This is a genomic window from Promicromonospora sukumoe, from assembly GCF_014137995.1.
Lineage (GTDB): Bacteria > Actinomycetota > Actinomycetes > Actinomycetales > Cellulomonadaceae > Promicromonospora > Promicromonospora sukumoe.
Genome location: NZ_JACGWV010000002.1, coordinates 1,420,700 through 1,478,370, shown reverse-complemented (window position 1 = coordinate 1,478,370; position 57,671 = coordinate 1,420,700). Strand labels below are relative to the sequence as shown.

46 protein-coding genes (2 of these 46 running past the window's edge) are annotated in these 57,671 nt (G+C 71.9%); 28 read left to right on the top strand and 18 right to left on the bottom strand.

From position 1 onward, the window contains the following. The 3 genes in view from FHX71_RS23755 to FHX71_RS23745 are tightly spaced (each overlapping or abutting the next) and all read right to left on the bottom strand, a layout consistent with a single transcriptional unit that may run on beyond the window. Positions 1-183 carry the 5' portion of a hypothetical protein gene (locus tag FHX71_RS23755; protein WP_182619840.1) on the bottom strand. It extends 447 nt beyond the left edge of the window, so the window shows 183 of its 630 coding nt (coding positions 1-183); the start codon lies at positions 181-183; the stop codon falls past the left edge of the window. After that, positions 180-2,186, bottom strand: coding sequence for a hypothetical protein (locus FHX71_RS23750; RefSeq protein ID WP_182619839.1), 2,007 nt, complete (start codon positions 2,184-2,186; stop codon positions 180-182). Before FHX71_RS23750 ends, FHX71_RS23755 begins: the two co-directional genes overlap by 4 nt. After that, on the bottom strand, positions 2,183-2,908 hold the full coding sequence (locus tag FHX71_RS23745) for an ATP-binding protein (RefSeq protein WP_182619838.1): 726 nt from the start codon (positions 2,906-2,908) through the stop codon (positions 2,183-2,185). Before FHX71_RS23745 ends, FHX71_RS23750 begins: the two co-directional genes overlap by 4 nt. Before the next feature lie 86 nt (positions 2,909-2,994). Here FHX71_RS23745 and FHX71_RS23740 point away from each other — a divergent pair, with 86 nt between their 5' ends. Continuing rightward, positions 2,995-3,747 (top strand): esterase-like activity of phytase family protein, encoded by a 753-nt coding sequence (locus tag FHX71_RS23740; RefSeq protein WP_446686518.1) that lies wholly within the window; start codon positions 2,995-2,997, stop codon positions 3,745-3,747. 107 nt (positions 3,748-3,854) lie between these two features. Here FHX71_RS23740 and FHX71_RS23735 read toward each other — a convergent pair whose 3' ends face one another. From FHX71_RS23735 to FHX71_RS23725, 3 genes are all read right to left on the bottom strand, one after another. After that, on the bottom strand, positions 3,855-5,294 hold the full coding sequence (locus FHX71_RS23735; RefSeq protein WP_182619837.1) for an alpha-amylase: 1,440 nt from the start codon (positions 5,292-5,294) through the stop codon (positions 3,855-3,857). A 160-nt stretch (positions 5,295-5,454) separates the two neighbouring features. Then, positions 5,455-5,643 carry a PspC domain-containing protein gene (locus FHX71_RS23730; protein ID WP_182619836.1) on the bottom strand — a complete coding sequence of 63 codons (189 nt, stop codon included), beginning with the start codon at positions 5,641-5,643 and terminating at the stop codon, positions 5,455-5,457. Positions 5,644-5,755: 112 nt separating this feature from the next. Then, positions 5,756-5,953, bottom strand: coding sequence for a PspC domain-containing protein (locus tag FHX71_RS23725; protein WP_182619835.1), 198 nt, complete (start codon positions 5,951-5,953; stop codon positions 5,756-5,758). A 213-nt stretch (positions 5,954-6,166) separates the two neighbouring features. Here FHX71_RS23725 and FHX71_RS30210 point away from each other — a divergent pair, with 213 nt between their 5' ends. After that, positions 6,167-8,548 carry a hypothetical protein gene (locus FHX71_RS30210; RefSeq protein ID WP_182619834.1) on the top strand — a complete coding sequence of 794 codons (2,382 nt, stop codon included), beginning with the start codon at positions 6,167-6,169 and terminating at the stop codon, positions 8,546-8,548. A gap of 24 nt (positions 8,549-8,572) precedes the next feature. On the opposite strand, the gene hrpA is transcribed toward FHX71_RS30210, so the two are convergent. From hrpA to FHX71_RS23695, 5 genes are all read right to left on the bottom strand, one after another. After that, positions 8,573-13,219 carry an ATP-dependent RNA helicase HrpA gene (hrpA, locus tag FHX71_RS23715; RefSeq protein WP_312877192.1) on the bottom strand — a complete coding sequence of 1,549 codons (4,647 nt, stop codon included), beginning with the start codon at positions 13,217-13,219 and terminating at the stop codon, positions 8,573-8,575. 115 nt (positions 13,220-13,334) lie between these two features. Next, complete coding sequence (locus FHX71_RS23710; RefSeq protein WP_220490247.1) at positions 13,335-14,936, bottom strand: glycoside hydrolase family 76 protein; 1,602 nt, start codon at positions 14,934-14,936, stop codon at positions 13,335-13,337. Between the two features lie 101 nt (positions 14,937-15,037). Then, positions 15,038-15,712, bottom strand: coding sequence for an HNH endonuclease family protein (locus FHX71_RS23705; protein WP_182619833.1), 675 nt, complete (start codon positions 15,710-15,712; stop codon positions 15,038-15,040). A gap of 242 nt (positions 15,713-15,954) precedes the next feature. After that, positions 15,955-16,539 (bottom strand): hypothetical protein, encoded by a 585-nt coding sequence (locus FHX71_RS23700; protein WP_182619832.1) that lies wholly within the window; start codon positions 16,537-16,539, stop codon positions 15,955-15,957. A 202-nt stretch (positions 16,540-16,741) separates the two neighbouring features. Then, the gene (locus FHX71_RS23695) at positions 16,742-17,014 is read right to left on the bottom strand and encodes a hypothetical protein (protein WP_182619831.1); all 273 of its coding nucleotides are present in this window, start codon (positions 17,012-17,014) and stop codon (positions 16,742-16,744) included. 317 nt (positions 17,015-17,331) lie between these two features. Here FHX71_RS23695 and FHX71_RS30205 point away from each other — a divergent pair, with 317 nt between their 5' ends. The 14 genes from FHX71_RS30205 to FHX71_RS23625 all read left to right on the top strand — a co-directional run bounded on the left by FHX71_RS30205 (position 17,332) and on the right by FHX71_RS23625 (position 31,455). Beyond that, complete coding sequence (locus FHX71_RS30205) at positions 17,332-19,191, top strand: M15 family metallopeptidase (protein WP_182619830.1); 1,860 nt, start codon at positions 17,332-17,334, stop codon at positions 19,189-19,191. A gap of 3 nt (positions 19,192-19,194) precedes the next feature. Then, positions 19,195-19,515 carry a DUF2087 domain-containing protein gene (locus FHX71_RS23685; protein ID WP_182619829.1) on the top strand — a complete coding sequence of 107 codons (321 nt, stop codon included), beginning with the start codon at positions 19,195-19,197 and terminating at the stop codon, positions 19,513-19,515. A gap of 70 nt (positions 19,516-19,585) precedes the next feature. Next, a complete protein-coding gene (locus FHX71_RS23680) occupies positions 19,586-20,053 on the top strand; it encodes an aminoacyl-tRNA deacylase (protein ID WP_182619828.1) in 468 nt (155 codons plus the stop codon). 296 nt (positions 20,054-20,349) lie between these two features. Then, the gene (locus FHX71_RS23675) at positions 20,350-20,697 is read left to right on the top strand and encodes an STAS domain-containing protein (protein ID WP_182619827.1); all 348 of its coding nucleotides are present in this window, start codon (positions 20,350-20,352) and stop codon (positions 20,695-20,697) included. A 65-nt stretch (positions 20,698-20,762) separates the two neighbouring features. Further along, positions 20,763-22,031, top strand: coding sequence for an FAD-binding protein (locus FHX71_RS23670; RefSeq protein WP_182619826.1), 1,269 nt, complete (start codon positions 20,763-20,765; stop codon positions 22,029-22,031). Between the two features lie 118 nt (positions 22,032-22,149). Next, positions 22,150-23,712, top strand: a complete 1,563-nt coding sequence (locus FHX71_RS23665; RefSeq protein ID WP_182619825.1) for a sodium-dependent transporter — start codon at positions 22,150-22,152, stop codon at positions 23,710-23,712. Continuing rightward, the gene (locus FHX71_RS23660) at positions 23,709-23,885 is read left to right on the top strand and encodes a methionine/alanine import family NSS transporter small subunit (protein ID WP_182619824.1); all 177 of its coding nucleotides are present in this window, start codon (positions 23,709-23,711) and stop codon (positions 23,883-23,885) included. The genes FHX71_RS23665 and FHX71_RS23660 overlap by 4 nt, the downstream gene beginning before the upstream one ends. A gap of 297 nt (positions 23,886-24,182) precedes the next feature. Further along, positions 24,183-25,112, top strand: a complete 930-nt coding sequence (locus FHX71_RS23655) for an ABC transporter substrate-binding protein (RefSeq protein WP_182619823.1) — start codon at positions 24,183-24,185, stop codon at positions 25,110-25,112. Positions 25,113-25,202: 90 nt separating this feature from the next. Then, complete coding sequence (locus FHX71_RS23650) at positions 25,203-26,177, top strand: amino acid ABC transporter permease (RefSeq protein ID WP_182619822.1); 975 nt, start codon at positions 25,203-25,205, stop codon at positions 26,175-26,177. Beyond that, positions 26,174-26,989: an amino acid ABC transporter ATP-binding protein gene (locus FHX71_RS23645; RefSeq protein WP_376770158.1), complete on the top strand. Its 816-nt coding sequence runs from the start codon at positions 26,174-26,176 to the stop codon at positions 26,987-26,989. The genes FHX71_RS23650 and FHX71_RS23645 overlap by 4 nt, the downstream gene beginning before the upstream one ends. Before the next feature lie 185 nt (positions 26,990-27,174). Beyond that, the gene (locus FHX71_RS23640) at positions 27,175-27,750 is read left to right on the top strand and encodes a SigE family RNA polymerase sigma factor (RefSeq protein ID WP_182619821.1); all 576 of its coding nucleotides are present in this window, start codon (positions 27,175-27,177) and stop codon (positions 27,748-27,750) included. Continuing rightward, positions 27,747-29,114: a hypothetical protein gene (locus FHX71_RS23635; protein WP_182619820.1), complete on the top strand. Its 1,368-nt coding sequence runs from the start codon at positions 27,747-27,749 to the stop codon at positions 29,112-29,114. Before FHX71_RS23640 ends, FHX71_RS23635 begins: the two co-directional genes overlap by 4 nt. A 470-nt stretch (positions 29,115-29,584) precedes the next feature. Continuing rightward, positions 29,585-30,106: a SigE family RNA polymerase sigma factor gene (locus tag FHX71_RS30200; protein ID WP_312877191.1), complete on the top strand. Its 522-nt coding sequence runs from the start codon at positions 29,585-29,587 to the stop codon at positions 30,104-30,106. A gap of 2 nt (positions 30,107-30,108) precedes the next feature. After that, positions 30,109-31,455, top strand: a complete 1,347-nt coding sequence (locus tag FHX71_RS23625; protein ID WP_182619818.1) for a hypothetical protein — start codon at positions 30,109-30,111, stop codon at positions 31,453-31,455. Positions 31,456-31,611: 156 nt separating this feature from the next. Here FHX71_RS23625 and FHX71_RS29520 read toward each other — a convergent pair whose 3' ends face one another. Beyond that, a complete protein-coding gene (locus FHX71_RS29520; RefSeq protein WP_182619817.1) occupies positions 31,612-32,586 on the bottom strand; it encodes an excalibur calcium-binding domain-containing protein in 975 nt (324 codons plus the stop codon). Between the two features lie 326 nt (positions 32,587-32,912). Between FHX71_RS29520 and FHX71_RS23615 the strand changes: the two genes are divergently transcribed. Further along, positions 32,913-36,974: a TM0106 family RecB-like putative nuclease gene (locus FHX71_RS23615; RefSeq protein ID WP_182619816.1), complete on the top strand. Its 4,062-nt coding sequence runs from the start codon at positions 32,913-32,915 to the stop codon at positions 36,972-36,974. A gap of 93 nt (positions 36,975-37,067) precedes the next feature. Here FHX71_RS23615 and FHX71_RS23610 read toward each other — a convergent pair whose 3' ends face one another. Together FHX71_RS23610 and FHX71_RS23605 are read right to left on the bottom strand one after the other, a co-directional pair. Beyond that, positions 37,068-37,817: a hypothetical protein gene (locus tag FHX71_RS23610; protein WP_182619815.1), complete on the bottom strand. Its 750-nt coding sequence runs from the start codon at positions 37,815-37,817 to the stop codon at positions 37,068-37,070. Positions 37,818-37,981: 164 nt separating this feature from the next. Further along, positions 37,982-39,259: an ABC transporter substrate-binding protein gene (locus FHX71_RS23605; protein WP_182619814.1), complete on the bottom strand. Its 1,278-nt coding sequence runs from the start codon at positions 39,257-39,259 to the stop codon at positions 37,982-37,984. Between the two features lie 338 nt (positions 39,260-39,597). Here FHX71_RS23605 and FHX71_RS23600 point away from each other — a divergent pair, with 338 nt between their 5' ends. The 3 genes from FHX71_RS23600 to FHX71_RS23590 all read left to right on the top strand — a co-directional run bounded on the left by FHX71_RS23600 (position 39,598) and on the right by FHX71_RS23590 (position 42,396). After that, positions 39,598-39,801, top strand: coding sequence for a cold-shock protein (locus FHX71_RS23600; RefSeq protein ID WP_036971009.1), 204 nt, complete (start codon positions 39,598-39,600; stop codon positions 39,799-39,801). A gap of 114 nt (positions 39,802-39,915) precedes the next feature. Further along, positions 39,916-41,049: a threonine aldolase family protein gene (locus tag FHX71_RS23595; protein WP_182619813.1), complete on the top strand. Its 1,134-nt coding sequence runs from the start codon at positions 39,916-39,918 to the stop codon at positions 41,047-41,049. A 57-nt stretch (positions 41,050-41,106) separates the two neighbouring features. Beyond that, a complete protein-coding gene (locus tag FHX71_RS23590; protein WP_220490246.1) occupies positions 41,107-42,396 on the top strand; it encodes a glycoside hydrolase family 3 N-terminal domain-containing protein in 1,290 nt (429 codons plus the stop codon). A gap of 3 nt (positions 42,397-42,399) precedes the next feature. On the opposite strand, the gene FHX71_RS23585 is transcribed toward FHX71_RS23590, so the two are convergent. Continuing rightward, positions 42,400-44,661, bottom strand: coding sequence for a S9 family peptidase (locus FHX71_RS23585; protein WP_182620073.1), 2,262 nt, complete (start codon positions 44,659-44,661; stop codon positions 42,400-42,402). A gap of 314 nt (positions 44,662-44,975) precedes the next feature. Here FHX71_RS23585 and FHX71_RS23580 point away from each other — a divergent pair, with 314 nt between their 5' ends. Genes FHX71_RS23580 through FHX71_RS23565 form a run of 4 tightly spaced genes read left to right on the top strand, consistent with a single transcriptional unit; the run spans position 44,976 to position 49,212 of the window. Further along, a complete protein-coding gene (locus tag FHX71_RS23580) occupies positions 44,976-46,427 on the top strand; it encodes a branched-chain amino acid ABC transporter permease (RefSeq protein ID WP_182619811.1) in 1,452 nt (483 codons plus the stop codon). 13 nt (positions 46,428-46,440) lie between these two features. Then, a complete protein-coding gene (locus FHX71_RS23575; RefSeq protein WP_182619810.1) occupies positions 46,441-47,430 on the top strand; it encodes a branched-chain amino acid ABC transporter permease in 990 nt (329 codons plus the stop codon). Continuing rightward, positions 47,420-48,451, top strand: a complete 1,032-nt coding sequence (locus FHX71_RS23570; protein WP_182619809.1) for an ABC transporter ATP-binding protein — start codon at positions 47,420-47,422, stop codon at positions 48,449-48,451. Before FHX71_RS23575 ends, FHX71_RS23570 begins: the two co-directional genes overlap by 11 nt. After that, the gene (locus FHX71_RS23565; RefSeq protein ID WP_182619808.1) at positions 48,448-49,212 is read left to right on the top strand and encodes an ABC transporter ATP-binding protein; all 765 of its coding nucleotides are present in this window, start codon (positions 48,448-48,450) and stop codon (positions 49,210-49,212) included. Before FHX71_RS23570 ends, FHX71_RS23565 begins: the two co-directional genes overlap by 4 nt. Positions 49,213-49,302: 90 nt before the next feature. Here FHX71_RS23565 and FHX71_RS23560 read toward each other — a convergent pair whose 3' ends face one another. Continuing rightward, complete coding sequence (locus FHX71_RS23560) at positions 49,303-50,646, bottom strand: endonuclease/exonuclease/phosphatase family protein (protein ID WP_182619807.1); 1,344 nt, start codon at positions 50,644-50,646, stop codon at positions 49,303-49,305. Positions 50,647-50,866: 220 nt separating this feature from the next. On the opposite strand from FHX71_RS23560, the gene FHX71_RS23555 reads away from it, so the two are divergent. After that, complete coding sequence (locus FHX71_RS23555; protein ID WP_182619806.1) at positions 50,867-51,424, top strand: septum formation family protein; 558 nt, start codon at positions 50,867-50,869, stop codon at positions 51,422-51,424. A gap of 4 nt (positions 51,425-51,428) precedes the next feature. Here FHX71_RS23555 and FHX71_RS23550 read toward each other — a convergent pair whose 3' ends face one another. Next, positions 51,429-52,652, bottom strand: a complete 1,224-nt coding sequence (locus FHX71_RS23550) for an MFS transporter (protein ID WP_182619805.1) — start codon at positions 52,650-52,652, stop codon at positions 51,429-51,431. 258 nt (positions 52,653-52,910) lie between these two features. Between FHX71_RS23550 and FHX71_RS23545 the strand changes: the two genes are divergently transcribed. Both FHX71_RS23545 and FHX71_RS23540 read left to right on the top strand, forming a co-directional pair. Continuing rightward, positions 52,911-55,217, top strand: coding sequence for an immune inhibitor A domain-containing protein (locus FHX71_RS23545; protein WP_182619804.1), 2,307 nt, complete (start codon positions 52,911-52,913; stop codon positions 55,215-55,217). 85 nt (positions 55,218-55,302) lie between these two features. Further along, positions 55,303-56,295 (top strand): Gfo/Idh/MocA family protein, encoded by a 993-nt coding sequence (locus tag FHX71_RS23540; protein ID WP_182619803.1) that lies wholly within the window; start codon positions 55,303-55,305, stop codon positions 56,293-56,295. 173 nt (positions 56,296-56,468) lie between these two features. On the opposite strand, the gene FHX71_RS23535 is transcribed toward FHX71_RS23540, so the two are convergent. After that, positions 56,469-56,774, bottom strand: coding sequence for an ArsR/SmtB family transcription factor (locus FHX71_RS23535; protein WP_182619802.1), 306 nt, complete (start codon positions 56,772-56,774; stop codon positions 56,469-56,471). A gap of 71 nt (positions 56,775-56,845) precedes the next feature. Here FHX71_RS23535 and FHX71_RS23530 point away from each other — a divergent pair, with 71 nt between their 5' ends. After that, a protein-coding gene (locus FHX71_RS23530; protein ID WP_182619801.1) for an MFS transporter crosses the window boundary here: on the top strand, positions 56,846-57,671 show its 5' portion. Its footprint extends 362 nt past the window's final position; only the first 826 of its 1,188 coding nucleotides appear in the window; it begins with the start codon at positions 56,846-56,848; its stop codon lies off the right edge, out of view.

Here is a 57,671-nt window from a genome sequence, read left to right as displayed (position 1 = left end):
CTCGGCCGCCCCGGCGGACGTCCCCTCGGGGTTGCCGAAGTCGTCCTGGCCGCCGGGCGCCACCGCGTTCGGGTTGACGTCCGCCGTCGGGTCGGCCGCGGGACCGCCCTCGCGGGGCCAGCCGACCCAGGTGCCGATCGCGAGGACGACCACCGTCAGCACGACGATCACGGTGCGCTTCATGAGCGGCCCAGCCCTCGCATCTGACGCCGTCCCGGGTTGTGCACGATGGCGGAGGGCTGCGGCCCGGCGCCCGGCGCCGCGCCGCCCTGCCGCGCGGCGTTGAGGGACTGCGCCAGCCGGGCCGCGCTCTGCGAGCGTTCGCCCCGGCGGCCGAGGCCGCGCACCGCGCCGAGCATCTGCTTGGCCTGCCCGGCCCGGCGGGCCACGGTGAGCGCCTTGGAGGCCCCGGCCGCGGCGGCGGACGTGCCGCCGCTCGCGACCATGGCGCCCGCCTGCAGCGCGACCGACGTGCCCGTGCGGCCGGCGCTGCTCAGCCGGTCGCTGAGCCGCTCGCCGGCCGTGGGGGGCAGGTGCGGTGCCGGCTCGTTCGACGCCTTCTCGCCCACGTTGGTCCCGTCGGGCAGCGGGTCGCCCGCGCGTCCGCCGTCGGGCGAACCGTCCTGGACGGTCCGTGCGGCGGTGCTCCAGGCGTTCCCGCCGCCGTTCGCGCCGCCCGGCCCGCCCGGACCGCCGTCGGGCCCGCCGTCACGGCCGGAACCGTCGACCGGGATCGGGACCGTGCGGTTGTCGTCGCCGGCCACGCGGCCCGCGACGGCTCCCGCCGCCGCACCGGCCGCGGCGCCGCCGACGGTGCCCCCGCCGGGGGTGCCGTCCATGGCGGACGGGCCCGCGGACGGCGCGTCGCCGCCGTCGACCTCCACCGCGTTGCCGTTCGGCTGCACGGGTGCCGGGCCCAGCCCGACGCCGGCCCAGGACTTGGCCTTGTTGTACCGGTCGCGCCACTTCGCGGTGCCGTCCCACGGCATGGCCGCGGGCTCGCCGATCTGGGAGGGGACGCCGGCGGCCGCGAGCTTGTCGGCCAGCGCCCGCAGGCCCTGCCGCACGCTCGCGCCCATCAGCACGTAGAACACGGCGCCCGCGACGACCAGCGTGTTGAAGAGGTACAGGCGCACGAGGAACGGCAGGCCGCTCGTCGCGTCGTAGAAGCCGAGCAGCATCTTCATCCACGCGACCAGGAACATCGTGGCCATCGCGACGAGGATGCAGCCGAAGCCCACGCTCGCGAACGTGCGGAAGAGCTGCGCGCGCGTGCCGCTCGAGATCACGCCGACCGGGAGCTGCCAGAGCAGCTTGATCGCCGACCAGCCCAGCAGCAGCACCGCGAAGATGGTGCCGCCCACGATCACGACCGAGAGCAGCAGGAACACGAACCCGGTGGTGAGCAGACTGAGCGTCGAGACGACGGTGCCGGCGTCGACCGTGGAGGCCGCCTCGCCGTAGGCCGAGTCGCAGCCGCCGATCTCGTCGACGGCGTCCTCACGGCCCACGTTCTCGGTGTAGGTGTCCTCGCAGCCCGTGCCGTCGATGACCGAGCCGTAGTTGATGATCTGGTGCGGCGCGCGCAGCAGCGTGTCCACGAGCTGGCCCTTGAGCCCGTCCCGGATCACCGTGGAGTCCCGCTCGAACGACGCGCCCTCCGTGGCGAAGCCCGTGGCGATGTCCATGCCCGCGTTGCGCGACTGCATGATGACGCCCTGCTCGCCGCCGATCGTCGCCATGGGGTTGGCGAGGAACCCGGTGGCCAGGGCGGCGATCACACAACCGATGAGCAGCTCCATGAAGCCGCCCGCGTACCTGCCCTTGAGTAGCCAGAAGCCCACCACGAACGCCAGGATGATGAGCATCACGTTGAGCAGGCCGATCTGCGCGATCATGCCCTGCACGATGATGCTCAGGCCGGCCAGCGGCGCCAGGATGTAGCCGAGCCAGTCCATCCCGAGCACCCAGTCGAGCACCCAGATCTGCACCGCGACCATGTCCCGGTACCAGACCCAGAACATGCCCGCGAGGGTCGAGAAGATCTCGGAGTCGACGTTGAGCGGGTTCCACGGCGAGCCCGTGTCCCACTGCAGCGTGAACCGGTTGTAGTTCACGCCCTGCGTGTCCTCGAGGTTCAGCCCACCCTGTGGGTCGGCGAACGCGAGGGGAGCCAGCCGGATCATGCCCCGATCACCGCACCGGCGGAGCTGGTCGGCGTCGTCTTGACCGTCTGGGCGCGCTTCTCCACGAGCGGTGCCATGACCTTCGCCCGGCCGTACCGGGCCTGGAAGTCACGGATGAGGCACTCCCCGCGACGCTCCTCGACCACGCCGACCGCGGCGTCCGTCACCGGGGCGGTGCCCTCGGTGACCAGCTTGACCAGGCCCTCGTCCACCGGGGCGTCGGTCGGCAGGCCGTGCAGCCAGCGCAGGCCTCTGCGGGCGAGGTTGGAGTCGCGGTGGCGCAGCAGCACCCGGAACGGGATCAGGCCCCGGACCACCTCGTTGCCGAAGTCCTCCTCGGCGTCGTGGCTGCCGAGCAGGAGCGCGGCCTTGTGCTTACGGCCGTCGCGGATGAACGTGCCGATCTCCTCGGCCGCCTCGGGTGACGACATCGTCTTGGACGCCTCGTCGGCGGCGAAGATGTCGAGCCGGGAGCGGTCCGCGAAGCAGCGGTAGCGCGCGAGGGCCGCGATGAGCGCGAAGGCCGCGCGGCCGAACACCTTCTCCGCCTTGAGCTCGGCGAACAGGTGCCCGTGCTCCATGTCGGCGCGCGACGGCAGCTGCATCTTGTGCGTGTGCAGCACGATCGCCGGCGAGCTCAGGTCGAGCGGCGGCAGGGTGTCGTCGAAGAGGGCGCGCCCGAAGTCGAGCTCGGAGAAGATGCGCATCTCGTCGGCCAGCATCTTGGCGCCCGAGAACTCGCATTCCTCCTCGAGGTGCCGCGCGAGTCTCGACCTCCGGCCAACGCGGCTCGAAGAACAGCCCCGCCGTGATCGACCGCGAGATCGTCGTGACGGAGGACGGCGCGCCGGTGGGCCTGGACGCCGAGGGCATCTGGGTGCGCCCGGCGGTCCGGGGCCAGGCGGGCGGGTTCTGGCTCGGCGTCGAGGGCGCGACCGGTGCGGAGAACGCCCTGGTGCGCGTCTCGGCGTCGGGCCGCGTGCAGGAGCGCGTCAGCCTGCCCGACGACGTCGCCGCGGGCCTCGGCAAGTGGGGCATCGAGGGCGTGGCCGGCACCGTGGACCGCGACGGCGAGCACCTGTTCGTCGCCCTGCAGCGGGGCCTGACCAGCGACGACGGCCTGGGCGGCTACGCCCGCATCGGGCGGTACGACGTCGAGTCGGAGGAGTGGACCTGGTTTGGCTACGAGCTGTCCGAGCCGACGGCCGACGGCGACTGGGTGGGCCTGTCCGAGGTGACCGTCGTCGACCGCGACACGCTCGCCGTCATCGAGCGGGACAAGCTCAACGGCCCGGCGGCGTCGCTCAAGGCGGTCTACACGGTGGACCTGCCGAAGCGGGACCCGCAGCCCGGGACCGTCCCGGTGCTGCGCAAGAAGCTCGCCGTCGACGTGCTGCCGGCGCTCCGCGCCACCAACGGCTGGACGCAGGAGAAGCTCGAGGGCCTCACGATCGGCGGCGACGGCCGCGTGTACGCGATCACCGACAACGACGGCGTGCAGGACGCGACCGGCGAGACGGTGTTCCTCGACCTGGGCAGCGCCCGCAAGATCTTCCGCTGACCCGCCCTCGTCTGTAACCCCGCTCGCTGAGTGCTGGGTATTCGCCCTTTCTCGTACGCGAGAAGGGCGAATATCCAGCACTCAGCGAGCGTCGTTCTGGGGGAGGGTCAGGATCGGGCGGCCGTGTGGAGCGCGAGGGCGCCGTAGGCCGGGACCGAGGCCGTGAACCAGCCGTTGGCGTCGACGGTGCGGGTCACCGAGCAGTTCGACGACGCGACGACGTCGCAGTACGTGCCCGCCGGGAGCGACGTCTGGAACGAGCGCTGCACCGCGGACGCGGTGTTGTTCAGCACCACGTAGCCCTTCGAGCCGCGGCCGTAGGAGACGAGGTTGCCGCCGTCGTCCCACCAGTTGGTGACCTCGGTGCCGGCCACCTCGTTGTGGAAGCCGACCATGCCGCGGACCTCCGTCCAGCGCTGCGTGCACGTCCACCGGCCCGTGCCGCAGGTCGCGTCGGGCACCGTGGTGTCGCTGGCGCCGGGCGCGCCGGCGTCGTTGTTCGAGAACTCGTAGCCCGAGTACACGCTGGGCGAGCCGTACGGCCACGACAGCAGGAACGTGTTGGCCAGGACGTACTTGGCGCCCCACTTGTAGTTCATCGACTCGCCGTTGCGCTCGGTGTCGTGGTTGTCCACGAACACGCCCGCCCGGGCGTTCGGCAGCTTGCCGTCGCCGATGAAGCGCAGGTTCTTGATCTGCCCGTCGAAGTCGTGCTTGAGCTGCCGGGAGTAGTCGAACTCGTGCGAGTCCCCGCTGCCCAGGTACTCCGACGGCTGGATCGGCTCGCCCGCGGCCCCGATCACCTCGTGCACCCAGAACACGTTCGGGTTGCCCATCCGCGCCTTGATCGCCTCCAGGTCCGACGCCGGGATGTGCTTCGCGGCGTCGATCCGGAACCCGTCGACGCCGAGGGAGACCAGGTCGTCGAAGTACGCGGCGAGCCGGCCCCGCACGTTGTCGGAGCCGGTGCGCAGGTCCTGCAGCGAGACCAGGCGGCAGTTCTGCACCTGGTATCGGTCGCCGTAGTTCGAGATGTTGCTGCGGCAGTCGTTGAAGTCCGCCGCGCTGTACGTCCCGGCGAAGCTGTCGTCCGAGAACTGCGTGCCCGCCACGCCCGTGCCGGACTGGCCGGCACCCGCCATGTGGTTGACGACGGCGTCCGCGATCACGCCCACCCCGGCGGCGTCGCAGGTCGCGACCATGTTCGCGAACTCGGCGCGAGTGCCGAGCTTCGACTCGATCCGGTAGCTGACCGGCTGGTACGAGGTCCACCACTGCGAGCCGCGGATGTGCTCCATCGGCGGGGAGACCTGCACGTAGCCGAACCCGGCCGGGCCGACGACGTTCGTGCACTCCGCGGCGACGGAGTCCCAGGTCCACTGGAACAGGTTCAGGATGACGTCCCCGTCGCCGTGCTCGGGGGTCGCCGCCCGCGCCGGCTCGGCGGCAGGGGTGGCGGCGGTCGCGACCAGGCCCAGCGTGAGAGCGGTCGCGAACATCGTCAGGGTGGCTAGCAGGCGGCGGGGCACGTTCGGATGGCGCGTCATGGCGGCTCCTTGCGGCGTCGTCCCGGCGGAGGCCCGTGCGGCATTGCACGGCCGTTTCCGGATCTTGCTGCAAAGCGTTGCAGACGCGTACGCCGACACGCCAGAGGCCCGGGTGAAAAACCCGGGCCTCTGGCGTGTCGGTGGTCTGTCGGGGAGGGGCTCAGTCCTCGTTGGGCATGAGGATCCAGAACGCGATGTACGCGAGGAACTGCGGTCCGGGAATGAAGATCGAGGCGACGGCGAGGACCCGGACGAGCGTCGGGTCCCAGCCGAATCGGTGGGCGATACCGGCGCAGACACCGGCGATCATGCGCCCCTGGCGCGGACGGGAAAGTGTCTGTGTGCTCATGTCGTCGACGCTACGTTCGCCGCGGTCTGCCGGGTATCCGGTGACCCCCGGGCCTGGCCCTGAACCTGCCCTGACGGCTGTCGGGGTGCGGTGAGGGCCCGGACCCAGGGGGTCAGGCGGCCGGACGCTCGTTCGGGATGGCGACCCAGCAGATGACGTAGGCCAGCACCTGCGGGCCGGGGATGAGGATCGACGCGACGGTGACGACCCGCACGACGGTGGGGCTCCAGCCGAATCGGCGGGCGATCCCGGCGCAGACACCGCCGATGATGCGCCCCTGGCGCGGACGGGACAGGGTGTTTGTGCTCATGCCGACGACGGTACGGGGGACGCACCCCCGGCGGCATCCGGGCTCTCCCGGATCTTGCCCTGAGAACCCGCCAGGATGCTCCGGTCCAGATTCGGGTGATCTTCCCGGAACTTCGTTGTTGCCGCGTTCTCGCCGGCCCTACTCTCAGCGAGATCCCTGCCGACCTGCGTGGGGCCTTGGCGACCCCTGAGGGGTCCGTGGGAGGACGGCGACGTGAAGCCCTTTCGACTCTCGGCGGGACCGAGCCGGACGCTGGCCCTTCTGACCGGAGGCGCCCTCCTGGCCGGTCTGATGACGGTGCCGGCGGTCCCGGCCACAGCCGATACGGAGCCCTCGGCCGCCGAGGCGGCCCCCGCCCTGTCGACCACGGTCAACGGCGAGGCGTGCGCCGACGAGCCGGTCTGGCACACGGGCGACGGCACCTACATCACGCTGCAGTGGGTCTCAACCTTCACTGCGCCGACGACGGAGACATCCGTCTTCTACACGCTCGTCGGACCGGACGGTGTGGACATCGACCGTCTCCCCGCGCCGGTCGACGACGGCGTCGCCACGGCGAGGGCGCGCACGTTGCCTCTGGACCACGGCACGGCCTACACCCTCGAGGTGCGGCTCCGTGACGCGGACGGGGTCTGGGCGCAGGAGCCGGTGGCGTCGTGCGTCTTCGGCGTCCGCCACCCACCCGTCATCAGGGCGGCGGTGCCGGACCTCGGGGCCGACGCGGTGTACGTGTCCGGCGAGCCCCGCGGCGGCGCGGGCGTGGCCGGGCGGTACCTGGTGGCCGACACGTACCAGGGGCGGGGAGAGGCCGTCGCGTACGAGTACGCCCTGACCGGGAGCACGGCCCGGCCCGCGGCGTGGGAGACCGTCGCGGCGTCGGACGCCGGCCCGACGAGGATCCCGGTGGTCCCGACAGTATCGGGCAGCCGGTACCTGCACGTGCGGGGGGTCGACGAGTACGGGGTCGCCGGTCCGACGTGGCGGAAGAACCTCCTCGTGGGCACGGCGGGCACGTCGAGGCCGGTCCCGCCGCCGGTCACGGCGGTCGGCGCGGAGGACGCAACTCCCGACGACAGCCGCATCCCGCTGAAGGTCTCCCTGACGAGCGACCTCGTGGACAAGCCGATGGGAGAGGTCGTGCTCCGGTTCGGGAGCCGCGAGATCGGCCGCGCGACGTTCGACGCACCGACCGAGACCGTCCTCGTGGACCAGGCGCCGCTCGGTACCGGGTTCCAGCAGGTCACCGCGGAGTACCAGCAGCTGGCGGGTGCCCCGGTGCTCTCCACGACCGCCCGGATCTGCGCGAAGGACTGCGCCTTCACCGGAGGCACGGCGGAGATCACGTCGCCCGGCGACGTCCGCCTCGACCCGAACCTGTTCGCGAAGGTGTCCGGCTTCTCACCGGTGCCGTCGTCGTACGAGTACGAGTGGCTTCGCGGAGGCAAGGTGGTCTCGTCCGGCGCCAGCGACGACGACGCCCACTACCTCAGCCTTCCTCCGGACGAGGGCCAGACGCTGACCCTCAGGGTGACTGCTCACGGCCCGCGCATGCTGCCCAGGACCGTCACGGCCTCGGTCAGGATCGGCGACCGGCCTGATCCCGCGGTCTGTGCCGGCGGCAAGTTCGTGGGGTCGGCATGGCTGAGCAGCTCCCCGTACTGCAGCACGCGCGCGGACGCCGCCGCGGGTGACCCGGGGAGCGGCCGCGCCCTCGAGATGCTGGTCGCCGAGCCCCGGCCGGCCGGCTACTCGGCGTCGAGCTCCGGCGAACCGCCCGCCGACCAGGGCTACCCGGCCGACTACTGGTTCGACATGGAGGGCTACGTCCAGGGCCGCGGCTGGGAGGGGCTCAAGAAGAAGGGCGACGTCTACTACGTCGGCAGCGTCGGTGAGCGCCGCCGCCTGGAGGCCTTCCGGATCGACGACGGCGGCGTCCTGGCCCCGCACTACGACGTCTGGTACCGCGCCTACGTGCCGGGGTACGGCTGGCTGGGCTGGGCCAAGAACGGCGGGAACGCCGGCACCGTGGGCTACGGCAACCGGATCGAGGCCATCCAGGTCAAGGTCCTGCCCCAGGGCAAGAGCCTGGTCTCCGGGACCGGCAACGCGGCCTACTACTCGGCGGCCACGCAGCGCCAGGTGCAGGTCCGGTCGTACCTGAAGACGTCGAACGTGTGGCGCAAGGCCGTCGGCGGAGGGTCGACCGCCGGCCTGACCAAGACGAACCAGCGCCTGAGCGCGCTGCGCGTCGATGTCGACGGCACCAGCTACTCGGGCGGCGTGCAGGTGGCCGCCAAGGTCGAGGGCAGCGGGTGGCGCGGCTACGTGGGGAACGACCGCGTCGCGGGGACGTACCACAAGAGCCACCGGGTCTCCGGGTACCGGATGCGGCTGACCGGCCAGATGGCCGAGCACTATCACGTCTACTACCGGGCGCACGTGGCCGGTACCGGCTGGCTCGGCTGGGCCAGGAACGGCGGCGAGGCGGGTTCGGCGTCGTACGCGAAGCGGGTCACCGCCGTGCAGGTGCTGCTCGTGCCGAAGGGTGATCCGGCACCGCAGAGCGGCAACGGCCGGGTGGCCTACCTGCGCTGAGCCGGCGCTGCCGCCGGGCGGGTGTCACCACCCGCCCGGCGCCAGCACCTTCCTGATCCGCTTCTCGCTGACCGGCCCGTCCGTGCCGAGCTGCTGCGCGAACAGCGAGACGCGCAGCTCCTCCAGCATCCAGCGCACCTCGGAGAGCTCGGCGGCGCGGGCGGCGTCGGGGGAGCCGGCGGCGTACGTGGCCTGGGCCTTCTCGTAGGCCGAGGTCACGTCGCCGATCCGCCAGGCGAGGTCCGCGTCCCGCCCCGGGTTCTCCGCCGCCTTCGTCAGGCGGTGCGAGTCGGCCCGCAGGTATCGCGCCAGGTGCGGCAGCCGCCGGGGCGGCGTCGCCGACACGAACCCGTCGTGGACCAGGCCGGCGCGGTGCTCGCGGATGTCCTGCAGCGTGTTGAGCAGCGCCAGGCTGCCCGACCCGCGGACCTCCGCCTCCAGGGTCCGGCTCGCCGACAGCGCGGCGACGACGTGCCCGACGACGCGGTGCACCTCGTCCTCCAGGTGCTTGCGCACGAAGGCGAGCGCGTCCGCGTAGTCGGTCGCCGACCGCACCGTCGCCGCGTCGGTCCCGCCCGGAGGCGTGTCGTACCGTGCCTCGTCCGCCGGCGACGTCAGCGAGACGACGGCCGCGAGTTGCAGGTCCGCCACGAGCGCCTCGGTGCTCGGGTACGGCGACGCCGCCAGGGTCAGCGACTGCGTCCCGGTCCACCGCGACGTGATCCGCCCGGTCCCGAGCGTCGTCTCCGACAGCAGCAGCCGCCGCACGCCCGCGGCATGGGCCGCGGCCTGCGCGGTCTCGTCGGCCAGCACGCGCAGTGCGACGCCGACCGTCCGCGCCTGCCCCTTCACCTTGGGGGCGGTCTCCTCGACCAGCGCGGGGAACCCCCGCACCACCACCCCGGCGCCGACGTCGGTGGACACCGACCCGGGCAGCACCCCGCCGTCGGGCAGGCCGGAGGGCCACGAGGTGAGCCCGGTCTGCTCGCCGACGACGCTCGACGCCCCAGCGGCCGGGCTCGCGGACCGGCCGCCCGGCGACGGCGCGGGCGCGGGCGGCGTCGGCACGGCGGAGCCCGGGGCTGCCGGAGCACCGTTCGGCGCGGAGGGCACCACAGGCGTCCCCGGCCCGGCGACGGCGGCCGCCCGGGCCTCCGCCAGCGCAGCGCCCACGGCCCCGCGCACCGCCGACCGCACGGCCGCCTCGGCCCGGGACGCGAGCTTGCGCTGCAGCAGCACCAGATCCTTGGACTCGTCCAGCACCACGGACGACGCAGAACGTCCCCGCCCGCGCTCCTCGATCACCCGGAACGTGACCCGGAGGTGCCGCGGGAGCCGCGAGACGCGCTCGTCGTCCCACACCTCGGGCGGCACGACGACGTCACGCAGCGCCCGCACCGCACGCGTGAACGCCGCCGTGTAGGGCTCCGCCATGTCGCCCGCACGGGCGATGTCCTCCCAGGCCGGGCACTCGGTACGCATCCAGGCGACGACGTCGCGCGCCACGTCGGGCGCCGGCACCAGCTCGCGCCGCACCGTCTTGGGCAGCGACTTGATGGTCGCGACGGTCAGCTCCTCGAGGAGCCCCGGCACCATCCAGTCGAAGCCGTCGGGCACCACGCGGGCGAGCACGGCGACGGGGACGTGCACGGTCACGCCGTCGGCGTCGGACCCGGGCTGGAACTGGTAGGTGAGCGGAAGGGAGAGCTCGCCCTGCGGCCAGCTCTCCGGGAACTCGGCCGTGTCCACGGAGGCGTCGCCGACGAGCTGCTCCATGGTGAAGGCGAGCAGGTCGGGCGTCTCCTTGCGGGCCCGCGACCACCAGCGGTCGAAGTGCGCCGCGGAGACCACGGAGTCGGGCACGCGCTCGTCGTAGAAGGCGAACAGGTCGTCCTCGTCCGCGACCAGGCCGCGCTGCCGGGAGCGTGCCTCCAGCTCGCCGGCCTCCTCCAGGAGGGCGCGGTTGTCGTGGAAGAACCGGTGGTGCGTGGTCCACTCGCCCTGCACGAGCGCGTGCCGCACGAACATCTCGCGCGCGGCCTCGGGGTCCACCTTGGCGTAGAGCACGCGGCGGTCGGACACGATGGGCACCCCGTACAGCAGCACCTTCTCGGTGCACATCGCCGCGCCCTGCTTGCTGGACCAGTGCGGCTCGGAGTAGGTGCGCTTCGCGAGCGGCCCGGCGAGGTCCTCGGCCCACTCGGGCTGGATGCGGCTGACGTCGCGGGCCCACAGGCGGCTGGTCTCGACCAGCTCGCCCGCCATGATCCACACGGGCGGCTTCTTGGACAGGGGCGAACCGGGGAAGATCGCGAACCGCGCCCCGCGGGCGCCGACGTACTCGTTGCGGGCCTGCTTCTTCGCGCGCTTCAGCGCGATCTCGCGCTGGGTCCCGCGCAGGTGCGCGACGGCGGACGCCTTGACCTCGCCGGTGTCCTGCATGCCGATCTGCGACAGGAGGCCCGCCAGCAGGGACCGGTGGATCGTGTCGTCGTCCCAGGTCTGCCGGTACGACGCCGTCTCCTCCGCGACATCGGTGGTCGAGCCTGTCGAGGCCTCTTCCGGTCTCGACAGGCTCGACCCGCGGTCCTGGCTCGACCCGCGGTCCTGGCTCGACCCGCGGTCCTGGCTCGACGCGCGGTGGCGCGGCTGGAACGACATCTCGATGCCCAGGGGCTTGGCCATCTCGCGGAGCTGCGCCACGACGTCCTGCCACTCGCGGATGCGCAGGAAGTTGAGGTACTCGGCCTTGCACTGCCGGCGGAACGCCGAGCTGGACAGCAGCCGCTGCTGCTCCCGCACGTACTCCCAGAGGTTGAGGTAGGTGAGGAAGTCGGAGCGTGGGTCGGCGAACCGGGCGTGCAGCTGGTCGGCCTGCGCGCGCTGCTCGGCGGGGCGCTCGCGGGGGTCCTGGATCGAGAGCGCGGCCGCGACGATCGCGACCTCGCGGGCGACGCCGTGCTTCGAGCCCTCGATGACCATGCGCGCCAGACGCGGGTCCATCGGGAGCTGGGCGAGCGTGCGGCCCACCTCGGTGAGCCGGGTGACCCCGTCCTCCTCCTCCAGGGCGCCGAGCTCGGTCAGGAGCTGCACGCCGTCGCGGATCGCGCGGGTGTCCGGCGGCTCGACGAAGGGGAAGCGGGCGACGTCGTCGGGCGTGGCGACCACGCCGACCGAGATCATCTGCAGCAGCACCGACGCCAGCGAGGTGCGCAGGATCTCGGGCTCGGTGAACTCCGACCGGCCGTCGAAGTCCTCCTCGGAGTAGAGGCGGATCGCGATGCCGTCGGCGACCCGGCCGGAGCGGCCGCTGCGCTGGTTGGCCGAGGCCTGGGAGATCGGCTCGATGGGCAGCCGCTGCACCTTGGTCTGCTTGGAGTAGCGGCTGATGCGCGCCGTCCCGGGGTCCACCACGTAGTGGATGCCCGGCACGGTCAGCGAGGTCTCGGCGACGTTGGTCGCCAGCACGATGCGCCGCGACGCGTGCTGCTGGAACACCCGGTGCTGCTCGGCGCTCGACAGGCGCGCGTACAGCGGCAGGATCTCGACGTGCTGCGGGTGCTTGGGGTCGCGCGCGCGTTCCTTCAGGTGGCCGGCGAGGCCGTCGGCGGCGTCGTGGATCTCGCGCTCGCCCGAGAGGAACACGAGGATGTCGCCGCTGCCCTCCCGCATCAGCTCGTCGCAGGCCTCGATGATGCCCGTGACCAGGTCCTTCTCCTCGTCGCCGCGCGCCCTGCCCTTCTTGGCCCGCGCCGGTCGAGCCCCTCGGGACCCACCAGGGGTCTCGACAGGCTCGACCGGCGAGGAGCCGTCGTCCTGACCCTCGTCCGGCGACAGCGGCTTGTAGCGGATCTCGACCGGGAACGTCCGGCCGGAGACCTCGACGATCGGGGCGAGGTCCGGCAGCACGTCCGTGACGTACTCGGGAGCGCCGCCGCGCCCGGCGAGGGCGGCGGGGGAGAAGTGGGCCGCGAACCGCTCCGAGTCGATCGTGGCCGAGGTGATGATCAGCTTGAGGTCGGGCCGCTGGGGCAGCAGCCGCGACAGGTAGCCGAGCAGGAAGTCGATGTTGAGGGACCGCTCGTGCGCCTCGTCGATGATGATCGTGTCGTAGGCCAGGAGCTGCGGGTCGCGCTGGATCTGGGCGAGCAGGATGCCGTCGGTCATGACCTTGACCAGCGTCTCGTCGCTGGACTGGTCGGTGAACCGCACCTGGTAGCCGACGACGCCGCCGAGCTGCGTGCCGAGCTCCTCCGCGATGCGCTCCGCGACGGTGCGTGCCGCCAGCCGGCGGGGCTGGGTGTGCCCGATCTGGCCCTGGCGTCCCCGGCCGAGCTCGAGCGCGATCTTCGGGATCTGCGTCGTCTTGCCGGACCCGGTCTCGCCCGCGACGATCACGACCTGGTGGTCGCGGATCGCCGCGGCGATGTCCTCGCGCCGCGCCGAGACGGGCAGCTGCGCCGGGTAGGTGATGGGCGGCATCTCGACGGCGGCGCGCTTGGCGGCGGCCGCCTCGAGCTGTTCCGTGGAGACGCGCTGCGGGCCGGTCCGGCGCGGCCGGCGGTTCGGGTTGCTCGTCTGCCTGCCCGAGCCACGACGACGGTTCCGGCCCCCGCCCGCGCGGCCGCGGTCGCCGTCGGACACTGGGGTGGAAGAAGGCTCGGTACTCACAACCCCTCATTCTCCCAGGAACGGCAAGATGATTTGCCGCAAGGCCCTGGAACCCCTCTCTCCCGTGTCAGACGCACAGGTCACGGGGGTGACCTGTGCGTCTGACACGTGCGGTCTAGCCGGCCTCCGCTGCGTTCATCAGGTCCAGCGCGCCCTGCTGGCAGCCGTGCCCCGTCGCGGGCCGGACGAGCGGCCCGGCCCAGTGCGGGCCGTACATGCCGAGGGCGTCGCGGTCGTTGGCGTACGCGGCGTCGGCCTGCCGGTCGAGGTAGGCGCCGTACGGCCGGTCGGCCAGGTACGCGTTGAGCCGGCCCAGGCCGCGCACGTAGGCGCCCTTGAAGGAGGCGCCGTCGCTGCTGCAGTCCTCGCCCTCGTTGACCTCGCGGAGGATGCCGCCGGGGTTGAGGTACGTCGAGCCGGTCGAGGCGTCGGCCAGGTCCCGCGCGGTCTCCAGCAGTTCGGCGTCACCCGTGGCCCGGTGCAGCTCGGTCAGGGCGCCCAGGACCACGCCCTGGTTGTAGGTCCACGTGGGCTCGCCGTTGTTGGCGCACGAGTCGTTCAGCCCGTCGTTGACCAGGTTGCCGGAGTTGATCATGCCGCTGGCCTCGAACCAGTCCCACCCCTCCTGCGCTCGCTGCAGGTACGTGGTGTCGCCGGGGATGCGGTTGTGCAGCGCCGCGTTGAGCTGCACGTACAGCTCGTTGGTGATGGCGTTCTTGTACGCGATGCCGGTGTTCCACTGGACGCCGCCGCCGCACTTGGTCGTCCAGTAAGCGCGCATGTGGTCGGCGTCGGCGCGGGCAGTGCTCAGGTACCTGCTGTCGCCGGTCAGGTCGTACGCGGCGACCCACGCGAGCCCCCACCAGCCGGTGTCGTCCAGGTACTCGTTGCGGAACTGGCCGTCGCGCGCGTTCACGTTCTTGTCGTAGGTCTGCGCGATCGCGTACCGGTAGCTGCCCATGCCGCTGATCCGGGCGTTGTCGATGACGGCGGTCAGCGCGTTGGCGCCCGTCCACCAGCCGTTCGTCTCGAACAGGCCCGTGTCCCGGTCCCAGAGCATCATCAGCGCCGTGGCGGCCGCCGTCGAGCGGCTCCCGGCGTTCCGGTCGTTGCGCGCCCACCCGGTGCAGGCGATCTCGGCGCGGTCGCCCGCCTTGCCGCAGGCCCGCAGCGCCCCGACGCCGGCGTTCGCCCAGTCGTCGACGTTGTACATCTGCGTGCGCCAGCCCGTGGAGCCGGCCGGTACCGTCGTCGCGCCGAGGCGGCTGCCGGACGCCCACGTCTTCCCGCCGTCGAACGAGCGGTCCAGCCACACCTCGTCGCCCGGCCGGCCGCCCTCGATCGAGCCCCAGCCCATGACGTCGGGGTCCGAGACGTGGAGTCGGAGCGTCCGGCCGTGGACCGCCGCCGTGACCGGGACCCGGTCGCCCGCCGCGGTACCGGGGTCGCGGGCGTCGCAGTGGATGTCGCAGATCTCGGCGGCTGCGGCGGCGCGGACGGCCGCGGCGGCGTTGTGCGGCGCCGTCCGGACCGGGGTGGCGGCCGCCGGAGCGGCGTCCGCCTCGGCCGGGGGAGCGGGCGCCAGCGGCACGGCCAGCAGGCAGGCGGCGGCGACCGCCGCGGCGATACCCACGGCCCGACGCCGGGGTCGGGCGCCGGGAAGTCTCCCGGGGCGTCGGGCCGTGCGGTGCGAGGGCATCTCTGACAGCGTTGTCATCGGTTCTCCCTGTGCTCTGTCGTCCGTGGATGGAGGCGCCTTCCGACGTGTCAGACGCTCAGGTCACCCGGGTGACCTGAGCGTCTGACACGTCGGAGTGGTCAGTACGAGCAGGAGTCCAGCAGCGGCTGCAGCGCCGCCTTCTCCGCCGCGTCCACGCTCAGCCCCCAGCGGGACTTCGTGTGGATCCACATCTTCGAGTAGGCGCAGCGCTTGCTCGCCAGCGGCGGCACCCACTCGGCGGGGTCCTTGTCGCTCTTCGAGCTGTTCACCTCGGCCGTGACCGCGATGAGCTGGGGGCCGGTGAGGTCGTTCGCGAAGTCCTGCCGCCGCGCCGTCGTCCACGTGCTGGCGCCCGAGTACCAGGCCTCGGCCAGCGCGACCACGTGGTCGATCGAGATGTCGGCCGGTGCGGTGCGGGTCACGCCGTCGTACTCGCTGTACCAGCTGCCCGACGTCGGGTAGCAGTCGCTGCCCACCACCACGCCGTCGCCGTCCCGCTTCAGAACCGTCTCGCGGGTGGTGCACCCGTTCACCGTGACCCAGTGCGGGAACAGGTCCCGGTCGTACGGGGCCGAGGCGCTCTCCGCGCGCACCGTGAGCGCGTCGAGCTCGGACTGCGCCACCGCCTTGGACGGGAGGCCGGGCGGGTAGGCGCTCGCGGCCGGGGGCTGCACCGTCATGAGGAGCGCGAGCAGCGCCAGGGCCGTGACCGAGGCGATCAGGTGACGGGCGCGGGACCCGCGCCGGAGGTCGTGCTGGACGAGCTGCGACATGGGACAGACCTTCCTCGAAGACCGACCGGGCCCGTTCATGGTCGAGGTGTCCGATGACACCCGAATGACCACCATGTGTAGGTTAGCGAAATTTCACCCGATCTGGCAGGGTGCCGGACCTTTCCGGCCGACGCCGTGCACAGCACGAGGCCCGCTCCTCGCCGGGCGGTCCGGCACGGGGTCTGGGGAGAGACCGTGCGGCAGCTCGGTGGGGGCGGGCCTCGGCGGGGCCGTGGGGGCGCTCAGACGGCGCCGGCGGTGAGCAGGCCGAAGTAGTAGCCGATGCCGACCAGGATCAGGGCGCCGACGGTCTCGACGATGGCGAGCGCGAGGCCCCACTTGGCGAGCCACAGGTCGAAGCCCTCCTTGCCGGCGCGCGCGACCGCGATGGCGTTCAGGATGACGCCGATGACCGGCAGGGCGGCGAGGAAGAAGGTGACGAGGCTGAAGACCGTGGTCTGCGGGTCCTCCTCTTCCTCCTCGACGACGGCGGGCGCGGCGACAACGCCGGCAGCGGTCGCGGCGGCCGGTGCGGCGACCTCGGTCGCGGGGACGACGGCGGCCGGGGTCTCGACGACCGGGGCGGCGACGGGCGCGGTCTCGGCCGGAGTCGTCACCGGGGCGGCCTCGACCGGGGCCGTCTCGACCGGAGCGGTCTGCGCGACGGGCGCCGCGGTGGTCTCCTCGGCGGCGGGGGCCTCGGTCTCTGCCTTCGCCTCGGACGTCGCCGCCGGCTCGGCGGACTCGGTCTCCACGACCTCGGAGGCAGCCGTGGCCGCGCTCTCGTCGGTCGTGGCCTCGGGGGTCGTGGTGTCGGGCGTGGTCATGGTGGTCGTGCTCCCCTGGTTGCAGGTTCTCGGAAATGTCAGGCCATATTGTGGAGTATCCGAATGGTCTTGGATAGACCGATATCAGCCCGTAGGTAGGAACAGCAGAGGCTGTCGCTCCCGCAGGAGCGACAGCCTCTGTGCTGTGGGTGGTGCTGCCGGGCGCCGGTGCGGGCGCCCGAGGCGTGCGACCTCAGGCCACCTAGGCGCCGGCGGGAAGGGAGAGCGCCGCGACGACGCCCAGTCCCACGAAGATCAGGTACAGCACGGTGAAGATGATCGAGAGGGCCAGACCCCACTTCGCGAGCTTGCTGTCGATGCCCGTCTTGCCGGCCTTCGACACGGCGATCGCCGAGAGGATGATCCCGACGGGAGGCGCGACGAACGCGAGCACGAAGCCGACGATCGCGAGGACGTTCGCCTGCGGGTCCTGGACGTTCTCCTGGACTGCGGGTGCGTTGGGAGTCTCGGTCATGGGGGTACTTCCTTTCACGGCCACACTTCCGGCCGCTCGGATGCGGGCGCGAGCGCGCCCGTACGGACCCGGGTCAGTGTGAAGCATCCGGAGATGTACCAGGAAGACTTCATTGCGTTGTACGCCCGAATCGTTACTCTTGTCGATCGTGGGGCGTCACCGACGTCGACGTACAGGGTCTCCCGCCCGAGAGGGTGGTTCACCTGCGCGCCGATAATTACCCCATCTGAGTTCACCAGATCGTGATACTGCTGTGTAAGGATCCGAACGGCATGGGCCGCGCACCACGGGCGGCGCACCGACCGAAGGGGCGACGCGTGAACCCAGCGAAGATGCTCGTTCCGCACGTTCCTCGTGCGGGCCTGCGCAAGCACCTCCGCACGGCCTGGACCAGTGCGGTCGCGACCGTGATCGCGGCGGGTGTGCTGGTCTCGGCGGCGGCGAGCGTCCCTGGTGCGCAGACGTCCCGCGACGAGAGCGACCTTCCGATCCGGCTCTACGGGCTGCTCCAGAGCGTCACCGTCGGCGAGACCGAGACCGCCCCCGAGGGCGTCACGCTGAGCCAGATCGTCGCGGTCCTCGAGCGTGCTGAGCAGGAAGCACGCGAGCAGGGACCCGACTTCAGCCCCGCGGTCGCGCAGGCCGCGGCCGAGCTCGGCATGCTCTACACGACGTACCAGATGCAGCAGCTCGCGTTCGGCGAGAACAACGAGGGCCTCCGTGTCGAGGACGCCCCGTCGCGCGGGTCCCAGCACGACGACGCGGCGACGCCGGGCTCCGGTCGGGACGACACGGACGACGGCGCGGCCGAGGGCCCCGGGCGGGACGACGCGGACCGCGACGACACCGGCCAGGACAAGACCCCGGCGCCGTCGGACGAGGACGCCCCGCCGGCCGTCCAGGTGTCCGACGAGCAGACCTCCGTGATCGACCCGGAGACGGACGACCCGCACGCTGGTTATGTCACCTACGACCAGGTGGTCATCGCGGCCGTGCGGCTGGCGAACATGCTGGACCCGTCGGTGCCCAACGCCCTGGTGGAGGTCGAGGGCCTCGGCGGCCTCGGCGAGCGCGCCGGTGTCTCGCTCCGCGAGAGCCTGCTCGACGTGGTGACGACGTTCGGCGGCTCCACCCTGGGCTACGCCAACGGTCGCATCCCCGCCGACGTGCTGTGCCCGCTGGAGTTCGCGCCGGGGCACATGCTGCGCTGCGACGCCGCGGAGCGTTTCACCGCGCTGAACGCCGAGTTCCGGGCGGAGTTCGGCTACTCGATCCCGATCACCGACTCCTACCGGTCCTACGAGCTGCAGGTCGCGGTGGCGCAGGCCAAGCCGCACCTGGCCGCCATCCCCGGCACGTCGAACCACGGCTGGGGCCTCGCCGTCGACCTGGGCAACCCGATCGCGGGCGGCGGCTCCGACGAGTACGTCTGGCTGCGCCTGCACGGCCCCGACTACGGCTGGGACAACCCGTCCTGGGCGCAGCTGGGCGGCGCCAAGCCCGAGCCGTGGCACTTCGAGTTCTTCGCGGCGGGCTCCATCCCGAACCGCGCCATCGACCCGTCCGACGTCGGCACCTGGACGCCCACCGACTCCGCGAGCCCGCGCTACAAGCCCTCGCTGGACCCGAAGCCGAGCACCGGCGGGTCCACGGGCAAGCCGAGCACGAAGCCCGGGGACGAGCCGAGCGACAACCCGCCGTCGCAGAAGCCGCCGAAGCCGACCCCGAAGCCGACGCCGAGCGACCCCAAGCCGACGAAGCCGACGACGAAGCCCACGCCTAGCCCCGACCCGTCCGACCCGACCGAGGAGCCCTCGGAGGGGCCGACGCCCACGCCGACCCCGACCCCGACGCCGACCCCGTCGCCGTCCGACCCGCCCACTGAGGAGCCGGACCCGGACCCGTCCGACCCGGCGGAGTGCCAGACCCCGGACCCGGACGCGACGGCGGCCGAGAAGGCCGCAGCGGCCAAGGCCGCTGAGGAGGCCAAGGAGGCCGCCGAGAAGGCCGCCGCCGACGGCGACACCACCGACGCGACCGAGGAGGACCCCTGCGCCTCCGACGAGGCGCAGGACGCCAAGGGCGACACGACGTCGTCCAGCCCGGCCGGCACCGCCTCGAAGACGGCGGCCGTGGTCCGTGCGAGCCGTCGCCCACGCCGCCCGGAGCTGAGCTGACGGATGACGGCGGAGCCCAGGGAGCACGCGACGCCGCCGGGCGAGACCCCGGCGGGCGACCCGCGGCGCTTCCTGCGCTCAGGGCGCCTGGAGACCATGCCGCGGCGCTGGCGGGACAAGGTCGCGGTGACCCGGTACCTGGCCGCCCAGGCCCTGCCCACGCTCCTGGAGCCGGTCACCGAGCGTGAGCTGACGGACCGGCTCAGCGAGCTGTCCTACGACCCGGTGGGGGCCCGGCGTGCGATGGTGGACCACGGGCTGGTGCAGCGCACGCGGGACGGCGCCGAGTACTGGCGCACCGAGCGCACCGAGTACGACGGGTGAGTACCTCAAAGCAGAAACTTGACCATATTGCGAGACAACGAAGACTCGCGTTTTCAGGATAGGAAATTTCATGAGCGAAGAACGTGCTGTCACCGCGCTCGAGGCGGCGGGCATCCCGTTCGAGATCACCCGGCACGGTCAGGTGGCGAGCCTCGCCGAGGCGGCCGCCGCGCGCGGGGTGGAGCCCGCCAAGCTGATCAAGACGATCGTCGTGCGCCGTGCCGACGACGACTTCCTGTTCGTGCTCGTTCCCGGTGACCGGCAGATCTCGTGGCCGAAGCTGCGCGCGCTGCTCGGGGTGTCTCGCCTGTCCATGCCCAGCAAGGACGTCGCTTTCGAGGTCACGGGCTATGAGCGGGGAACCATCACCCCGTTCGGGTCGTTGCACAGGTGGCCCGTCGTCGCGGACTCCCGGCTCGCCGAGCCGGGGCCCGTCTCGATCGGCGGAGGTGCCCACGGAGTGGGCGCCACGCTCGATGCCGTCGACCTCACGTCGGCGCTCGGTGCCACGGTCGCGGACGTGACCGACCCCGCCTGAGCCCTGCTCAGGGCGGGCGTCGAGCGGGTTCGCAGGGCGCGAGGCCCGGTCGTTCTCCTCCGTGCAACGTGACCGTAACGCCTGGGGGGTGGACGTAAGCCCGGTGTCGGGTGAACACTCGCCCTAGGCAATTCTTGCCCTGCACGGGCAAGGGGTAGTCAGACAGCACCAAGAAGTGTCCAAGTTGACGTCCGCGTCAGTTGTGCAGAAGCAAGTGTCAACACGTCGAGGCCCGACCAATGCAGGACGGAGCGAATGACCCCATGGACCCTCTCCCGTCAGACTCAGCGCAGGACATGGCTCCCGAACGAATGGGATCCGGTATCGCCTGCCGGAACACCTACGAGGGCACGGTGCTGACCCTCTGGGGCGACATCGACGCGCTGCTGCGCGAGAACGCGAGCGAGGCGATGGCCACGCTCGCCGCACGACCCGATCCCGACCCCGTCATCGTCGACGCCCGGGACGTCACGTTCATCGACTCCTCCGGGGTCGCCTTCATCCTCCAGGTGTTCGTGCTCGGTGAGGAGACGGGTTCGCCCGTCCAGCTCCGCGAGCCGTCCGCCGTCGTGATGGAGGTCCTGGACATGGTCGGTATCAGCCAGCGGATCCCGGTGGTACGCAGCGCCGGCGCCAGCGCCTGAGTCCTCAGCCGCACACCATGTGAACGACCGCGCCCGACCGGGCGCGGGGGTGGCACCCTGGTCCGGTGAAGAACTGGGCAGCGAACCTCACGTACTCGTCCGCGCGCACCGAGCGCCCCCGGACCCTCGCGGAGCTTGCCGGCATCGTCGCCGGCGAGCCCCGCGTCCGGGCCCTCGGCTCCCGCCACTCGTTCTCGGACGTCGCGGACACCACGGGCGTGCACGTCCTGCTCGACCTGCTCGACGACGGCCGCCCGGCCCTCGAGGTCGACCCCGCCACGGGCGTTGCCTCGGTCCGCGCCGGCCTGCGCTACGGCGACGTCGTCGCCGACCTGCACGCGAACGGCCGCGCGCTCACCGCGATGGCCTCCCTGCCGCACATCTCGGTCGCCGGCGCGGTCGCCACGGGCACCCACGGCTCCGGCGACGGCACGCGCTCGCTCGCGGGCGACGTCGTCGGGCTGGAGCTCGTGACCGCGTCCGGGGAGGCCCTGACGCTGCGCCGCGGCGACGAGGACTTCCCGGGGTCGGTCGTCGCGCTCGGCGCCCTCGGCGTCGTGACGCGGGTGGAGCTCGCGACCGTGCCCACCTTCGACGTGCGCCAGGACGTCTTCACCGGGCTGCCCTGGGACGCGCTCACCGAGAACCTCGACGCCGTCATGGGCAGCGCGTACTCCGTCAGCGTCTTCACGAGCTGGTTCGAGCCCGACGTCCGCATGGTCTGGTGCAAGTCCCGGGTGGACGACGCCGGCGCCACCGGGCCCGCCCCCGCGGCGGACCTGCTGACCGGCCTCGGGGCCGTCCCGGCGACCGGACCGATGCACCCGCTGCCCGACGTCGCCGCCGTCGCGTGCACCGAGCAGGGCGGGGTGCCCGGGCCGTGGTTCGAGCGGCTGCCGCACTTCCGCCTGGACTTCACGCCCTCGCTGGGCGAGGAGCTCCAGTCGGAGTACCTGCTCCCGCGCGCCGCGGGTCCCGACGCCGTCCGCGCGGTGCGGGCCCTCGGGGACCGGCTCGGCCCGCTGCTGCTCACGTCCGAGATCCGCACGGTCGCGGGCGACGACCTGTGGCTCAGCACGACGCCGGGGGACAGCCTCGCGCTGCACTTCACCTGGAAGCAGGACTGGCCCGCCGTCCGCGCCGCGCTGCCCGAGCTGGAGGCCGCGCTGCTGCCGCTCGGCGCGCGCCCGCACTGGGGCAAGCTGTTCACCGTCCCGGTGTCCGACCTCCCGGGCCTGTACCCGCGCTTCGGCGACTTCGCCGCGCTGGCCGCGCGCCTCGACCCGGCCGGAAAGTTCCGCGGCGGCTACGTGGAGGCGCTGCTCGGCCGGTGAGCCCGGCGGGGCCGCCGGGTCGTCCGCTGAGCCGGGCCGGAAGGCCCTCCGCCCGTGTGAATCCTCGCCCGAAGCATCTGATTTCGCGTTTCGGGTGAATTTCTCGGAAGATCGGGGCATGAGCGACGCGCAGAGCACGACCGCGAAGCCCGAGAAGCGGGAGGAGTTCAGCGGGCAGCTGGGGTTCATCCTGTCCGCGATCGGGTCCGCCGTCGGACTGGGGAACATCTGGCGGTTCCCAGGGGTGGCCTACGAGAACGGCGGGGGCGCCTTCCTGGTGCCCTACCTGATCGCGCTGCTGACGGCGGGCATCCCGATCCTCCTCCTCGACTACGCGATCGGGCACCGGTACCGCGGCTCGGCGCCGCTGGCCTTCCGCCGGGTCAAGCGCTGGCTGGAGGGCCTGGGCTGGTTCCAGGTGGCCATCTGCTTCGTCATCGCCGTCTACTACGCGGTGATCATCGCGTGGGCGCTGAGCTTCTTCGTGTATTCGTTCGACCTGCGCTGGGGCGACGACACGGCGGGCTTTTTCACCGGCACGTACCTGCAGCTCGCCGACGTCGGGGGAGCGGACCCGTGGTTCACGCTCGACTTCGTGCCCGCGGTGCTGATCCCGCTCGTGCTGGTCTGGGTCGCGACGATCGTCGTGCTCGCGGCAGGCGTCGCGAAGGGCCTCGAGAAGGTCAACTTCGTCTTCATGCCGCTGCTGCTGCTCGCGTTCGGCACCCTCGTGGTGCGGGCGCTGTTCCTGCCCGGCGCCGCCGACGGGCTGAACGCGCTGTTCACCCCGGACTGGGGTGCGATGGGCGACCCGAACGTCTGGATCGCCGCCTACAGCCAGATCTTCTTCTCGCTGTCCATCGCGTTCGGCATCATGATCACGTACGCCTCCTACCGGAAACGCCGCGCCAACCTGACGTCGCCCGGCTTCGTGGTGGCCTTCGCCAACTCGGGCTTCGAGGTGTTCGCGGGCATCGGCGTGTTCGCTGCACTCGGGTTCCTCGCGCACGAGCAGGGGGTCGCGGTGGCCGAGCTGGAGGGCCTCACGGGCCCCATCCTCGCGTTCGTGACGTTCCCCGCGCTGGTCTCCCAGATGCCCGCCGGCGGGCTCTTCGGGGCGTTGTTCTTCGGCTCGCTGGTGATGGCCGGGTACACGTCGCTGCTGTCGATCCTGCAGGTGGTCTCGGCGTCCTTCCAGGAGAAGTTCGGCTGGACCAGGGCGCAGGCCTCCGTGCGGATCGGCGTGGTCGCCGCGGTGCTCTCGGTGCTGGCGTTCTCCACCACCACGGGCCTGGTCGCCCTGGACACCGTGGACCAGTGGGCCAACAACATCGGCATCGTGGCCTCCGCCGTCGTGACCACCGTGGTCGTCGGCTGGGTGCTGCGGCGTACGGAGGAGATGCGCTTCCACCTGAACAGCGTGTCCACCATCCCGGTGGGCCGCTGGTGGAGCTTCTGCATCGTGGTGCTCGGCCCGGTCGTGCTCACGTCCATGCTGGTCTCGCGCATCGTCAGCCTGGTCGTCGACGGGTACGAGGGATATGCCGCGTGGTACCTCAACGTCATGGGGTGGGGCGTCGTCGCCCTGTTCCTCGTCGCGGCCGTCGTGCTGACCCGCATGCGGTGGCGCGTCGAGCCCGACCGCTTCGATGCCTGGCCCACGTTCGGAGGTAAGTCATGAGCAGCGCAGCCGTCGCCCTGCTGGTCGTCTCGCTCGTCGTCGTCTGGGGTGGGCTCGCCGTGAGCATCGTGGCACTCGTCCGGCGCCCGGAGCGTGCCGACTACCCCGAGGGCGGGGAGCACGAGGGCCGTCCCGCGGCCCGGCCCGACGGCCCCGTCGAGCACGACACCTGACCGGTCCGTCCGCAGGACGCCCCCGGCGACGGGAAAGATTGCGAACGTGGCTGTCGGAGCGTTTGCGCAGGTCAGAGGCTTTGAGGTGGGCGAAACGTACCAGAAACATGCCCTTCATCACAGTGTGACAATGGTCTCTAACTTGCGGGTTTACGCCAGGGACCAGTCACGGTTGGGTGAGACTCGAGTCGAGGCGCCACGTGCGCCGTCGGGTTCTCTGCTCCCCTGATGACAGAGATCTGTCGGGTCGCCGGGGGCCTCGCGAGACGATCAAAAAACCCGACCAGGAGACCCCTGATGCGCAGGCTTCCCGCCCTGACCGCCGTGGCCGCACTCGCCACCGCCACCCTCGCGCTGACTGCGTGCACCGACGCGTCGCAGCAGCCCGCCGGCTCCGACGGAGCCACCGACGAGACCAGCGCCGCGGCGTCGTTCGACCCGTCGTCCGTCGAGGCCGACGAGGAGATCGCCGCGCTGCTCCCGAAGGAGATCGCGGACAAGGGCACGCTGACCGTGGGTTCCGACACCGCCTACGCGCCGGCCGAGTTCATCGACGTCGACGGCAAGACGCCGGTCGGCTTCGACATCGACACCATCACCGCGGTCGCGGCCGTGCTCGGCCTGGAGGTCGACGTCCAGTCGGCAGCGTTCGACGGCATCATCCCCGCCATCGGCTCCAAGTACGACGCGGGCATCTCGGCGTTCACCATCACGGCCGAGCGCACCGCCGAGGCCAACATGATCAGCTACGCCGTGGCCGGCTCGCAGTACGGCGTCGCCGCCGGCAACCCCGAGGGCTTCGACCCCGAGAGCCTGTGCGGCACCACCATCGGCGTGCAGACGTCGACCATCCAGGACGACGAGCTCACCGCCGCCACCGAGCAGTGCGAGAAGGACGGCGAGGAGCCGATCGACGTCGTGCGCTACGAGTCGCAGGCCGACGTCACGACCAACCTCGTGGGCGGCAAGCTCCAGGCCATGTACGCCGACTCGCCGATCACCGCCTACGCCGTCGAGCAGACGTCCGGCGAGATCGAGACCGTCGGCGAGATCCTGGACGCGGCGCCGTACGGCATCGTCGTCGCGCAGGACGACGAGGACCTGACCGCGGCCGTGCAGGCCGCGGTGCAGAAGCTCATCGACGACGGCACCCTTGAGGAGGTCTTCGCCGCCTGGGGCAGCGCGGACGCCGTGGTGGACCAGGCGGAGCTCAACCCCGCCGAGTGACCCCGTCCTCCGGTGCACGGCACCCGTGGTCCGCGCCCCGCGCGACCACGGGTACCGTGCACTCAACTTTTCGAGGGAAGGAAGGGTGACGTGACGACGCAGACGTCGCCGTCGGGCAGCGATCCCGTGCCCAACCGCATCCACGCGCGGCCCGTGCCGCGCCCCGGCCGCCTCGTGGCGGCCGTCGCCGTGCTCGTGCTGGCCGCCATGGCGGCCAACGCGCTGATCACGAACGAGAACTTCCGCTGGGACGTGGTCTGGCTCTACCTGCGCGACATCGTGGTGATCCGCGGTGTCATGTGGACCCTGGTCCTGACGTTCGGGTCCATGGCCATCGCCGTGGTGCTCGCCGTCGCGCTCGCCATGATGCGCCGGTCGGACAACCCGGTCATGCGCTGGGTGAGCTGGGCCTGGATCTGGTTCTTCCGGGGCACGCCGATCTACACGCAGCTCATCTTCTGGGGGCTGCTCGCGGTGCTGTACCCGCGGCTGTCGCTGGGCATCCCGTTCGGTCCGGAGTTCTTCTCCTTCCGCACGGACGACGTGCTGACCGCGTTCTGGCTGGCGCTGTTCGGCCTGGCGTTCAACGAGTCGGCCTACCTCGCCGAGATCGTGCGCGCCGGCCTGACGTCCGTGGACCCGGGCCAGACCGAGGCCGCCAAGGCGCTCGGCATGAAGGACGGCAAGATCATGCGCCGCGTGATCCTGCCGCAGGCCATGCGCGTGATCGTGCCGCCGACGGGCAACGAGACCATCTCGATGCTGAAGACCACCTCCCTGGTGGTCGCCGTGCCGCTCACCTTCGAGCTGACCTACGCCACCAGCGCGATCGGCAACCGCACCTTCCTGCCCATCCCGCTGCTGGTCATCGCGGCGCTCTGGTACCTGCTCATCACCTCGATCCTGATGGTGGGCCAGCACTACCTGGAGCAGTACTACGGGCGCGGTTTCGGTACCGCCACCGGCCGCAAGGGCCGGGGCAAGGGCCCGGCCGGCGGCAAGCAGGCGGCCATCGCCGCCGCCGGGACAGTGCAGGACGACGTGAACAAGGACGTGACGCCATGAGCGCCCTGACCGACGGCGCGGCCACCCGGGCCGGCGCCACCGAGATGGTGACCGTGCGTGCCGTGCACAAGGTGTTCGGCCACGGGCAGGACGCCGTGCACGTGCTCAAGGGCGTGGACCTCGACGTCGCGCGCGGCGAGGTCACCGTGATCCTGGGGCCGTCCGGCTCCGGCAAGTCCACCCTCCTGCGCTGCATCAACGAGCTGGAGGAGATCACCGGCGGCTCCGTCGTCGTCGGGGGCGACCTCATGGGCTACCGCAAGGACGACAAGGGGACGCTGCACCGGCTGCACCCCAAGGTGGTCGCGAAGCAGCGCTCGCGCATCGGCATGGTGTTCCAGCGGTTCCACCTGTTCCCGCACATGACGGCGCTCGAGAACATCATGGAGGCGCCCGTCCAGGTGCGGGGCCTGTCGAAGGCGGCGGCGCGGAAGCGCGCGGTCGAGCTGATCGACCGCGTGGGGCTGTCCGACCGGACGGACCACTACCCGGCGCAGCTCTCCGGCGGCCAGCAGCAGCGCGTCGCCATCGCCCGCGCGCTCGCCATGGACCCCGAGCTCATGCTGTTCGACGAGCCGACGTCGGCCCTCGACCCCGAGCTCGTGGGCGAGGTGCTGTCGGTGATGCAGGACCTGGCGCGGTCCGGCATGACGATGATCGTCGTGACGCACGAGATCGGGTTCGCCCGGGAGGTCGCCGACCACGTCGTGTTCATGGACGACGGCGTGATCGTCGAGTCGGGCCCGCCGGGCAAGGTGCTGGACGACCCGCAGGAGCGGCGCACCAAGGACTTCCTGGCGCACGTGCTGTGACCCCGTGTCAGACGTACAGGTCCCTCGGGTGACCTGTACGTCTGACACGTATCCGTTCGAAAAGGACGGAACCTCGGCGGGGCCGGCCTGCGTCTAAGGTGCATGACGCACACGATGCGGCGCACGCGGCGCCGCGAACGCACGCCGGGGCAGGTCGCCGGCCACACCTCCGGGAGGTGTACCGGATGAGCGAGGTCGCGGTGAGCCTGGAGCCCGAGCGGGGCACCGGCGAGATCCCCGTCGTCCGGAGCGGGCTCGACCCCGTCGCCGACTTCACGGCGTTCGCGCAGGCCAACACCCCCGCGCTGTACCGCATCGCGTACCTCCTGAGCGGCGACGAGCACCGGGCGAAGGACCTGGTGCAGCTCGCCCTCGAGCGCACGTTCAAGGCGTGGAAGAAGGTGGGCGACGGCGACCCGTTCGCCTACGCGCGCCGCGTCCTGGCGACGGCACGCATCGACACGTGGCGCCGCACCCGCCGCGAGGTGCTCACCGACGACCCCGTCCTGGGCCTGCGGGAGCGGAGCGCCCCGGGGTCGGACACCGGGCTGGCCGACCGCGACCGCCTGGTCCGCGCCCTGCTGGCGCTGTCCGTCAAGCAGCGCCGCGTGGTGGTGCTGCGCTACCTGCTCGACCGGTCCGAGGCCGACACGGCTGCGGAGCTCGGCATCTCCACCGGGACGGTCAAGTCCACCGCCTCGCGCGCGCTGGAGCGTCTGCGCACCCTCGTGGTGCCCGGCGCGGAGGGGAGCGGATCATGAACGTGCACGACATCCACACCAAGAAGGACGCGGCCGTGCTCGCCGACCTCCGGGCCGTCGGGTCGACCATCGAGCCGCCCGCCGGCCTCGACGCGGTCGCGATGGCGACGAGTGCCGTCCGGAACGTCCGACGGCGCCGGGTCGTGACCACGGTGACGGCGTGCGTCGCCGCGGTGGTGCTGACGGGCGCCGGCATCGGCGCGGCCGGCGCGCTGTACGCGGACCGCCAGGAACCCCTGCCCGGCATGGTCAAGACGACGGTCCCGACGCCGGCCGAGCCGACCGACGCGCTGGACACCGCGCCCACCGAGGAGCAGCGGACCGGTGACGGCACGCTGCCCGTCCTGCCCGACGTCGAGCACGGAGTGCCCCAGGACGGGGCCCCCTATGTCCTCGGCGGGCTCTGGTACACCGTCCCGGCGGGCGAGTGGACCACCGTCGGCGACGTCAACGCGGGCGGCGTCGCGGGCTGGCTGGACGAGGACCACCCGGAGGCGCAAGGCCCGGGCGAGAACGTCACCATCGACGACATGGACGCCACGATCGAGATGCGCAACGTCACCGACGTCGCGGACTGGACGGTGCCGGCACGGGACTCGGGCGCGACGACGGTCGACATCGAGGGCGCGGACCTCGTCGTCATCGAGCAGCACGCGCCCGAGGAGGGCGTCCGGCCGGTGACGGTCACCGTCCGCAGCGGCGCCGAGGGCTGGGTGATCGACACCCGGTTCGCGGCGGACGCCGAGGGCGACAAGGCGCTCCGCGACTTCGTGGGCAACCTGTGGCTCGAGGAGGAGGGCGTGCCCGACTGGTACCAGCCGGAGCTCTCGCCCGAGGTGCTCGGCGCCGTCGAGCGCGGGGTCCCGGCGGGCTGGGTCCCGACCGAGCACAACGGTCTGAGGTTCGCGCTCCCGGAGGGCTGGACCTCGAAGGAGACGGAGGGCGAGCACTCGCCGGGCGTGGACTGGACCGGGACGACGATCACGCACGTCGAACCGGGCGCCGACCCGGAGCTCCTCGGGCAGATGGGAAACCTCACGGAGAAGCAGATCGCGGAGGCCGCCGAGGACAAGGACATGCCCGAGCAGGTCATGGTCCAGGGCGGGAAACCCGGCGGCAGCTGGTGGACCCCGACCGTGGGCAACCCGCGGGCCCAGATGATCGACGTGCCCGGCGCCGACTACGCCGAGCTGGTGCCGACCGTCTACACCGTGGACGGCGAGGTCGACTACTACTGGGCCCAGCTCTTCCTCCACCAGGAGGACCAGGGGGAGAACCTGTTCCTCGTGCTGGAGTTCGACGGTACCGAGCAGGGCCTGCGGAACCTGCACACCTTCCTGGGGACCCTGGACTTCCGGCGCTGACCAGGCCGACGTGTCAGACGTACAGGTCACCGGGGTGACCTGTACGTCTGACACGTCGATCCGCGCCCGGAAAATTTCTCTGAACCAAAATGGAACCTTCGTCCCGGTCGGGCCGTGTTCCGTTCGTGACAGTCACGAGTCCGCGTGTTCGAGCGCCAGAGTCCCGGGCCCCCAAGCCCGTGGTCCTGCGTCTCGTGCGCGCCGACTCCAGCTCTGCGGACGACCTGGAGACCGTGACCACCCAGCAGAACACCCCAGACTCCCCATCCGACACGACGCCGGCGTCGGCCTCGTCGAACGGCACCCCCGGCAGGACCAAGGACGGACCTCGCAGGACCCCGGCAGACCCCACCTCCACGACGCGGCCGCTCACGGTGGTTCGTGGTGGGGCGGGGGAGCCCGATGACGTAACCTCGCTCCCCGTGCGTACAGAACGGCCGAGGGCCACTCACGCGCGCAGGAACGCACAGGTGTCGAAGAACGAAGAGTTCACCGCGTTCATGCGAGAGGCCAAGGACCCGCTGCACCGGATGGCCTTCCTCCTGAGCGGTGACGCCCACCGCGCGGAGGAGCTCACGCAGCAGACCTTCGAGCGTTGCTACCGGCACTGGCACAAGGCCCGGCAGGGCGACCCGCTGGTGTACGCGCGCCGGGTCCTGGCGAACCTGCGGATCGACGCCTGGCGCCGCACGCGGCGCGAGGTGCTCACCGGGCCGGACGAGCTGCCGCAGGACGACGCCCGCGTCGCCCGCGCGTCGAGCCGGACGCCCACGCGCACCGTGGACGACCGCGACACCGTCGTGCGCGCCCTGCTGCGCCTCCCGCTCAAGCAGCGGCGCGTCGTGGTGCTGCGCCATCTCCTGGACCTGTCGGAGTCCGAGGTGTCGACCGAGCTCGGCATCCCGCTCGGCACCGTCAAGTCCACGGCCTCGCGCGGCCTCGCCCACCTGCGCGCGATCCTCGATCTCGACGCCCTGGGCGGCACGCGATGAACATGAACCTCTCCCACGGTGGGCCCGACGACGACTTCGTCGCCCGGCTCCGCGAGTCGGCGCACGCGTCGGTGCCCGCGTCGACCCTCGACCTGGACGGCGTGCTGCGGTCCAGCCGGCGCAAGCACGCCGTGCGCCGGGCCGGCGTCTCGCTGGCCTCGACGGTCGTGCTGGCCACGGCCGGCGCCGGCGTGGCGGGTGCGCTCCCCGGGATCCCCGGGCTCTGGAGCAGCGCCCCGGTGGAGGTCACGCCCCTCGGCTCGCCGGAGCCGATGGCCACGGTCGACGTCGACCCCGCGCCGCCGTCGCCCACCTCGATCCCGGAGCCGGACCCGGCGACGGCGCTCACGGACCTCGCGCCGGGCGTGACGTCCGTGGCGCAGCCCGCGGCCTACCGGGTCGACGCGGACACCGCCGTGCTGGACCTCGGCCTGCCCGCCGGGGACGGCGACCGCTACCTGGCGGTCGTGACCCTGGCGAAGATCGACGGCCGGCACAGCGCCACCGACCTGGAGGTCCTCGCGGGCGGCGACACCGCCCTGCAGAACCTCCGCGCGGGGAACCTCGGCGGAACCCTGCTCTGGCGGGGCGTCACGTCCGACGCGATGGTCCTGCCGTCCGACGGCGGGCCGGCCCTCGTGTTCGGCTTCTCCTCCGGTGCGGAGGAGGGGAACCAGTTCCTGGTCTTCGACGACCCGGAGACCGATGGTGCCGCGGACGCGCAGGGGGCGTCCGCGGCACCGGGGTCGGGGGCCGGCGCCGAGAAGGGTGCGCCCCAGGCGGGCGCGTCGCTCCCGGTGACGCCGTTCGACGTGCTCGGCGACGGCAGCGTGTGGATGCGCGTGCTGCAGGTGGACCGCTCGACGGCGGAGCCGCGTGGGTTCGTCTACGCGAACAAGGACACCTGGAGCGCCTCCTGGTGCCGCGTCACGTCACCGGAGTGCGCCGTCATCCACGACGTCGCCGGCAAGTCCGTGGACACGCCCAAGCCCGCGAAGCCCGCGCCGATGGTCGCGGAGCTCGCCCCGATGCTGGTCGAGGACCCGCAGGCGAACGAGGTGCCCGCGATGGAGACCTGCGTCGCGCAGCGCACCGGTACCGGCTGGACGGCCCCGGAGGGGCTCACCGGCAAGGCGTTCTGGCGTGCGCCCAAGGGCGTCGACGGCGACGTCTGGCGGCTCTGCCTGATCGACATGAGCGAGGCGCTGCAGCTCGCCGCGACGGGCGAGGTCCAGCCCGACGGCGGTGTGTCGCCCAGCCCGGCTCCCAGCGAGGAGCCGACACAAGCTCCCGGGAACGAGGATCCCCTCGGTCTCGGTGAACTCCTGGAGGGACTCTTCGGGGGTTAAGGACTTCCCGGTCCGCGTCTCGTCTGGGGAGATGGCGTGGGCCGGGAACAACCGAGCGGGCCGAGGCAGAATCTGGGGATCTGCCTCGGCCCGTTCACTTCTGTCCCTGAGCGTGGAGCTCAGGTCGCTCGGCTGGTTCCCGGGCCGGCCGGTCCGTTACTCGCCGTCCTCGCAGGCGACGCCGTTGCCGTTCCGGTCGAGGTGCGGCAGGTAGCCGGGCTGGCCGCTCTGCAGGGGCGCCGCTCCCGCGGCACGGACCGCGTCGCAGTTCCAGTAGAAGACGGCGCCGCCGTTCCCGTTGCCGTTCCCGTTGTTGTCGTTCTCCTGCTCCTGCTGCTCTTGTTCCTGCTGCTGTTGCTGCTGCTGTTCCTGCTGCTGCTTGAGCGCGGCCTCCTGCTCCTTGACCTGCGCCTCGCGCTCGCCGAGCGCCTGCTCGCGCTTGGCCACCTCGTCGCGCTGCTTGTCGACCTGCGCCCGGTCCGCCTCGATCTCGGCCCGCTGGTCGTCGATCTCCGACTGGATGTTCTGGGCGTCGGAGATCGCCTGGTTCGCGTCGGCCTGCTGCCCGGCGGTGATGATCACGCCCAGGATCACGCCCAGCGCGAGCCCGGCCACGCCGATGGCGACCATGAGCCCGACGCCCGGCGGGCGAGCGCCGCCCTGGCGGGCCGGGCCGCCGGGCCGCTGCCCGGGCGAGATGGTGCCGACGGGGATCTGGCCGCCGGGCTGGCGGTTCGCGTCGTCGATGCTCAGCGGGCCGGGACCGGAGGCGCCCGGTCGCTCTGCGGCGGCAGGCGTCGTCGCCTTCCGGCCGCCGAGGCCCTTGAGGGCGGCGAGCACGCCCGACGTCGGTCCCTTGGCCTCGGGCGGCGGGGGCGGCGGCGCCATCCCGGGCTGGGGCGGGTAGACCGGCTGCGGGCCGGAGCTCGTCCGCGGCGGACCTGCGGGCGGGGCGCCGATCGGTGCCATCGTCATGGTCGAGCCCATGGCGTCCGCGGGAGCCAGGGCGGGCGGGGCCGATGGTGCGGGGGCCTGGCGCCGGCCGGGGGCGTCGATCACCTGGATCGCGACGGTCCGCGTGTCGCCACCGCCGTCGGGGCCGTCGGTGCGGGCCGGAGGTGCCGGGGGCACGGGGGGTGCCGGGGGAGCGGCACCGGTGGGTCCGGAATCGGGCTGGGGGGCGTCGGGGCGGTCGACCCAGTAGTCCCAACCGGGCGGGGCCGGGGGCCACGACGGGTCGGGAGCCCAGGTGGAGTCGGGTCGGAATCCCGGGGGCACCTGCCAACCCGGAGGCGGGTTGAAGCGCACGGGCATGGTTGCTCCTTCGATACGGTCGGCCCCACTATCGGCCATGCAGGCGGGTCGGCGCCAGGACCTCGGTCCGGCCGGACATTTCTCCCGCGTGTGGGAGCGACAGTAGCGCGCTCGTGTCAGAGGTCACTGGTAGACCTGGGGACATGTTCCTCCTGGAGCGTGAAGACGCCGGCACCCTCGTGCACTCGGCCAGCGACCTCGTGGTCGCGGGCGAGTGTGAGTTCCGCCTGCTGCGCCGCCTCGACGAGCTCCTGGGCCGCAGCCCCCGACGGGCGCGGGAGGAGGACGAGATGCTCGCGCGCACGGCGGCCCTCGGCGAGGACCACGAACGCCGCGTGCTCGCCGGGCACCTGCGCGCCTTCGGGCCGGCCGACGGCGGACGGCCCGGCGGCGTGCTCGAGGTGGCGCCCGCGCGCCGGATGACGCGGGACGAGCTGGTCGACGCGCACGCCCGCACGCTGGCGGCGCTGGAGCAGGGCGCCGACGTCGTCTACCAGGCGTCGTTCTTCGACGGGCGGTTCCACGGCCGGGCCGACTTCCTGGTGCGCGACCCGCTGGGCGATGGGCTGCGGTACGCCGTGCACGACTCCAAGCTCGCGCGCCGCACCAAGGTGCGGGCGCTGCTCCAGCTCGCCGCCTACGCCGACCAGCTCATGGCGGCGCGGGTCGACCCGACCGACGAGGTGCACCTGGTGCTCGGCACCGGCGAGACCACCTCGCACCGGCTCGCCGACCTGCTGCCCGTCTTCCGCAAGCGGCGGACCCGGCTCGTCGAGGTCCTGGACACGCACGTCGCCGACACGGGGCCGGTGCGCTGGCAGGACGAGCGCTATCTGGCCTGCGGCCGGCTGCGCGACTGCCCGGACTGCGCCGACGCCGCCCGCGAGAGCCGGGACGTGCTGCTCGTCGGCGGGGTCTACGGGGCACAACGGGCGCGGCTCGCCGCCGGAGGGATCACCACCATCGACGGCCTCGCCACCGCCGAGGCGCCGCCGGACGGCATGGCCGCCGGCCGCTTCGAGGGCCTGCGCGCCCAGGCGCGCCTCCAGCTCGGCCTGGACGACGGCGACGGGTCGGTCCCGCTCGACCACCTGCCCGACGGCGTGGACCCGGACGGCCCCGACGCGCGGCTGCGCTGGCAGCTCGTGGCGACCGAGGCCGTCGACCGCCTCCCGCCGCCGAGCCCGGGCGACGTGTTCTTCGACTTCGAGGGCGACCCCCTGTGGGAGGCGGCCCGGCTGCCCGGTGACGACCAGGCACCGGCCATGGGCCTCGACTACCTCTTCGGCTGGGTCGAGCGGCCCGGCCCGGACGACGGGACTCCGCCGTTCCACGGGCTCTGGGCCGACGACCTGGTGGGCGAGCGCGACGCGCTCGTGCGGTTCGTGGACCACCTGCGCGCACGGCTCGAGACCTACCCCGACCTGCACGTCTACCACTACGCCGCCTACGAGAAGACGCACCTGCTCTCGATCGCGGCCCGCCATGGCGTCTACGAGGACGAGGTGGACCAGCTCCTGCGCGACGGCGTGCTCGTCGACCTCTACGCGGTGGTCCGGTCGTGCCTGCGCATCTCCAACCGGTCCAAGTCGATCAAGAAGCTCGAACCGCTCTACATGCAGGACGATCCCGCGCGGGAGGGGGTCACGAGCGCCACGGCCTCGGTCACCGAGTACGCGGAGTACGCGAAGCTCGCCGCCGACGGCGACGAGCGGGCGGCGGCACTGAAGCAGCGCATCCTGGACTACAACGAGTACGACTGCCGGTCGACGCTGCGGCTGCTGGACTGGCTGCGCTGGGCCCGGGGGCCGAGGCCCTCGCTGGTCGAGACCGTCGAGACCGGGTCCGTGACGTCGCTGCCCCCGCTGGTCGAGGACGGGTCGGCCCGGGTGGTGCCCCCGCCGACCGTGCCGCCCTCGCGGGTCGATCCGCCCTCGCGGGTCGAGCCTGTCGAGACCAGGATCGCCGCGACCGGACCCGCGCCGACGCAGGTCGAGCCTGTCGAGATCGGGACGGCCGGACGGGTCCCCACGCAGGTCGAGCCCGTCGAGACCGGGTTCGCCGGGTCGGGCCCGGGTGAGCCTGCCGGCGGCAGCGGGGGAGAACCGCCCGTTCCCGCCGCAGGCGGGAACGGGGAAGCGGCGGCGGTACGGGCCGAGGCGCGGCGGGAGGCCCGGGACCGGCGGCTGGCGCTGGCCGCCGACATCGCCGAACGGGTCGGCGAGAACCGGGGCGACCGCTCGCTGGACGTGCAGGCGCTCGCGCTGCTGGGTGCCGCCGTCGGCTACTACCAGCGGGAGGAGAAGCCCTTCTGGCAGGAGCACTTCGCCCGCCTGGAGCTGCCGCTGGACGAGTGGCCCGGCCGCCGGTCGACGTTCCACGTGGAACAAACCCGCGTGCTGCGGGACTGGGGCGTCGTGGGCCGGGACCGGCTGCCCTCCCGCGAGGTCGAGCTGGTGGGCCGGATGCTCGACGGGTCGCGGATCGACGGGTCCGACCTGGGCGTCGGCGACCCGGTGCACGTGCTCTACGACCAGCCGGTGCCCCCGGTCGTGGGCCCGCTGGAGGTGCGGGCCGTGCGCGGCGAGCACTCCGGCGGCACGATCCTGGAGGTCCGGGAGGAACCCGGGACCGACGAGGCGCCCCGCGGCCGCGACGTCGTGGTGCTGCGCGAGCGGCTGTCCGGCGGCGCGGAACCGCACGACCAGGCACCCGTGGCACTCGCGCCGCAGCGCGGCCCGGCGCACGACGCGCAGGAGCGGGCGACCGAGGACGCCGCGCGGGCCGCGCTCGCCGCGTGGACCACGGACCGCACCCTGCCGGACGGCGCCGCGATCGACCTGCTGCGCCGCAGGCCGCCGCGGCTGGTCGGCGGCGGGGACCTGCCGGAGCTCGGCGGCGCCACGGGTGCGGCCGGCACACCCGACACGACCGCCGAACGAGAAGGCGCGGCCGGCACCCCCGACACGCCCGCCGAAGGAGACGCGACCGGGCGGCACCTCGAGGCCGCCGTGCTCTCCGCGGTCCAGCGGCTCGACCACTCCTACCTCGCGGTGCAGGGCCCGCCCGGGACCGGCAAGACGCACGTCGGCTCGCACGTCGTGGCCCGGCTCGTCGGCTCCGGCTGGCGTGTGGGCGTGGTGGCGCAGTCGCACGCGGCGGTGGAGAACCTGCTGACCTGCCTGGTCGACAAGGCGGGGGTGCCCGTCGAGGTGGTCGCCAAGAAGCAGCGGGCGAAGGGCATCGGGAACGAGGCCGCCGGCCCGTGGCAGGAGCTCTCGGGCACCCAGCTCGCGGAGTTCGCCGCGACCAGCGACGGCGGCTGCGTGGTGGGCGGCACCGCGTGGGACTTCGCGCACGAGCGCTGGCCCGACGAGGGCCTGGACCTGCTCGTGATCGACGAGGCCGGGCAGTTCTCGCTCGCCGACACGGTCGCCGTCGGCCGGGCCGCGCAGCGGCTGCTGCTGCTCGGCGACCCGCAGCAGCTTCCGCAGGTCAGCCAGGGCCGGCACCCCGAACCGGTGGACGAGTCGGCGCTCGCGTGGCTCGCCGCCGGCAGTGCCGTGCTGCCCGAGGGGCTGGGCTACCTGCTGCCCGAGTCGTGGCGGATGCACCCCGAGGTCTGCGCCGCCGTGTCCCAGCTCTCGTACGCCGGCCGGCTCTTCGCGCACCCGGTCACGACCGAGCGCTCGCTCGACGGGGTGCCGCCCGGGGTGGTGCACGTGCCGGTGGTCCACGAGGGGCGCTCGACGTCGTCCCGGGAGGAGGCCGACGAGGTGGCGCGCCAGGTGCGGTCCGTCGTCGGCCGCACGTGGGACCCCGGTGCGGGTCGCCCGGCCCGGCCGCTCGGCCCCGACGACGTGGTGGTGGTCGCCGCGTACAACGCGCAGGTCCACACGGTGCGCCAGGCGCTGCGTGCGGCCGGGCTCGACGGCGTGCCCGTCGGCACCGTGGACATGTTCCAGGGGCGGGAGGCGCCGGTCGCGATCCTGACGCTCGCCGCCTCGGCCCCCGAGAACGTGTCCCGTGGCATGGGCTTCCTGCTGTCGCGGAACCGCATCAACGTGGGGGTGTCGCGCGCGCAGTGGCGGGCCGTCGTGGTCTCGTCGCCCCGGCTCACCGACTACCTGCCGGGCGACCTGGAGGCCGACGGCGTGCGTCACCTCATGGAGCTCGGCGGATTCCTGCGCCTGATCGGCACCTAGGGCTGGCGCCGGACAGCACCGTGGCGAGGGAGGACCCGACGACGTACGTCTGGGTCCTCCCTCGCCACGGCTCTGCGTCAGGCAGGCAGGAGGCTAGAACTCGCCGCCACCGAAGTCGCCGCCGAAGTCCCCGCCGCCGTCGCCGCCACCGAACATGTCGCCGAAGAAGCCGCCGCCGTCGCCACCGGCGTCCGCGCCGGGGTCGCCCTCGGCACCCGCCGCCTCGACGGGCTCGCCGCCCGCCTCCTCGGCCCCGGCCTCTTCAGCCCCGCCCTCGGCGCCCGCTTCCTCGCCGCCGGCGAAGTCCTGCCCGGGGTCGCCGAACGAGCTGCCGAACATCATGTCGGCCACGGCCGAGCCGATGACCATGCCGCCGATGGTGCCGAGCATGCTCGCGCCCAGCATCGAGCCGAAGCCCGGGCCGCGGCTCGCGCCGAAGTTGCGCTCCAGCGTGCCGGGGTTGCGCATCTCGGCGCGGGTGGCCATGCGGGCCAGGTCGCGCGGCTCGTCCGACGTCGCGCGCTCGTTGGGCGGCACCGTCTCGCTGAGCTGGGCCAGCACCTGGTTGCGCTGCTCGGGCGTGAGCTGCGCGAACGCCTCGGCGTGGGCCTCCTCGACCCGGTCCGGCGGTGCGGTGCGCAGGAGGTAGCGGTAGCGCTCGACCGCGACCTCGTCCTCGCTGCGGCCCGTGCTCGCGGCGGACCCGTAGACGGGAGCCGTGCCGTAGGCCGGGGTCTGGCCCGGCGCCTGCTGGTACTGCGGCCGCGGTGCGCCGCCGCCCTGGTGCATACCGGGGATCTGCTCGCGCGGCTCGCGGCCGAGCAGTCGGTCGAGGAAGCCCATGTTCTCAAGTCCTTCGTGAGTGTTCGGTCCTGACGGTCCACCCCGGTCAACGGCGTGCCGTCGCCCTGGGTTCCCGCCCATCGTCCCCTTGCTGCACGAACAGGACATGACGAAGGCCCGGCCACCGAGGTGACCGGGCCTTCGTGCTGGATCAGCCGGGAGCGTCAGCCCTCGACGGAGCCCTCGATCGCACGGTCGAACACGAGCGTGTTGTCGTCGGCGTAGTTGTAGACGCCGATGAACGCGGACGACGGGTCGTTGTCCTCGTTGATCGGGCCGATGCCGGAGACACCCGTGTAGTGGATGTCCTCGCCGGCCTCGAGCGCGTCGACGCCCTCCTGGAACGTGGACACCTCGGTGCCACCGTCCGCACCGGACACGGAACGGATCTGGGCGGCGATGTCGGTGCCGGAGGTCGACTCGGCCTTCACCGCGGCGAGCGCGGCGAGGATCACGGCGTCGTACGACTCAGCGGCGTAGGCGTAGTCGGTCAGGGCCGAGCCCTCGGCCTCCTCGTACCAGGCGCTGGCGTTGTCCTTGAACTCCTGCGCCGGGTCGGCGCCGGGGATGGTGCCCTGGACGCCCACGAGCGTGCCCGGGTCGAAGTCCTTGGAGTAGTCGGCGGTGTTGCCGTCGCACAGGTACGTGGTGCCGTCGAAGTCCCAGCCCTGGGAGACGAGCTCGGCCACGGCCGCCTTGGTCTCCTCGAACGCGAGGATGACGATGGCGTCCGGCTTGGCGGCCAGCGCGTCGGTCACGATGGACGAGAAGTTGGTCTCGCCGGGGGCGAACTCCTCGCCGGCGCCGGTGCCGCCGTAGACAGCCTCGGCGCCACCCTCCTCGATGGCCTTCTGCACGTTGTCGCGCAGGCCGGTGCCGTAGGTCTCGTTCTGCACGAGGAAGGCGACCTTCTGGTGGCCGCCGTCGAGCACGAGCGAGCCGAGCGCCGCACCCTGGACGGTGTCCGGCGGGGCGGTACGGGTGAACAGGTCGCTCACGCCGGAGAGCTCGGTGGCGGTGTTCGCGGGCGAGATCTGGAGAACCCCGGCCTCGGTGAACTGGTCCACCACGTTCTGCGACACGGACGAGGACGCCGCGCCGATCGCGACCTGCACGCCCTTGCCGATCAGGTCGGTGGCCGTGTTGGTCGAGACGCTCATGTCGGTCGAGTCGCCGGAGTCACCGGACTCGAGGGTGACATCCTCGCCCAGCACACCCCCGGCGGCGTTGATGTCGTCGACCGCAAGTCCGACGCCCGCGACCTCGGGCGGACCGAGGTAGGCAAGAGAGCCGGTGATCGGGAGGATGGTGCCGACGACGAGCGGCTCCGCGGAGCCCCCGCCCTCTCCATCGCCAGAACCCGAGGTGGAGCAGGCTGCCAAGCCCACGCTGAGGACTGCCGCTAGCGCGAGCCCGCGCGCAGCCGTGGAACGTCGAATCATGTCTGCTGTTCCCCTTCAAGCGGGAGTGGATCTGAACGGCGCACTTTGCCCCGTCGTGGTCGCTGAAAGTAGTCACCTTGTGTGACGCCTGTGTCACGAATCCCCCGCCACGGCCTAGATCGTTACGAGGACGTGACCCACATCACCCTAGACCCAAGGAAAGTTCATCCGCTGGCCGGTCAGACGCACCTCGCGGAGATTGGTCGGGCTATCCTGGGCACGGGCAGGTACGCTTGCCGTGTTGCAGTGCCTCGATCGTTCTTCCAAGAGATGACGACGACACCGTGATTACAGCGATCCCGAAGGCCGGGGTCGTCGCATCTTGCAAGGAGCAGTACATGGCTTTCGGAACCGTCAAGTGGTTCAACGCCGAGAAGGGCTTCGGGTTCATCGCACCCGAGGACGGTGGGCAGGACGTGTTCGCCCACTTCAGCGCGATCCAGTCGAGCGGCTACCGCTCGCTCGAGGAGAACCAGCGCGTCGAGTTCGACGTGAAGCAGGGCCCCAAGGGCCTCCAGGCGGAGAACATCCGCCCGATCTGATCTCTGACAGCCGGCACGGCGGGCTCCTGAGTTCGCCCGGTTGCACTACGAGGGCCCGGTCACCTTTCGAGGTGGCCGGGCCCTCGGCCTGTCCCCGGGCGGGAGAATGGGGAGGTGCAGCACTTCGCCTCCGACAACTACGCCCCCGTCCACCCCGAGGTCATGGCCGCGATCGTCGCGGCCAACGACGGCGCGGCCGTCTCGTACGGCGACGACCCCGTCTCGGCCCGTCTGCAGGTCCGCGCCACCGAGGTGTTCGGTGAGCGCGCCCGCATCTTCCCCGTCCTGAACGGCACGGGCGCGAACGTCATCAGCCTGATGGCCGCGGCCCCGCGCTGGGGTGCGGTGATCGCCAGCGACGTCGCGCACATCCACACCGACGAGAACGGGGCGCCCGAGCGGGTGGGCAGCCTCAAGGTCCTCGCCGTCCCGAGCGTCGCCGGCCGCATCGGCCCCGACGCCGTCGACCGTTACGCCGGCGACATCGGCAACGTGCAGCGGGCGCAGCCCGCGGTCCTCAGCCTCACGCAGGTGACCGAGCTGGGCACGGTCTACTCCGTGGCCGACCTCAAGCTGCTCGCGGACGCCGCCCACGCGGCGGGCCTGCGCGTGCACCTGGACGGGTCGCGCCTCGCGAACGCGGCGGCCGCACTCGGCGTCGGGCTGCGGGAGATCACCACCGACGTGGGCGTCGACATCCTCTCGTTCGGCGCGGCCAAGAACGGCGGCATGCTGGGCGAGGCCGTGGTGGTCCTGTCCGACGACGACGCGGTGGCCGGGCCGGGCGGACCGGGGCGGCTGACCGAGGCGGTCCCGTACCTGCGCAAGGCGACGATGCAGCTCGCCTCCAAGACGCGGTTCGTGTCGGCCCAGCTCCTGGCGCTGCTCGGCGAGCCGGGCACGCCGACGTCGGGCACGGAGTCTGCGGCGGAGGGCACCGCCGCGGACGGGCCGCTGTGGCTGCGCAACGCGGCGCACTCCAACACGATGGCCGCGCGCCTGCGCGCGGGGATCGAGGGGGCGGGGCTGCCGGAGGCGGGCGTCCGCGTGACGTGCCCGACCGAGGCGAACGTCGTGTTCGCGACGCTGCCGCGCGCGGCCGCCGACCGGGCGCGGGCCCACGCCCGCTTCTACGACTGGGCGCCGGGCGAGACGGCCGACCGGGTCGAGGTGCGCTGGATGTGCGCGTGGGACACCACGGCGGACGACGTCGACGAGTTCGTCCGGGCGGTCGCAGCGGCGCTCTGAAACAGGTCTCGCCGGACTGTTGCGCAGAGGGCCGGTAGCGGGGTGAGACTGGTGTACATGATCCGCTTTCGCCCCGCGGGCCTGCTGGTCGCCACCGTTCTCACGGTAGCGACGCTGGCCGCGGGATGTTCCGCTCCGGCCGGTGAGCCCGGACCCTCCTCCATCCCCGGACCCGCTCAGTCCAGCACGCCGTCGAGTCCCACACCGAGCCCCTCACCGAGCCCGAGCGCCTCCCCGTCGTCCGGCGGGGCGACGCCGTCGGCCGACGCCTCGCCGTCCGCCTCCGGCGCGACGCCGTCCACCCCGCCCGCGGCGGATCCCGCGCCGGCCGAGCCCGACCTGTCGCTCGTCGCCGGCTGGACCCTGGAGCAGAAGGTGGGTCAGGTCGTGATGGTGGGCCTGCCCGTCAAGGGCCCGTTCCAGCCGACGTTCACCATGCTGCGGGACCAGAAGATCGGCGGCGTGTTCCTGGCGGGCCGCACCCAGGCCGGGCGGCAGCCCGTGAAGAACCTGGTGAACGCCGCCATCGCGGCGTCGGACTCCCCGGTCCCCCTCTTCGTCGCGACCGACCAGGAGGGCGGCGCGGTGCAGGTGCTGCGCGGCAAGGGCTTCAGCACCATCCCGAGCGCGCTCGACCAGGCCCGGCTGACGCCGTCGGACCTGCGCGCCCGGTCCAAGGTCTGGGGGCAGGAGCTCGCCCTCGCGGGCGTGAACCTCAACCTCGCGCCCGTCATGGACCTGGTGCCGCGCGCGACCGCCGCCTCGAACGCACCCATCGGCGCGTTCGACCGCAACTTCGGGTACACCTCGACGTCGGTGATCACGCACGGCGACGCGTTCGCCGAGGGCCAGCGGTCCGCGGGCGTGCAGACGGCGATCAAGCACTTCCCGGGGCTGGGCCGGGTCACGGCGAACACCGACACCACGGCCGGCGTGACCGACACCGTGACCGGGCCGAACAACCCGTCCGTGACGGTGTTCGCCGCCGGCATCAAGGACGGCACCGGCCTGGTCATGATGTCGTCCGCGGTCTACGCGCGGATCGACCCGAAGGCCCCGGCGGTGTTCAGCCCCAAGGCGGTGGGCCTGGTCCGCCAGCACGGGTTCCACGGCGTGATCATCACCGACGACCTGTCCGCGGCCGTGCAGGTCCAGAGCGTGCCCGCAGGCCAGCGGGCGGTCCGCGCCGTCGACGCCGGGGTGGACCTGGTGCTGGCGTCCGCCAAGCCGTCCGTCGCCCCGGCGATGGTGGACGCCCTGGTGAAGGCCGCACGCCAGGACCCGGCCTTCGCCGCCAAGATCGACGCGGCCGCGGCCCGGGTGGTCGCGGCCAAGGCCGGCCTCTGAGGGTCAGAGGCCGGCCAGGCCCAGCACGTCCAGGATCCAGGCCTGCTCGAACGCGACCTGCTCCCACGCGGAGTAGCGCCCCGAGACGCCGCCGTGCCCGGCCGACATCTCGATCTTCAGCATCGCCGGCGCGCCCGCTGCCTGCAGCCGCGCCACCCACTTCGCCGGCTCCACGTAGAGCACGCGGGTGTCGTTGAAGCTGGTGGTCGCGAGCACCTGGGGATAACGCGACGCGTCGTCGGACACGTTCTCGTACGGGGTGTACGAGCGCATGTAGGCGTACACGTCGGCGTCGTTCAGGGGGTCGCCCCACTCGTCGCGCTCGGTCACGGTCAGGGGGAGCGTCGGGTCGAGCATCGACGTCAGCGCGTCGACGAACGGCACCCCGGCCAGCACCCCCGTGAACAGGTCGGGCGCCAGGTTGGTGGCAGCGCCGACGAGCAGCCCGCCGGCGCTGCCGCCGTCGGCCACCATGCGGTCGGACGCCGTCCAGCCGGTGGCGACGAGGTGGCGGCCGCAGGCCACGAAGTCGGTGAACGTGTTGCGCTTCGCGGCGAGCTTGCCGTCGTCGTACCAGGAGCGGCCCATCTCGCCGCCGCCCCGGACGTGCGCGACGGCGAAGACGACCCCGCGGTCGAGCAGGCTCAGGCGGGACACCGAGAAGTACGGGTCGATCGAGTACTCGTACGCGCCGTAGCCGTACAGGAGCAGGGGGGCGGGCTCGGCGGGTGCCTCGCTCGTCCCGGTGGTCGAGCCTGTCGAGACCCCGAACCGCACCTTGTCCTTGCGCCAGACCAGCGAGACCGGCACGCGCGTCCCGTCCTCGGCGACGGCCCACTCCCGGCGCTGGTCGTAGTCGCCCGCGTCGTAGCCGCCGAGCACCGGCTGCTGCTTGAGCAGGGTGCGCTCGCCGGAGGCGACGTCGTACAGGTAGAGCGACGACGGCGTCACGAACGACGTGTAGCCGACCTTCAGGTTGGGCTGCTCCCAGACGCCCACGCCCGCGCCGACGGACTCCAGCGGCTGACCGAACGAGATCTCCTGGAAGTCCCAGCCGACGGGGCCTTCGCCGGTCTCGACGGGCTCGACCAGCGACAGCACGGCGGAGCGGGAGATCGCCTCGCGGCGGTAGTAGAGCACCAGGTAGCGCTCGCTGGCGCTCACGCCCTCCAGCCGCACGTCGGGGTCGTGCGGCACGACGACGTCCGCCGCCTCCGGGGCGACCGTCCCGCCGGGAGCGGGGACGGGGGAGGCGACCAGCTCGAAGTTCAGCGCGTCCTTGTTGTGCAGGATCAGGAGCACGTCGCCGGTCGAGCCTGTCGAGACCTGGGTCTCGACAGGCTCGACCAGCGACACAGGCTCGACCAGCGACGTCGGCAGCACCGCGTGCTCGACCGTGTACTCGACGCCCTCGCGGCGGGGCCAGACGACGCGGAACTCGCCCGTCGGATCGTCGGACTCCAGCAGCCACGACTCGCTCGTCACCTTGGAGCCGAGCTCGATCTGCAGGTACTTCTTGGACCGGGAGAGGCCCACGCCCACCCAGTACCGCTCGTCGGGCTCCTCGAACACCAGCACGTCGTCGGATCCGGGGGTGCCGAGCCGGTGGCGCCAGACGCGCCAGGGCCGCCAGGCCTCGTCGACGGTCAGGTAGAAGACGTGCTGGCCGTCGGGGGTGAACATGGCGCCGGGCGCGGTCTCGCGCACCTCGTCGCGGAGGTCCTCACCCGTGGCGAGGTCACGGACGCGGAGCGTGTAGCGCTCGTCGCCCGCGGTGTCGGTCGCGTACAGCAGGCGGGTGCCGTCGTCGGAGACGTCGAGCGACCCGAGGGCGAAGAAGTCGTGACCCTCCGCCTGGGCGTTCTGGTCCAGCATGATCTGCTCGCCCGGCACCGGCTGCCCCGGTTCCAGGACGCGGGGCGTCCAGTCGTCCGGGCCGGCGACGGGGTAGCGCGCGTGGATCGGGTACTGCTGGCCCTCGACCGTGCGGGCGTAGTACCACCAGTCGCCGTCGCGCGCGGGGACCGAGAGGTCGGTCTCCAGCGTGCGGCCCTTGATCTCGTCGAACAGGGTCTGCCGCAGCGGCGCGAGGTGCGCCTGGCGGTCCAGGGTCCAGGCGTTCTGCGCCTCCAGGTGCGCGACGACCTCGGGGTCCTCCTTGGTGCGGAGCCACTCGTAGTCGTCGGTGAAGGTGTCGCCGTGGAAGGTGCGCTCGCTCGGGCGCCGCACGGTGAAGGGCGGTTCGGACGGCGGGAGGACCCGCACGGCCGTCGGTCGGTCGGCCGCGGGGGCGGCCGCTGGGGGAGTCAGGGCGTCGTCGGACACCGCGTCAGCCTAACCGTGACGAGGGGTGAGCGAGCGGGTGTTCCACGCCCTCCCGCTGCCCTCATCGATGCGACTCCGTGACCTCGGTGTGACCCACGGGTGTAACGCCCGACACATGGCACGGCTACACTCACCGCACGCCGATGGCATCAGTTTGATGCAGGCCTGGTTAAGCAGGACTGAATCATGCTGACGTCGTGCGGCACCGAGACCTCGGAGCACCACCACACCAGAACCGACGGAGGACCCGGCAGATGACAGCCGACCGACCGAACCTCGCGACGGCCGCGCGCAGGCTGCTGGCCACGCTCGCGGCGGTGGCCATCCCCGCCGTGATCGCTGCGGCGCCCGCGATGGCTGCCGCTGCGCCCGCCGCGGAGTGCACACCCGACGACTCGACCGCGTGCGTCGTGGCGATCGTCCTGGACGAGGAGAGCAATCCCGTCCCCGACGTGGGTGTCACCATCTCCGGCGCGGGGTTCGAGCAAGACGTGATCACGACCCAGGAGGGCCCGGCGTCCGTGGAGGTGCCGCAGGTCGGCTCCTACACACTGACGATCGACGAGGCGACCGTCCCGGACGGTCTCTTCCCCGACACCACCGAACGCCAGGTCACGGCGCAGACCGGCAGCTCCGCGCGCGCCGCGTTCCGGCTGGGCACCACGCCCCCGGAGAGCGCCGAGCCCACCGACGGCGCCACCACCGCGCCCGGTGACGGCGAGACCGGAGGAGCCGAGCCCACCGACGCCGCCAGCGGCGGCGCCGCGGGCGAAGGCCTCGGCGGGGCCGGCACGACCACCACCGGTGGCGGCGGCCCCTCGTTCGAGCAGATCTGGCAGCAGTTCGGCTCCGGCATCAGGTTCGGCCTGCTGCTGGCCCTGGCCTCGGTGGGCATCAGCCTCATCTACGGCACCACCGGGCTCTCCAGCTTCTCCCACGGCGAGCAGGTGACGCTCGGCGCCATGTTCGGCTACATCGGCGTCAACTGGCTGAACATGCCGGTCTGGCTCGCGGTGATCCTCGTGATCGTGGCCTGCGGCGCGACGGGCTGGCTGCAGGACGCCGCCATCTGGGCGCCGCTACGACGACGCGGCACCCCGGTCACGCAGATGATGATCGTGACCATCGGTCTGTCGCTCGCGCTGCAGTACACGATCCAGATGGTCATCGGCGGCCGGTCGCACCGCGTCCTGCCGCAGAACCCCCGGCCCCTGGAGATCGCGGGCATCACGCTCAGCACCGCGTCCTGGCTCTCGATGGTGGTCGCGGTCGTGGTCATCCTCTTCATCGGCTGGTTCCTGACCCGCACCCGGATCGGCCGCGCCACCCGAGCGGTCTCGGACAACACGGCGCTCGCGTCGGCCACCGGCATCAACCCGGACCGCATCATCCGCATCGTGTGGGTCATGTCCACCGGCTTCGCCGGCCTCGCGGGCATGCTGCTGGCCATCTCGTTCGGCTCGTTCAACTGGTCGCTCGGCATGCTGCTGCTGCTCCTGATGTTCGCCGCCGTCACCCTCGGTGGCCTCGGCACCGCCTACGGCGCACTGCTCGGATCGCTCGTGATCGGCCTGGTCGTCGAGATGTCCACCCTCATCCCCGGAATGCCGAGCGACCTGCGCTACGCCTCGGCACTCGTGATCCTCATCCTCGTGCTGCTGTTCAGGCCGCAGGGCCTGCTCGGCCGCGCCGAGCGGATCGGCTGAAAGGAGAACCATCATGGAACTGAGCCGCATCCTCACCCAGGCGCTCGCCGAGCTCATCGCTCCGACCACCGCCGCCATCGCGCTGGCCGCGATCGGCCTCAACCTGCACTTCGGGTTCACCGGCCTCCTCAACATGGGGCAGGCAGGCTTCATGCTGCTGGGCGCCTACGGCTTCGGCATCGCCACGATCTCCGGCGCGCCGTTCTGGCTGGCCCTGCTCATCTCGCTCGCCGCGGGAGCCCTGTTCGCGCTCATCCTCGGCGCACCCACGCTGCAGCTACGCGGCGACTATCTGGCGATCGTGACCATCTCGGCCGCGGAGATCATCCGAATGCTCGGCCGTGCCACCGTGTTCCAGGAATGGACCGGCGGCGCGGCGGGCCTCACGGGTGGTTCCTTCAAGGCGACGTTCCAGGAGCTCTCGTTCCTGCCGGCGCCGCCCGAGCGGGGCGCGTTCGGCCCGCTGGAGTACGTGTTCACCGGGTCCGACTCGTGGTGGACCCGTCTGTTCGCGTGGGCCGTCGTGCTCGTCGCCGTCCTCTTCGTCTGGCTCCTGACCCGCAGCCCCTGGGGTCGCGTGCTCAAGGGCATCCGTGAGGACGAGGACGCCGTCCGCGCACTGGGCAAGAACGTCTTCGCCTACAAGATGCAGGCGCTGGTGCTCGGCGGCATGTGCGGTTCGCTCGCGGGCATGCTGTACGTGCTGCCCAGGTCGGTCGCGCCTGACGCCATGGGCCGCTCGCTGACCTTCTTCGCCTGGACCGTCCTGCTGCTCGGTGGTGCCGCCACCTTGTTCGGTCCCGTCCTGGGGTCCATGCTCTTTTATGCGGTCTACATGCTGCTCCGCGCCGGTATGCGCGAGGGCCTGGAGGGCGTCGTGTCGGCCACGATGGTCGAGCAGATCGGTGGTCTGCTCGTCGGCGTGACCCTGATGCTGCTGGTCATCTTCCGACCACAAGGAATCTTGGGGAACAAGAAGGAGCTCGCCTTCGATGCCCGATGAGACGACGGAGAACAAGGTGACAGAGGTGTCCGACGTGCCCGAGGCGACCGACGTGCCCGAGAGCACCGACGTGCCCGACAGCACCGTCGAGGCGCTCGACGCCGTCGAGCGCTCCGAGACCGCGGCCGCCAAGGCGGCGGAGCACGTCCTGGCCGCGGTCGAGCCGACGGTCGGCGTCAGCAAGCCCGACCCGATCCTGGTCGTCGACGACGTCGAGCGCCGGTTCGGCGGCATGACCGCCGTCGACGTGCAGCACCTCGAGGTCCAGCGCGGCGTCATCACGGCGCTCATCGGTCCGAACGGTGCCGGCAAGACGACCTTCTTCAACCTGCTCACGGGGTTCGACAAGCCCAACCAGGGCACGTGGTCGTTCGAGGGCAGGTCGCTCGGCGGGGTCAGCGCCGCCAAGGTGGCGCGCAACGGCATGGTCCGCACGTTCCAGCTCACCAAGGCGCTCTCGCGCCTCACGGTGATGCAGAACATGCTGCTCGCCGCGATGGGCAACCCGGGCGAGAACCTGTTCGGCTCCCTGGTGAAGCCGCTGTGGGCGGGCACCGAGAAGCGGAACACCGAGAAGGCGCTCGAGCTCCTGGAGCGGTTCAAGCTCGACGCCAAGAAGGACGACTTCGCGGGCTCGCTGTCCGGCGGCCAGCGCAAGCTCCTGGAGATGGCGCGGGCCCTGATGACGGACCCGACCATGATCATGCTCGACGAGCCCATGGCCGGCGTGAACCCGGCCCTGGTCCAGTCGCTGCTGCACCACATCCAGGCGCTGCGCGACGACGGCATGACCGTGCTGTTCGTCGAGCACGACATGCACGCCGTGCGGCACATCTCCGACTGGGTCGTGGTGATGGCCGAGGGCAAGATCGTCGCCGAGGGGCCGCCCAAGTCCGTCATGCAGGACCAGGCCGTCATCGACGCCTACCTGGGTGCGCACCACGACACCGACCTCGGGGACGACTCGCTGCTCGACCCCGCAGTGCTGGCCCGGCTCGAGGCCGAGGAGGAGAAGCGATGAACGACGCGGCCAAGACCGAGAAGCGGGAGACCCTGCTCAAGGCGACCGACATCGTCGCCGGCTACCTGCCGGGCGTGAACATCCTGAACGGGTGCAACCTCGAGGTCGCCAAGGGCGAGCTCGTGGGCATCATCGGCCCCAACGGCGCCGGCAAGTCCACGCTCCTGAAGTCCCTGTTCGGCCTGGTCAACGTGCGCTCCGGCAGCGTGACCCTGGCCGGCGAGGACATCACGAACCAGAAGGCGAACACCCTCGTGTCGCAGGGTGTCGGGTTCGTGCCGCAGAACAACAACGTGTTCCCCTCGCTCACCGTCGAGGAGAACATGCGGATGGGCGTGTACCTGCGGCCCAAGGCGTTCAACGAGCGGTTCGAGTTCATCACCGACCTGTTCCCCACCCTGGGGGAGCGGCGCTCGCAGCGTGCGGGCGCCATGTCGGGTGGTGAGCGGCAGATGGTCGCCATGGCCCGCGCGCTGATGATGAACCCGTCGGTGCTGCTGCTCGACGAGCCGTCCGCCGGCCTCTCGCCGGTGCGTCAGGACGAGACGTTCCTGCGCACCCGGATGATCAACAAGGCGGGCGTGTCCGTGGTCATGGTCGAGCAGAACGCCCGGCGCTGCCTGCAGATCTGCGACCGCGGCTACGTGCTCGACCAGGGCAAGGACGCGTACACCGGGACGGGCAAGGAGCTGCAGTCCGACCCGAAGGTGATCTCGCTGTACCTGGGCACCCTGGCGGAGGACGTCGACAAGGCGAGCTAGCCCACCCTGCCGAAGTAGAACCGTAGCGAGATAGAACTCTGGCGTACCTCCTGATCAGGGGGTACGCCAGAGTTCTATCTCGCTACGGTCCTACTTCGGCAGCTTGACGTCGGTCCAGGTGAGCCGGTGGTCGCTGCTCGGGAACGGGTACACGCCCGTGAGCCGGGACAGCGGGTCCGCCGCGGCCGGCCAGAACACGCCCGCGTCCCGGACGCGCAGGTCACGCGACGGGAGCACGTAGTCGACCCGGAGGTTGCCCGGCGTCGTGTCGGCGAAGTCGGCCGTGTCCAGCGCCGGGTCGCCCTCGTGGGTCAGGTTCGCGCCGGCCTGCAGCGCGGACGCCTCGGACGCGCCCGCCGACGTCGGCCGCGGGTCGGTGATGCGGGAGTGCCGCAGGAGCTGGTCGATCGCGGGGACGCCGTCGCCGCCCGTGGCGGAGTCGCCGTCGAGGGGGTCGGCGTTGTAGTCGCCGACGATCACGAACGACGACCCGGGCCGCAGCCCGCCGCGCCGGCCCTCGTCGTCGTAGATGTACCGGGCGCTGCGGCCGCCGCGCACGTAGTCCGCCCAGAGCCGGATCTCGTCGTGGTTGCGCAGCCCGTTGCGGTCCTCGGCCCCGTCGAACGACGGCGGGGTGGGGTGCGCGGCGAGCACGTGCACCGTCTCGCGCCCCACACGGACCGGGACGTCCCAGTGCGACTTGGACGAGAGCGGCAGCACCGCCAGCTCCTCGGCCGAGTACCAGTCGGCCGGGGCCGGTGTGGCGGGGTCGTCCGGGAGCAGCGCGCCCGGCATGTCCTGCCACCTGAAGTCCTGGAACGTGCGGACGTCGCGGTGCTGGATCGGGTACTTGGACAGCACGACCATGCCGTACTGCCCCGGGAACAGGCCGAAGCCGAGCGCGTCGTCGCCGCCCCCGACGGTCCCGTCGTTGTTCAGGTCGAACCCGCTGGGGATGCCCGTGTTCGACGGCGCGACGAACGCGTACGGGTACTCCACGGGCTTGCCCGTGCCCTGCCGCACCTCGAGGTAGTTCTCGCGGAACAGGTCGGTCGCGGCGTACGGGTCGGCGTCGCCGGAGTAGTCGAACTCGTTGAGCAGCACGACGTCGGGGTTCGCGTGCTGGATGACCTCGGCCACCGTCGCCGCCTGGATGTCGTCGCCCGTGGACAGGTCGGCGACGAGCTCGCCCTCGGTCGCGCGGTTGAGCGACAGGTTGTAGGTCGCGACGCGCAGGGCCCGGGGCTTGCCGTGGTTCCGGTCGTGCCCGGCCGACGACGTCGTGGCCGACGTCGCGGCGGGGCCGTCGTCCGGCGTCGTGCCTGCTGGGACTGTGCCCGCCGTGGCCGTGCTCGCCGAGGCGAGGAAGGCCCCGGCCAGCAGGGCGGCCGCCGCGGCCGCGCCCGTCAGGCGCGAGGGGGTGCTGGCTCGCATGACTGCTCCTTCGTCGGGGTGTCGTGCGCGGGTGGTCCGCGTCAGACACCGTAGGACGGCGCCCGCTCGCGCGGGTGAACTGTGCGTGAACTCGCCCCCGTGATCGAATCGTTGCCCGCTCGCCACCAGTACGGACGTTCGAGACGGTATTTTTCCGGGGCGGCCCGATGCGGCCGCGGCGAGGGTCCCCGCCGTCGTGCCGAACCAAAGGAAGAACTTGATGAACCGCACTGTCCGTCCCGTTCGTCGTCCGGTCCGGCTGCTGGCCGTCGCGGCCGCCGCCACCGTCTCGCTGACCCTGCTCACCGGCTGCTCGGTCCTGGACGGGATCATGTCGAGCGGTGACGCGCCGCGTGACGAGCCGGGCGGCGAGATCACCGCCTCCGCGGACGCGGACGCGTTCGAGATCCTCAAGGGCGACTGCATCGACCTGGAGGCGCTCGAGGGTTACGGCGAGACCGCGGAGGGCGAGGACTTCGAGGTCGAGTCGGTGCCCGTGGTGCCGTGCGCCGAGGAGCACACCGGCGAGGTCTACGCGGAACTCATCATGGAGGGCGACGAGTACCCGGGCGACGAGTCCATGTCGAAGACGTTCGACGACTGGTGCTACGACGAGTTCGAGAAGTTCGTGGGCGTGTCCTACGACGAGTCCGTCTACGGCTACACGGGCTTCTACCCGACCCAGGCCACCTGGGAGCAGCTGAACGACCGGGCGCTGCAGTGCATCGTCAGCTCCGAGGAGCCGTTCACGGGCAGCCTGCAGGGCGTCGCGGAGTAGCTCGTCAGAGGTCGGCGTGCGGCAGGCCGGCCCGGCGGGTCGCCAGCCGCACGTCGACCGCGACGACCACCAGCCCGGCCAGCACGAAGAACGCCCCCACCAGGGGCACCGTGCCGACGCCGACGGTCGCCACCACCAGCGCCCCGAGCGCCGCCCCGCCGCCGATCCCGATGTTGAACACCGAGCTCGAGATCGCGGTCGCCGACTCGGTGGCGCCCGGGGCGACCTGCATGGACAGGAACGACAGGGCGGGCGGGATCGCGCTGAACGCGAGGCCGAACAGGGCCAGCCCGACCAGGGCGATTGCCGGGACATGCCCCAGCCCCCAGAGCAGCACGAGCGCGGCGGTCAGCAGGCCGAGGGCCACGAGCACGGTCTGCCACGGCCGCCGGTCGAGCACCTGGCCGATGAGCAGCGTGCCCGTCAGGCCGGCCGCCCCCTGGCCCAGCAGCAGCGCGCTGAGGTACCGGTCGGGGAATCCCGCCGTCTCCAGCAGGAACTGGGTGACGAACGTGATCATCATGAAGCCGCCGGTCACGAGCAGCACCGTGACCACCATGAGCACCACGAAGCGGCGCATGCTGGGGTGCGTGCCGCGGGCCGTGCCGCTCTGCTCGGCGTCGACGTCGGGCATGGCGATCGCCATCGCGAGGCAGGCCAGCAGGCTCACCGCGGAGAACACCAGGAACGCGGTGCGCCAGCCCGCCTGCTGGCCCACGAACGTGCCGAGCGGCACGCCCAGCAGCGGCGCGAGGGAGTTGCCGATCGCCAGCCGCGCGATCATCTTGCCGCGGACGGCGGGCGCGAACAGGCTCGCGGCGGCGGGCGTGACGACCGACCAGAACAGCGCCTGCCCCAGCGCGGTGACCATGCGCGCGGCCATCAGGTCCCCGTAGCCGATCGCGACCGCCGACCAGAGCGTCCCGACGGTGCACACCGCGGTGGTCGCCGCGAGCACCCAGCGGCGCGGGAACCGGCGGGTCAGGCGCGAGAGCGGCAGCGACGCCAGCACGACGACGGCGGCGTACGCCGAGACCAGCAGTCCCACCTCGGACGTGCTGCGGCCCAGGTCAGGGGCGATGAGGGTGAGCAGCCCGCCCGGCAGGTTCTCGGCGGTGACGAACGTGAAGGCACTGACCGACAGGGCGATCAGCGCGACGGCGGCGCGGCGCTGGTCGACCGGGGGTGCGGCAAAGGTGGCCGCAGCGGCGCTGCTGTTCGCGGTCATGGGCGTCTCCGGGGTCGACGGGCGTGGGCTCACCCGGACGACGAACCGGTCCGGCGGACAGCGACCAAAATACGCGCCCTCGAACCGATTCTACGAGTGCATTCCAGGCATACGTCGTGAAGCAGAACTGTGTCCTAGGCAACATTGTCGTAATATTTCCCTGGTTTCCTCCTCCGTGGACAAAGTCGTCCAGCAGGTCCGGAGACCCGTACGCATTACCTCCTCGTCCCCGGACGTCGCTCTCTTGACGGAGGAAACATGAATCGACGTATCTGTGCAGTCGGCGCGGGAGCAGCCCTGTTGCTCTCGGCCGCCGTCGTGCCGATCACGGCTTCCGCGGCACCGCCGGTCGAGGAGCCGCCGCAGCAGGCGGCCCCGGCCAAGGAGGACAACCGGCCGGACGCCCTCGCCGAGAAGCAGACCGAGAAGCGACAGACCGCCGTGGACATGGTCGCGACCGGCCAGGCGAAGGTCGAGACCCGCGGCAAGGGCAAGCACAAGTCCAAGGTCGTGGAGATCTCGCCGCGCGAGTACGTCGAGTACGGCGTCGAGGAGACCGCGCAGCTCTTCAGCATCCTGGTCGACTTCGGCGACGAGACCGACGAGCGCTACCCGGACGCCGCCGCCGGCCCGGCGCACAACGAGATCCCGGAGCCCACGCGGAGCGACAACTCCACCTACTGGGAGCCCGACTTCTCGCGCGACCACTACCAGGAGATGTTCTTCACCGGCCTGGAGGACCAGGACGGCGAGTCGTTCGCCGGCGTCTACGACGAGATGTCGTCGGGCCGCTTCGACCTGCAGGGCGACGTGTCCGACTGGGTGACCGTGCCCTACAGCACGGCCTCCTACGGCACCACGGAGTCCGGCACGGACATGACGCGGTTCGTCCAGGACACCGCGGACGCCTGGTACGACGACCAGATCGCCTCGGGCAAGACCGCCGAGGAGATCGACGCGTACCTCCAGTCGTTCGACGTCTGGGACCGCTACGACATGGACGGCGACGGCATCACGGCCGAGCCCGACGGCTACATCGACCACTTCCAGGCGATCCACGCCGGTGAGGGCGAGGAGGCCGGCGCTCCCGAGTCGGCCATCTGGTCGCACCGCTGGGCGGTCAACCAGGGCGGCCTCGGCACGGACGGCCCGTCCGGCTTCGAGAAGCTCGGCGGCATCAAGATCGGTGACTCCGACATCTGGATCCGTGACTACACCACGGAGCCGGAGAACGGCGGCCTGGGCGTGTTCGCGCACGAGTTCGGCCACGACCTCGGCCTCCCGGACTACTACGACACCGCGGGCGGCGAGAACGGCACCGGCTACTGGAACCTCATGAGCTCCGGCTCGTGGCTGGGCCACGGCGACGGCACCATCGGCACCACGCCCAACCACATGGGCGCCACCGAGAAGCTGTTCCTGGGCTGGCTCGACTACGAGACGATCGAGCCGGGCGAGCGTGAGCGGGTCAAGCTCGGCCCGTCGTTCCACGCCACGACGCGCGCGCAGGCCGCGATCGTGAACCTGCCGGACGGCGTCGAGCAGGTCGACCTCGGCATCGCGCCGTTCGACGGCGAGTTCGTCTACTCGGGTACCGGCAACGACCTGAACAACACGATCACCTCGCCGTCGTTCACCGTGCCGGACGGCGCCTCGCTGACCGCCAAGGTGCAGTACGACATCGAGGTGGACTTCGACTACGCGTTCGCCGAGGTCTCGACGGACGGCGGCTCCACCTGGACCGCCCTGCCGAACAACCTGTCGACGGACGAGGACCCGAACGGCACCAACCCGGGCTCCGGCATCACCGGCGCCTCGGACGGCGCCTGGGTCGACCTGACCGCCGACCTCGGCGACTACGCCGGCCAGACGGCGTCGGTCCGCTTCCGCTACTCCAGCGACGGCGGCACCAACGAGACCGGCATCCTGGTCGACGACGTCGCCGTGGGTGACGCGCTGACCGAGGACTTCTCGGACGGGTCCGACTGGACCGCCGACGGCTTCACCACGGTCGGGGCCGACGGCACCTACGAGGTCACCTACCAGCACTACTACGTGGCCGAGAACCGCGTGTACGGCGGGTACGACCAGACCCTGAAGTCGGGCCCGTACAACTTCGGCTGGGGCTTCACCAACAGCAACAAGGTGGAGCACTACCCGTACCAGGACGGCCTGCTGATCTGGTACGTGAACAGCCTGTACGGCGACAACAACGTCTCCCAGCACCCGGGTGGCGGCCAGGCCCTGCCGGTCGACGCCCGTCCCAAGGCGCTGAAGTGGTCGGACGGCACGATCGCCCGCAACCGCATCCAGTCCTTCGACGCCACGTTCGGCCTGCAGAAGACCGACGCGCTGTCGCTGCACCGTGAGGTGTCGGCCACGTCGCTGACCTCGCTCAAGGTCGGCAAGCAGTGGCCGGTGTGGAAGTTCGACGACACCAACCCGAACGCCTACTACGACCCGGCCAACCCCGGCCACTCGGTCAAGGTCGGCGGCACCGGCACCACGATCAAGGTGCTCACCGAGGACGCGAAGAAGGGTCACATGACCATCCAGGTCAACTGACCCCCTCCGCCCCGCACGCGTCAGACGCTCAGGTCACCCCGGTGACCTGAGCGTCTGACACGTTTCGGGCACTACGCTCGAACGCATGACACACCTGCGTTGGGGCATCCTGGCGGCCGGCGGGATCGCCGCGAGCTTCACATCAGACCTGAACGACAACGGCTTCACCGTGCAGGCGGTGGGGTCCCGAAACCTGGGGAAGGCCCGCGAGTTCGCCGACCGGTTCGGCATCCCGACGGCGCACGGCTCCTACGAGAACCTCGTGAACGACCCCGAGGTCGACATCGTCTACGTGGCGACGCCGCACCCGTTCCACGCCGAGGCCGCGAAGCTCGTGCTGGAGGCCGGCAAGCACGTGCTGGTCGAGAAGCCGTTCACGCTGAACGCCGCCGAGGCGCGCGAGGTCGTGGACCTCGCCGAGTCGAAGGGGCTCGTGGTCCTGGAGGCCATGTGGACCCGGTTCCTGCCGCACATGGCGCGCGTGCGCGAGATCATCGCGTCGGGCGTGCTGGGCGAGGTGCGGACCCTGATGGTGGACCACACCCAGGACCTGCCGGACGACCCGTCCCACCGCATCAACGACCTGGCCCTGGGCGGCGGCTCGCTGCTCGACCTGGGCATCTACCCGGTCTCGTTCGCCTGGGACCTGTTCGGCGAGCCGCTCACCGTCCAGTCGCACGCGACGTTCAAGGAGACGGGCGCGGACGCCACCGTCGCCACGATCTTCGGGTACGACGGCGCGCGGGTCGCCACGACCGTCTCGGCGTCGGACACCCGCGGGCCCAACCGGGCCTCGATCCTGGGTACCGAGGGCCGCATCGAGATCGACGCGACCTGGTACAACCCGTCGACGGTGCACGTCTTCGACGCCTCGGGCACCGAGGTGGAGACGTACAGCGTCGAGGTGACGGGGCGCGGCATGCACTTCCAGGCCGCCGAGGCCGAGCGCCTGGTCGCCGCCGGCGAGCTCGACAGCCCGCTGCTCCCGCGCGAGGAGACCGTGGCGATCATGGCCACGCTGGACACGATCCGCGACCAGATCGGCCTGGCGTACCCGGGGGAGCAGCCCGCGGAGTGACCCGTCGCGTCTCCCCAACTCACCTTTGAGACCTAAGTTTCTTCGCTCTGAGGCGACCCAGAGCGAAGAAACTTAGGTCTCGAAGGTGAGTTGGCTTCCGGGGGAGGGTTGGCTTCGGCGCGGACGACGGCGTCCGGCTGGGTCGCGCGCTGCCCGACGGCGGGGCGGCGTGCTCACTTCTCGCCCAGGACCGCCTCGATGAGGCCCGGGAACTTCTGGTCGAGCTCGTCGCGGCGGAGCTGGATGGCGTGCGTGCGGCCGTGCACGATCGTGCGCGTGAGCCCGGCCTCGCGCAGCGTGCGGAAGTGGTGCGACATCGTCGACTTCGTGAGGTCCAGGCCCCAGCCGTCGACGGTCTTGGGCTTGGGCTCGCCGTCGGCCAGCGTGTGCACGATCCGCAGGCGCACGGGATCGCCGAGGGCCTTGAGCACGTCGACGAGCTCGACCTCGGTCATGTCCGGGCTCGGGTAGTCACCCATGACACACCTCCGGGGCATCGGTCCGCATCAATAGTTCGACAACCATCGAACTGTCACGTACGCTCGACGGTATGACGTTCATCGAACAATCATACTCGCCGCGCGGCGCCTATCTCCGGATCGGCGTCATCGCGGCGGCGCTGTTCGTGGTCGGCACGAACGCGTTCGTGATCGCGGGCGTGCTGCCGCAGATCGCGACGGGTATCGGCGCGACCACGAGCGCCGTCAGCTACTCCATCTCCTGGTACGCGATCATCGTCGCGGTGCTCGCGCCCGTGGTCTCCGTGCTGTTCGCCCGCGCGTCCCGCGCCACCCTGATGGGCGCGGGCATGGGCCTCATCGCCGCCGGCATCGCCCTCTCGGCCATCGCCGGCGACCTCGCGATCTTCACGGCCGGCCGCGTCGTCGCCGCGCTCGGCGGGGCCGCGCTCATGCCCGCCGCGATGGCGGCGGCACCCACCCTCGTGCCCCCGGAGCAGCGCGGGCGCGCACTCGGCGTCGTCGGTCTCGGGTTCATGCTCGCGACCGCCGTCGGCTCCCCGCTGGGCACGGCGCTCGCGGCCCTCGGGAGCTGGCGCCTCGCGCTCGGCACCCTCGCGGCGCTAGCGGCGGTGCTCGCCGTCGTCGTCGCGCTGCTCACACGCACCGTGCCGACCGGGTCCGTGCCCGGGCTCGCCGCCCGGTTCGCCGTGCTCCGCGACGTCCGGATCGGCCTGGCCCTCATGACGGCGCTGCTCTTCACCGCCGCGTTCAACATGGTCTACATCTTCAGCTCGGCCGTGACCCGCGGCGTGACGGGCGGCAGCGGCACGGCGCTCGCGACGCTCCTGCTGGTCTTCGGCGTCGCCGGCCTCGTCGGCAACTGGCTGGGCGGCTCCCTGACCGACCGGCTCGGGG

Excerpts from the sequence above, each read along its gene's own strand:
- FHX71_RS23695 (WP_182619831.1), bottom strand. The coding sequence starts at position 17,014 with ATGACCGAGACTCCCAACGCACCCGCAGTCCAGGAGAACGTCCAGGAC.
- FHX71_RS23735 (WP_182619837.1), bottom strand. The coding sequence starts at position 5,294 with ATGACGCGCCATCCGAACGTGCCCCGCCGCCTGCTAGCCACCCTGACG.
- FHX71_RS23645 (WP_376770158.1), top strand. The coding sequence starts at position 26,174 with ATGAGCGCCCTGACCGACGGCGCGGCCACCCGGGCCGGCGCCACCGAG.
- FHX71_RS23600 (WP_036971009.1), top strand. The coding sequence starts at position 39,598 with ATGGCTTTCGGAACCGTCAAGTGGTTCAACGCCGAGAAGGGCTTCGGG.
- FHX71_RS23675 (WP_182619827.1), top strand. The coding sequence starts at position 20,350 with ATGGCTCCCGAACGAATGGGATCCGGTATCGCCTGCCGGAACACCTAC.
- FHX71_RS23730 (WP_182619836.1), bottom strand. The coding sequence starts at position 5,643 with ATGAGCACACAGACACTTTCCCGTCCGCGCCAGGGGCGCATGATCGCC.
- FHX71_RS23710 (WP_220490247.1), bottom strand. The coding sequence starts at position 14,936 with ATGACAACGCTGTCAGAGATGCCCTCGCACCGCACGGCCCGACGCCCC.
- FHX71_RS23680 (WP_182619828.1), top strand. The coding sequence starts at position 19,586 with ATGAGCGAAGAACGTGCTGTCACCGCGCTCGAGGCGGCGGGCATCCCG.
- FHX71_RS23560 (WP_182619807.1), bottom strand. The coding sequence starts at position 50,646 with ATGCGAGCCAGCACCCCCTCGCGCCTGACGGGCGCGGCCGCGGCGGCC.
- FHX71_RS23640 (WP_182619821.1), top strand. The coding sequence starts at position 27,175 with ATGAGCGAGGTCGCGGTGAGCCTGGAGCCCGAGCGGGGCACCGGCGAG.
- FHX71_RS23745 (WP_182619838.1), bottom strand. The coding sequence starts at position 2,908 with ATGCTGGCCGACGAGATGCGCATCTTCTCCGAGCTCGACTTCGGGCGC.
- FHX71_RS23700 (WP_182619832.1), bottom strand. The coding sequence starts at position 16,539 with ATGACCACGCCCGACACCACGACCCCCGAGGCCACGACCGACGAGAGC.
- FHX71_RS23660 (WP_182619824.1), top strand. The coding sequence starts at position 23,709 with ATGAGCAGCGCAGCCGTCGCCCTGCTGGTCGTCTCGCTCGTCGTCGTC.
- FHX71_RS23610 (WP_182619815.1), bottom strand. The coding sequence starts at position 37,817 with ATGGGCTTCCTCGACCGACTGCTCGGCCGCGAGCCGCGCGAGCAGATC.
- FHX71_RS23615 (WP_182619816.1), top strand. The coding sequence starts at position 32,913 with ATGTTCCTCCTGGAGCGTGAAGACGCCGGCACCCTCGTGCACTCGGCC.
- FHX71_RS23635 (WP_182619820.1), top strand. The coding sequence starts at position 27,747 with ATGAACGTGCACGACATCCACACCAAGAAGGACGCGGCCGTGCTCGCC.
- FHX71_RS23590 (WP_220490246.1), top strand. The coding sequence starts at position 41,107 with ATGATCCGCTTTCGCCCCGCGGGCCTGCTGGTCGCCACCGTTCTCACG.
- FHX71_RS23545 (WP_182619804.1), top strand. The coding sequence starts at position 52,911 with ATGAATCGACGTATCTGTGCAGTCGGCGCGGGAGCAGCCCTGTTGCTC.
- FHX71_RS23725 (WP_182619835.1), bottom strand. The coding sequence starts at position 5,953 with ATGAGCACAAACACCCTGTCCCGTCCGCGCCAGGGGCGCATCATCGGC.
- FHX71_RS23705 (WP_182619833.1), bottom strand. The coding sequence starts at position 15,712 with ATGTCGCAGCTCGTCCAGCACGACCTCCGGCGCGGGTCCCGCGCCCGT.
- FHX71_RS23570 (WP_182619809.1), top strand. The coding sequence starts at position 47,420 with ATGCCCGATGAGACGACGGAGAACAAGGTGACAGAGGTGTCCGACGTG.
- FHX71_RS23550 (WP_182619805.1), bottom strand. The coding sequence starts at position 52,652 with ATGACCGCGAACAGCAGCGCCGCTGCGGCCACCTTTGCCGCACCCCCG.
- FHX71_RS23655 (WP_182619823.1), top strand. The coding sequence starts at position 24,183 with ATGCGCAGGCTTCCCGCCCTGACCGCCGTGGCCGCACTCGCCACCGCC.
- FHX71_RS23665 (WP_182619825.1), top strand. The coding sequence starts at position 22,150 with ATGAGCGACGCGCAGAGCACGACCGCGAAGCCCGAGAAGCGGGAGGAG.
- FHX71_RS23750 (WP_182619839.1), bottom strand. The coding sequence starts at position 2,186 with ATGATCCGGCTGGCTCCCCTCGCGTTCGCCGACCCACAGGGTGGGCTG.
- FHX71_RS23575 (WP_182619810.1), top strand. The coding sequence starts at position 46,441 with ATGGAACTGAGCCGCATCCTCACCCAGGCGCTCGCCGAGCTCATCGCT.
- FHX71_RS23685 (WP_182619829.1), top strand. The coding sequence starts at position 19,195 with ATGACGGCGGAGCCCAGGGAGCACGCGACGCCGCCGGGCGAGACCCCG.
- FHX71_RS23625 (WP_182619818.1), top strand. The coding sequence starts at position 30,109 with ATGAACCTCTCCCACGGTGGGCCCGACGACGACTTCGTCGCCCGGCTC.
- FHX71_RS23605 (WP_182619814.1), bottom strand. The coding sequence starts at position 39,259 with ATGATTCGACGTTCCACGGCTGCGCGCGGGCTCGCGCTAGCGGCAGTC.
- FHX71_RS23580 (WP_182619811.1), top strand. The coding sequence starts at position 44,976 with ATGACAGCCGACCGACCGAACCTCGCGACGGCCGCGCGCAGGCTGCTG.
- FHX71_RS23555 (WP_182619806.1), top strand. The coding sequence starts at position 50,867 with ATGAACCGCACTGTCCGTCCCGTTCGTCGTCCGGTCCGGCTGCTGGCC.
- FHX71_RS23540 (WP_182619803.1), top strand. The coding sequence starts at position 55,303 with ATGACACACCTGCGTTGGGGCATCCTGGCGGCCGGCGGGATCGCCGCG.
- FHX71_RS23535 (WP_182619802.1), bottom strand. The coding sequence starts at position 56,774 with ATGGGTGACTACCCGAGCCCGGACATGACCGAGGTCGAGCTCGTCGAC.
- FHX71_RS23565 (WP_182619808.1), top strand. The coding sequence starts at position 48,448 with ATGAACGACGCGGCCAAGACCGAGAAGCGGGAGACCCTGCTCAAGGCG.